Origin of the sequence: Streptomyces silaceus (assembly GCF_001419745.1) — a bacterium.
GTDB classification, from domain to species: Bacteria; Actinomycetota; Actinomycetes; order Streptomycetales; family Streptomycetaceae; genus Streptomyces; species Streptomyces silaceus.
Genome location: NZ_LIRJ01000092.1, coordinates 1 through 57,671, shown reverse-complemented (window position 1 = coordinate 57,671; position 57,671 = coordinate 1). Strand labels below are relative to the sequence as shown.

The following is a 57,671-nucleotide window of genomic DNA, read 5'->3' as shown; positions in this document are numbered from 1 at the left end:
TGTGCGGACCCGGCGCGAGACGGGCGCCGGGGCGCGTGGCGCGGGTGACGCCGACCGGCTCGCGGGCGGGCGCGTCGCCCTCCCCGGCCGGGCGCTGCTGGACCATCGCGGGGGCGCCGAGCGGAGCCGGGACCGCGACCGGCTCGGGCGCCGGGACGATGCCGGTGCGGCGGGCGCGCCAGGCCTCGCGGAGGCTGAAGATCGTGGCCTCGACGCGGGCGATCAGCGGCTCGAACCAGGGCAGCGCGAGCAGGATGAGCAGCCCCGCGGCCCAGCCGAGGAAGACGTCGCTCAGCCAGTGCGTGCCGAGGTAGACCGTGGTGAGGCCGACGCTGAGGGAGACCACCGCGGACAGCGCCGACAGATAGCGGCGGGTGCGCGGGGTCGAGGCGAGGTAGGCCAGGATTCCCCAGGTCACGACGGCGTTGGCAGTGTGGCCGGAGGGGAATATATCGCCGCCCAGCCACATCTCGTTCGAGCCGATCGTGGTGGCGTAGTGCGGGCCGAGGCGGCCCATGCCGAGCTTGGCGGCGCCGACGGTCACGTTGAGGAGCAGCAGCGCCGCGCCGAACATCAGGAGCGGGCGCAGCGTGTGCTGCCGCCAGGAGCGCCAGCCGAGCCAGGCCGCGACCATGACGGCCGTGGGGCCGCGCTGGCCGAGGACGACCCAGTAGTCGAGGAAGGCGTGGATCTCCGGCCACTGCTGATAGGGCCGGAAGAACATGACCTGCCAGTCGAACCGGACCAGCCACGACGTGACCAGCACGGCGACGACAATGGCCAGGTAGAAGGCCAGGGTCGCGCTGAAGAGCACGACTCTGTGCCGGCTCATCCTCGGCACATCGAGGTGGGCCGGTCGTTCCGGCTCACGGTCCAGCCGGGCGAAGACCCGGTCAAGACGGGTGAGGTTTCGTTCGGTACGCACCCAATCGACGTTACAGCGAGTGAGTGCGGCACTAGGCCGAATCAGTGGCTTTGTGATGACGATGTGATGTGGGATTGATCTCAACCCGGAGTTTATTCCCCGGGATTCCCTATTTCGCGGTCCGCTCCTTACTCAATTCGTTGATCATTTCCGATGGCGTTTTATGGCCCTTATCAATTCGTTCACCGGGGCCTGGTGCGGAATTTCCCGCCCGATCACCGGGGGCGCAGAAATGATCATGACGTGATCACGGTGGGCCCGAGCCGTGCAGCCAGAACGCCCCGTACACCGCGCTCACCACGGCCACACCCCCCAGGACCAGCGCCGACCTGGACGTACGCAGCCGGGCGAGCGCCACCGCGAGGGGCAGCAGGAGCGGGAAGGCGGGCAGCAGGAGCCGTGGCTTCGAGCCGAAGTAGCCGGCCGCGCAGAGCGCGAGCGCGACGACGATCCCGCAGTAGACGAGCAGTGACAGCGGCTGCTTCTGCCGTACGCCGAGCACGTACAGCCAGATGACCAGGGCGACGCCGACGATGAGCCCGAGGCCCGCCAGGGCACCGGGGAGGGAGGTGAACTTCTCCCCGATGAACCGCACGAAGGCATAGCCGAAGTCGAAGCCGTTGCCCCAGCCCGCCTGGACGTCGAGATAGCCGAACAGGCCGCCGCCGGTGCGGTGGCCCACCCAGAGCACATAGCCCGCGGCGCCGAGCGGGGCCAGCACCACCCCGAGGAGCATGCGCGGGTCGGCCCGCCGGTCGCGGTGCATCCGCACGGCCGCCGTCACCCAGATCGCGGCGACCACCGCGGCGCCGACCGGCCGCGTCAGCCCGGCGAAGGAGGCGAGCAGACCCGCCGTCACCCAGCGCTCCCGCAGCACCGCGTACAGCGACCAGGCCGCCAGCGCCGTGAACAGCGACTCGCTGTACGCCATCGACTGCACGATGCCGACCGGCAGCACCGCCCACAGCGCGACCGCGCAGACCCCGGCCCGGCGCCCGTACACGTGGTCGGCGACCGCGAAGATCCCCGCCGCCGCGCACAGCGACGCCAGCCAGCTCACCACCAGACCCGCGTCCGCGTACGACAGCGGACTGACGGCCGAGACGAGCCGCTCCAGCCAGGGCAGCAACGGGAAGAAGGCGAGGTTCGAGTGGACGCTGCCGTCCGGCAGCGTCACTTCCCAGCCGTAGCCGTGCTCGGCGACGCGGGTGTACCAGAGCGAGTCCCAGCGGGCGGACAGCAGCGTGTGCGGGCTCTTGCCCGCCACCGCGCCCCACACCGCGAGCACGGCGAGGCCCAGCGCGCGCACCCCGGCGTACACGAGGAGCGCGGGCGCCGCGCGGCGCAGCGCGTGAGCCGCCCGGCCCGGCGGGAGATGTTGATCAAGATCGGTCACGCACTCGATTATCGGGCGTCGGGGGAACCGGACGCCCGCCCGGGGCGTGGACGAAGGACGGGGGCGTGGCATACACCACACCGCATCCGCGCAACCATGAGAGGTCCGCCACGCGCCCCAGGCGTGAACTCGCGTACTCTGACGGCTCACTCGCCTTGTCTGCGCCGCCCGAGCAGGGAGTTCACATCCCGCAGGCCGCCGATGCGAGGGATCACTGGGAGGTACGCACATGTCCGGGACGACCACGGCCGCAGCATCGCAGGGCCGTCGGGGATCCGGGGCCGGTGCCGGGGCCAACCGCTGGGTCGTGCTCGTCGTCCTCTGCGTCAGCCTGCTGCTCGTCGCCGTCGACGCCACCGTGCTGCACGTCGCGGTGCCCGCGGTCACCGAGGACCTGAGGCCCGGCGCGATCGAACTGCTGTGGATCGTCGACATCTATCCACTGGTCTGCGCCTCGCTCCTCATCCTCTTCGGCACGCTCGGCGACCGCGTCGGCCGCCGCCGCGTCCTCCTCCTCGGCTACGCCCTCTTCGGCGTCGCCTCGGCCGTCGCGGCCCTCGCGGACAACGCGCAGGTCCTGATCGCGGCCCGCGCGCTGCTCGGCGTCGGCGGCGCGATGATCATGCCCGCGACGCTGTCGATCCTGCGCCAGGTCTTCCCCGACCGGCGCGAGCGGGCGCTGGCCATCGGCATCTGGAGCGCGGTGGCCGCCGTGGGCGCCGCGGTCGGGCCGCTGCTCGGCGGGTTCCTCCTGGAGCACTTCTGGTGGGGCTCGGTCTTCCTCATAAACATCCCGCTGATGCTGGTCAGCCTGCCCGTCGGGCGCTGGCTGCTGCCCGAGTCGACCGGCGAGCGCGACGGACCGTGGGACGTCGTCGGCGCGCTCATGGCGGCCGCCGGACTCTTCGGACTCGTGCTCGGCGTGAAGCGGCTCGGCGGCGGCGAGGCGCCGCTCGGCCCCACGACCCTGATCTCGCTGGCCGTGGGCGGCGCCCTGCTCGTCGGCTTCGTCCGCAGGCAGCGGCGGCGCGCGCACCCCCTGGTCGACCTGTCGATGTTCGCGCGGCCCGCGTTCAGCACGTCGGTCGGCTGCATCGTCCTCGCCATGCTCGCCCTGGTGGGCCTGGAGCTGATCGCCGCGCAGTACCTCCAGCTCGTCCTCGGCCTCTCCCCGCTGGAGACGGGCCTGCGCCTGCTGCCCCTCACCATCGCCGCGATGGCCGCCGGCCTCGCCGGGTCGAAGATGCTGAGCCGCTTCGGCCCGCGCGCGATGGTCTGCGCCGGCTTCTGCGTGACCGCCGCCGCCGTGGTGCTGCTCACCGGCATGGGCGGGCACGCCAACGACACGCTGCTCCTCGTCGGCTTCGTGCTGCTCGGCTTCGGCCTGGAGACCACGCTCTTCGGCGCGTACGAGTCGATGCTCAGCGAGGCGCCGCAGGCGCAGGCGGGCGGCGCCGCCGCGATCGGCGAGACCTCCTACCAGCTGGGCGCCGGCATCGGCATCGCGCTGCTCGGCAGCGTCATGAACGCGGCGTACGCGCCGGGGCTCTCCTCGGTGCGGGGTGTCCCCGCGGCGGACAGCGCCGCGGCGAGCCACTCGCTCGGCGAGGCGTACGGGGTCGCCTCGCGGCTCGGCGGGGAGGCGGGCGACGCCCTGCGGGCCGCGGCGCGGAACGCCTTCGTGCACGGGCTGCACGTGACCCTGCTGGTCAGCGCGGGGCTGCTGCTCATCGGGGCCCTCGCGGCGCTGCGGCTGCCGCGGGCCATGGAGTGCGGGGCGCCCGCGGCGCGGGCCGAGACGGGGGTGCCCGCCCCCAGGGACCCGGCCGGGGTCGGTGCCGCCTCGTCCGCCGACGTCTGAGCCTTCGGCGGCCGCGTCCTTCGGGGACGGGCGCTCGGTGGCCGGTCGCGCGATTCCCGCACCGCTGACGGGGCCCGAGCCGCTCTGGACGTGCGGGACACTGCGTCGTAACGTCAGCGCGAGCCGTAGCTAACTACCACTGCTAGTTTTGCGTCGCCGGAGGCCCCGCATGTCCGCAAGCGCCCGCACACCGCTCCCGCCCTTCGACCCCGCCGACCCCCTCGGCATCGACGACCTCCTCGACCCCGAGGACCTCGCGATCCGCGACACCGTCCGCACCTGGGCCACGGACCGGGTCCTGCCGCACATCGCCGACTGGTACGAGAAGGGCGAGCTGCCCGGCATCCGCGAGCTGGCCCGCGAGCTCGGCTCCCTCGGGGCGCTCGGCATGTCCCTGGAGGGCTACGGCTGCGCCGGCGCCAGCTCCGTGCAGTACGGCCTCGCCTGCCTGGAGCTGGAGGCCGCCGACTCCGGCATCCGCTCGCTCGTCTCCGTGCAGGGCTCCCTGGCCATGTACGCGATCTGGAGGTTCGGCTCCGAGGAGCAGAAGCAGCGGTGGCTGCCCGGCATGGCCGCCGGCGAGATCATCGGCTGCTTCGGCCTCACCGAGCCCGACCACGGCTCCGACCCCGCGTCCATGCGCACGCACGCCAAGAAGGACGGCACCGACTGGGTGCTCACCGGGCGCAAGATGTGGATCACCAACGGCTCGGTGGCCGGTGTCGCCGTCGTCTGGGCGCAGACCGACGAGGGGATCCGCGGCTTCGTCGTGCCGACGGACGGCCCCGGCTTCTCCGCGCCCGAGATCAGGCACAAGTGGTCGCTGCGCGCGAGCGTCACCAGCGAACTGGTGATGGACGAGGTGCGGCTGCCCGCGGACGCGGTGCTGCCCGGGGTCGTCGGCCTCAAGGGCCCGCTCAGCTGTCTCTCCCACGCCCGCTACGGCATCGTCTGGGGTGCCATGGGCGCGGCCCGGTCCTCCTTCGAGGCGGCCGTGGAGTACGCGAAGACCCGTGAGCAGTTCGGCCGGCCCATCGGCGGCTTCCAGCTCACCCAGGCCAAGCTCGCCGACATGGCGGTCGAGCTGCACAAGGGCATCCTGCTCGCCCACCACCTCGGGCGGCGCCTGGACGCGGGCAGGCTCCGTCCCGAGCAGGTCAGCTTCGGCAAGCTCAACAACGTACGAGAGGCGATCGAGATCTGCCGCACGTCCAGGACCATCCTGGGCGCCAACGGGATCTCGCTGGAGTACCCCGTCATGCGGCACGCGACGAACCTCGAGTCGGTGCTCACCTACGAGGGCACCGTCGAGATGCATCAGCTCGTACTGGGCAAGGCGCTCACCGGTCTCGACGCCTTCCGGTGACCGGTCCGGGGGCGACCCCGGAGCCGGCCGGCTCCGGTGAGCGGCCCTGCCCCTAGCTCTGGTTGAAGAAGCCGTCCGCCGGCCGGCTCGCGGCCTCGCCGTTGACGATCTGCGTGTCGGCGGGCGTGAGCAGGAAGACCCGCGTCGCCACGCGCTCGATCGAGCCGCGCAGGCCGAAGGTCAGGCCGGCCGCGAAGTCGACCACGCGCTTGGCGTCGGTGGGCTCCATGGACGTGAGGTTCATGATGACCGGGACACCGTCCCGGAAGAGCTCGCCGATGCCGCGCGCGTCCCGGAAGCTGTCCGGGGTCACGGTCCCGATCCGCTGGCCCTGCTCCTCGGCCGCCTCGGTCGCCACCCGCACACGCGGGTCGGTGACCCAGGCCTCCGGCTGGTCGGGCCCCTCGGTCCGGTCGTCGTCGTAGCCGTCGTCGTAGTAACGCTCGTCATTGTTGTCGTCGACGAGGCCAAGCCAGGCACTCGCCTTGCGCACCGATCCCATGGACGCCTCCTCTCACCGCGGTTTCCCTGAGTTCCGCATCCCTATCGTCGTCCATGATGCGGATGGTGCGCCAAGTGGATAGTCGCCGCGCGGGGTTTTCGTGACGGTACTGGTGCAGAGTCAACACGCCGACGCACGTTGCGCTTCAAGGGTCTTGCCGTGTACGGCTGCTGACGGAGAGTGAAATATGATTCTTCACGGCGTATGGGTGACGGTCGGTGCGTCCGGGTGAACGGGGCCCTCGCTACGATGCCCGGGTTGATCGCTTCGGGCTTCTCGGGGGAGTCGTCTTGTTCGGAATCGTCAGGCCCTGCAGCCATCGTCTCGGGGAGGGCCTCAAGACGCAGTGGATGGCCCATCTGTGCGGGCTCTGTCTCGCGCTGCGCGGTGACCACGGGCAGTTCGCCCGGGTCGTCACCAACTACGACGGGCTCATCATCTCGGTTCTGACGGAGGCTCAGGCCGAGCGCTCGACCGGCTGGCGGCGCACCGCGGGGCCCTGTCCGCTGCGCGGGATGCGGACGGCGTCCGTGGCGCGGGGCGAGGGCGCGCGGCTCGCCGCGGCCGTCTCGCTGGTCCTCGCCTCGGCGAAGGTCCGCGACCATGTCGTCGACGGGGACGGGCTCCTGGCGCGCAGGCCAGTGGCCGTCGCGGCCCGGCGGGTGGCCCGCAGCTGGGACAAGGCGGGCGCGCGGACCGGCGCCGATGTGGGCTTCGACACGGCGGTCCTGGTCGACGCCGTCGAACGGCAGGCCGGCATCGAGGCCTTGGCGGGCCCCGGCACCTCGCTGCTCGCGGTCACCGAGCCGACCGAGACCGCGACCGCCGCGGCCTTCGCGCACACCGCCGTGCTCGCCGGCCGCCCCGGCAACGCGCAGCCGCTCGCCGAGGCCGGCCGGCTCTTCGGCCGCCTCGCGCACCTGCTCGACGCCGTGGAGGACAAGGAGGCCGACGCCGCGTCGGGCGCGTGGAACCCGCTCACCGCGACCGGCACGTCCCTGACCGAGGCGCGGCGCCTCGCCGACGACGCGCTGCACGGCATCCGCCTCGCACTGCGGGACGCCGAGTTCACCGACGGCAAGCTGGCCCACATGCTGCTCGCGCACGAGCTGGGCCGGTCGGTCGACCGGGCCTTCGGGACCGACGGCTGCGGGCACACACATCAGGTGACGGCGCATCAGGACGGCTCCTTCGGACCGCCGCAGCAGGGCGGCGCGTACGGCGCCCCGCAGCAGGGCGGGCCGTACGGACACCCCTCCAGTGGTCCGTACGGCCCGCAGAATCCGTACGGAGGCGGCAATCCGTACGGAGGCGGTGTGCCCGGTGGTCCGGCCGGGCCCCAGGGGCCCGGCGGTCCGGGCGGCTCCGGTGGCTCCGGGGGGCCCGGCGGCTTCGGCGGCGGTCCCGACTTCGGGCCGCAGCCGCCGAAGCCCGGCAAGCGCGGCTTCTGGGCCGGGTGCGCCGTCGCCATCGGCCTGTGCTGCACCTGCAAGATGTGCTGCGCCGACCACTACGAGGGCCCCTGGTCCCGCAAGAAGCGCGAGGGCTGCTGCACGAACTGCGACTGCGACTGCGGCTGCTGCGGCATCTGCGAGTGCTGCTCCTGCTGCGACTGCGGCCTCTAGCGGTCCGGGGGCGCGCGGGGCGTCGGCCGGGGTGACGCGGGGTCAGTCCTTGATCTCCGGCGGGGAGATCTGCGACTTCTCGATCGCCGAACCCTGCGTCCCCCACTTCTTCAGGATGCGGTCGTACGTCCCGTCCTTGATCAGCTGGTCGACCGCGGCCCGGAAGGCGGGGGCCAGCTTCGTGCCCTTCTTGAAGGCGAAGCCGACGTCGAGCCGGTGGTACTCGCCGAGGAACTTCAGGCCCTCCTGCTGCTTCACGGCGTAGCGAAGGCCGTTGATCGTGGACATCACCGCGTCCGCGCGGCCCTGCTGCAGCGCGGCCCAGATCGCGCCCTGCTCGGCGTACGTCTTCACGCTGTAGGGCTTCTTGCCCGCCTCCTCGCAGACGTGCTTGTTGTCCTCCAGCGTGACCTCGAAGGTGGTGCCCGCGCCGGTCGCCACGTTCAGTCCGCACAGCTGCTCGAAGTCGGTGACCTTCTTCAGCTTGCTGTCCTTGCGGACGGCGAAGCCCTGGCCGTCGTTGATGTACGTCACGAAGTCGATGGTCCTGCGGCGCTCGTCGGTCACCCCGAAGTTGCCCGTGCCCAGGTCGTACTTGCCGCTGCCCAGGGCCGGCAGGATCGCCTCGAAGCTCGCGGCCTCCCGCTTCAGCTTCAGGCCGAGGACCTTGGCCACGGCGTCCGCGAAGTCGATGTCCTGGCCGACGATCGTCCTGCCGTCCTCCAGGTAGAGCGCGCCGGGCGGGGTGCCGCCGACGGAGGCGGCGACGTCGAGGGTGCCGCGCTCGCGCACGTCCGCGGGCAGCAGGCCGGCCGCGGCCGGGCTCTTCTTGACGGAGGACACCACGTCGGCGGTCGGGATCCTGGCGCTCTTGCCGGCGGGGGCCGCACCGCCCGCGGTGCCCGCGGCGCCACCGGAGCCGCACGCGGTCAGCGCGAGGGTGGCGGCGGTGATCAGGGCGAAGGCCGCCGGGATACGGCGGGACTGCGAGGGCGTGCTCATGGCGTGACGTTCTCCAGCTCGGCAGGGCAGGGCGAAGCGGACGTGCGAGGGGAGGGGTGTGCCACCGCTCGCGACGGGGGAGCGGTGGCGTACGCGTGTGAAGGCGGGGTCGCCGCCCGCGCGGGGGCGATGGCGGCGAGAACACAGGAAGGCGCGCAGAAGCCGAATCCCCCAGGGGGCCCGACGGGGCTCAGGGCACGGCGATCGCAGGGGGTCGGCTCAGGAGGACATCAACAAGACGCCGACCACACTCGACCGAAGTCGATGTGGGAGCGCGTGACCAGCCACTGCTGCGGATGCATGGGCCAAGTGGAGCAGGCATCCGTTTCCGCGTCAACTGCCGTGAGACGTAACGCTCATATCCTGGACACCCTTGACAGTTCAGGTGAAGCGCCCCGTAATCTCGGGGGCGGATCGTGCTGAGGGGCTCGGTCCATGTGAAGGCACCACCCGTGTTCGAGCTTCTGCATCCACGGAGCCTTCCGCATGTCCTCCGACACCCTCGCCAAAGTCGAGACCTCTCCGCCGTCCCCGGATCCCGCCGGCCCCGCCGCGCCCGACGACACCCCGCGCATTGTGCCCCGGCCGCGCCTGGGCCAGTGGACGGCGGCCGCCGTCGTCCTGGTGCTGCTCGCGCTGGCCGCCACGTCCGTCGTCCGCAACGGGGCGTTCCAGTGGGACGTCGTCGCCGACTACTTCACCACGGCGTCCGTCCTGCGCGGCCTGTGGCTCACGCTCTGGCTGACCGCCGTCGTCATGGCGCTCGGCTTCGCGCTCGGTGCGCTGCTCGCCATCGGCCGCCTGTCCGCCAACCCCGTTCTGAGAGCGGTCAGTTGGGGATACATCTGGTTCTTCAGGTCGATGCCGATCCTGGTGCAGCTGCTGTTCTGGTTCAACATCGGGGCGCTCTACCCGCAGCTGTTCGGCGTGAAGACGGTCGATCTGCTCGGACCCGTCACCATCGCCGTCATCGGCCTCACGCTGCACGAGGCCGCGTACGCCGCCGAGGTGGTGCGCGGCGGAATCCTCTCCGTCGACCGCGGGCAGATCGAGGCCGCGCAGTCGCTCGGCCTCGGACGGTGGCGCAGGTGGCGGCGGATCGTGCTGCCGCAGGCCATGCGGTCCATCGTGCCGCCGGCCGGGAACATGCTCATCGGCACGCTCAAGGGCACCTCGATCGTCTCCGTCATCGCCGTGCAGGACCTGCTCTACTCCGTGCAGCTCGTCTACCACCGCACCTACCAGGTCATCCCGCTGCTGATGGTCGCCACCATCTGGTACGTCGTGGTCACCTCGGTGCTCAGCGTCGGCCAGTACTACGTCGAGCGGCACTACGCCCGCGGTTCGGAGCGTGCCCGATGAGGCGCTCCCTGGTGTTCGTGGGAGCGGGCCCGCGCGGCACCGGCATCCTGGAACGCATCGCCGCCAACGCGCCCGAGCTGTACGAGGGTTCGGACGTCGACGGCCTCGACATCCACCTCGTCGACCCGCACCCGCCGGGCGGCGGGCGCGTCTGGCGGGCCGACCAGTCGCCGCTGCTCTGGATGAACTCGCAGGCCCAGGACGTCACCATGTTCACCGACGAGACGGTGGAGCTGACGGGCCCGGTCGTGCCGGGCCCCGCGCTGCACGAGTGGAGCGGACGCGACGGCCGGGACTTCCTCAGCCGCCACGAGCAGAGCGCCTACATGCGCTGGGTGTACGAACAGGCCGTGGCCGCCCTGCCCGAGGGCATCACCGTCCACCACCACCCGCGCAGGGCGCTGCGCGTCACCGGTGGGCACGACACCCGTCAGGACGTGTTCGTCGAAGGCCTCGACGAACCGATAGCCGCCGACCTCGTCCTCCTGCTCCAGGGGCACCTGGACGCCGAACTCGACGACGAGCAGACCGAGTTGGCCGCGTACGCCGAGCGCAACGGGCTGGTGCACCTGCCGCCGGACTTCACCGCCGACAGCGACCTCTCGCGCCTCGCGCCCGGCGAACCCGTCCTCGTGCGCGGCTTCGGCCTCGCCTTCGTCGACCTGATGGTGCTGCTCACCGAGGGCCGCGGCGGACGGTATGAGGGCGACACCTACCACCCCTCGGGGCGCGAGCCCGTCCTCCACGTCGGCTCGCGGCGCGGCGTCCCCTACCACTCGAAGATCGGCTACGACTGGACGGGCGAACGGCCGCCGCTGCCCCGCTACCTGGGCCCCGCCGAGGTCGACGCGCTCCTCGCCCGGCCCGGCGGACACGACTTCCGGCGCGACGTGTGGCCGCTCATCGAGAAGGAACTCGGCTTCGCCCACTACCACCGTCTCTTCACCGCCCACCCCGGGCGCACCCGCATCGCCTGGGCGGACTTCGACGAGAAGTACGAGGCCTGCGCGCCCGGCAGCCCCGAACTGGACGCCCTCGTCGCCTCCGCCGTGCCCGACCCCGCCGACCGGCTCGACCTCACCGCCCTCGACCACCCCCTCTCCGGGGTGGGCCACACCTCCTACGAGGCGCTGCAGGACGGGCTGCGCGGCTACATCACCGACGACCTCGCCCGCCGCCACGACCCCGGGCACAGCCCCGACCTCGCCGTGTTCCTCGGACTCCTCTCCGTCTACGGCCAGTTGGTGCGGCTCGGCGACCCGGGCGACTGGTGGCACGGCTTCTTCAGCTACCTCGCGTCCGGCCCGCCCGGCCCCCGGCTGCGGCAGCTCCTCGCCCTCTCGCGCGCCGGGATCGTGCGGTTCCTCGGCGCGGACGTCCGGGTGAGCGCCGAGGACGGGGTGTTCCGCGCCCAGAGCCCCACCCTGCCCGGCCACGTCACCGAGGCCCGCGCGCTCGTCGAGGCCCGGCTGCCGCAGCCCACCCTGGCCCGCGCCCGCGACCCGCTGCTGCGCGCCCTGCATGCCGAGGGCGTCGGCGAGACGCCGGCCGGACTCCTCGCCGTCGACCCCGCCGACGGACGGATCCTCGACCGGGCGGGCGTGCCGCATCCGCGCCGCTTCGCGCTCGGCCCGCACACCGACGCGCGCGGCGCCGGTGCGTTCACCCGGCCGCGGACCAACAGCCCCACCTTCCGGCAGAACGACGCCACCGCACGCGCCGTCCTCGACTTCCTGCGCACCTCCACGACCCGAGGAACCCATGTCCCTGACCAGTGATCCGCCCGTCAGCAAGGGCGACCGGGCCGCGCCGCCGGCGGCCGACGACCTCGACGGGTTCACGGTCGTACCCGTACGCCACCCCTGGCGGTGGGCCGCCGTCGCCGCGACCGCCGTCCTGATCGCGCAGTTCGCGCACGGACTCGTCACCAACCCCGCCTGGGAGTGGGAGGTGTTCGCGGAGTTCTTCACCGCCGACGTCATCCTCAAGGCGGTCTGGATCACCCTCCAGCTCACCTTCTACGGCACGGCGCTCGGCTTCGCGCTCGGTGTCGTCCTCGCCTTCATGCGGCTCTCGGCGAGCCCGTTCCTGAAGTCGGTGGCCTTCGCCTACATCTGGGCGTTCCGCTCGATCCCGCTCATCGTGCAGCTGCTGTTCTGGTTCAACCTCGCCTACCTCTACAAGGAGCTGCAGTTCGGCATCCCGTTCGGGCCCGGCTTCTTCTCCTTCGACACCATGGGGCTCGTCGGCGCGATGAGCGCGGCCGTCCTCGGTCTGGCACTGCACCAGGCCGCGTACGCCGCGGAGATCGTGCGCGCCGGTGTCGCGGCCGTCGACAGCGGGCAGCTGGAGGCCGCCGCCGCGCTCGGCATCCCCAAACTGCGGCAGGTGCGCAGGATCGTGCTCCCGCAGGCGATGCGGTCGATCCTGCCCAACGCGGCCAACGAGATCATCTCCCTCTTCAAGGGCACCTCGATCGTCTCCGTCATGGCGATCGGCGAACTCTTCTACCAAGTGCAGGTCATCTACGGCCGCAACGGCCGGGTCGTGCCGCTCCTGATGGTCGCCACCGTCTGGTACATCCTCCTGACCAGCGCGCTCTCCGTCCTCCAGCACTACGTCGAACGTCACTTCTCCAAGGGGGCCACGCGATGAGCGCCATGGTCGAACTCCGTTCCGTCCGCAAGTCCTTCGGCTCCCTGGAGGTGCTGAAGGGAGTCGACCTGGAGGTCGCCGCGGGCGAGGTCACCGTCGTCCTCGGCCCCTCCGGCTCCGGCAAGTCCACGCTGCTGCGCACCATCAACCACCTGGAGAAGGTCGACGGGGGCTGGGTCAGCGTCGACGGCGAGCTCGTCGGCTACCGGCGTGGAGACAAGGCGTCGGCCCGAAGGGCCCCCGGCAAGGGCGGTGGTGGGGGACGGGCGGGCAAGCTGTACGAGCTGCGCGAGCGGGACGTCCTCAAGCAGCGCACCCACATCGGCTTCGTCTTCCAGAACTTCAACCTCTTCCCGCATCTGACGGTCCTGGAGAACATCGTCGAGGCGCCGGTCTCCGCGCTGAAGCGGCCCCGCAGGCAGGCCGTGGCGAGCGCCGAGGCGCTGCTCGCGAGGGTCGGGCTCGCCGACAAGGCCGACGCCTACCCCAAGCAGCTCTCCGGCGGACAGCAGCAGCGCGTCGCCATCGCCCGCGCCCTCGCCCTGGAGCCGAAGCTGCTCCTCTTCGACGAGCCGACCTCCGCGCTCGACCCGGAGCTGGTCGGCGAGGTCCTCGACGTCATCAAGGACCTGGCGCGCCAGGGCACCACGATGATCGTCGTCACCCATGAGATCGGCTTCGCCCGCGAGGTGGCCGACACCGTCGTCTTCATGGACGACGGCCGCGTCGTCGAGCGGGGCGCCCCCGCCGACGTACTCGACGCCCCCCGGCACGAGCGCACCCGCGCCTTCCTCTCCAAGGTCCTCTAGGAGCCCCCGCATGCCATCCCGACGCACCGCCCTCACCTTCGCCGTCGCCGCCCTGGCCGCCGCGCCCCTGCTCAGCGCCTGCGGCGGCGACAGCGACGCCGCGACCGGCGGCGGCCGCCCCGGCGTCAAGAAGGTCGGCTCCATCAACATCGGACCCGACCAGAACCGCGTGCGCGGCAAGAAGGTCGACTCGATCGCCGCCCTCGTGCCCGAGGACGTGAGAAAGCGCGGCACGCTGCGGCTCGGCGGCGGCGCCGACTCGACCGCGCCGCTCGGCTTCTACGCCACCGACGACAAGACCCGCATCGGCTCCGAGGTCGACCTCGCGGTCCTCGTCGCCGACACCCTCGGCCTCAAGCCGGTGTTCGAGGAGGTCTCCTGGGAGAACCTCTTCGTCGGCCTGGACAGCGGGAAGTTCGACGGTGTCTTCGGCAACGTCACGGTGACCGAGGAGCGCAAGGAGAAGTACGACTTCGCGACCTACCGGCTCGACAACATCGCCTTCGAGGTGAAGAAGGGCGCCGGCTGGACGGTGAAGGGGCCGAAGGACGTGGCCGGCAAGGCCGTCGCGGTCTCCTCCGGCACCAACCAGGAGAAGATCCTCGTCGACTGGAGCAGGCGCAACGAGAAGGCCGGGCGCGAGCCGGTCGACATCAAGTACTTCCAGAAGGACTCCGACTACTACCTCGCCCTCCAGTCCGGGCGCATCGACGCCTACCTCGGGCCGAGCCCCGCGGTCTCGTACCACGTGGCCTCCGCGGGCCAGAGCGAGGTCGCGGGATCGCTCTCGGGCGGGGGCGACTCGCTCCAGGGGGAGATCGCCGCGACCACGAAGAAGGGGAGCGGGCTCGTCGACGCCTACGCCGCGGCGATCGACCACGCGATCAAGGACGGCAGTTACGCGAAGGTCCTCAAGCGGTGGGGGCTGTCCGGCGAGGCCGTGAAGAAGTCCGAGATCAATCCGCCGGGCCTGCCCAAGCCGTAGCCGTGCCCTCAGCAGAAAGGTTCAGCCGATGACCACCGCACCCACCGGGCGCGGCCCGCTCCACCTCGCCGCCGCCATCGACCTGCCCGAGACCTACGAAGCCGCTCCCTACGCCGAGCTCGCGCTCCTCGCCGAGCAGGGGGCCCTGGACTTCGTGACGCTGGGCGACTCCTTCGCGCGGGCCGGGCTCGACGCGCTCGGCGTGGCCGCGCGGATCGCGCCCCGCACCGGCCGCGTCGGCCTCGTGCCGACCGTCACGACCACGCACACCGAGCCGTTCCACGTGCAGGCCTCCCTGGCGACCCTCGACTGGGTCAGCCACGGCCGGGCCGGCTGGGGCGTCGACGTGTCCGCGACCGAGGCCGAGGCCCGGCTCTTCGGGCGGCGCCGCGCGGCGCCCCGCGAGGAGCTGTGGCGCGAGGCCGGCGAGGTCGCCGACGTGGCCCGGCGGCTGTGGGACAGCTGGGAGGACGACGCGGAGATACGGGACGTGGCGACCGGCCGCTTCATCGACCGGGACAAGCTGCACTACGTCGACTTCCAGGGGCGTGACTTCTCGGTGCGCGGGCCCTCCATCGTGCCCCGGCCGCCGCAGGGCCACCCCGTGGTCGTCGTCGACGCGACCGCCCCGCAGGCCCGCGAGACCGCCGCCCGGTACGCGGACGTCGCCCTGGTGCGCGTCGCCTCCGCCGACCGGGCCGACGCCGCGCGCGCCGAACTGCGGGGCCTCGCCGCGCGGTACGGGCGCGACCCGCGGACGCTGCGGGTGTTCGCCGCCCTCGTCGTCGACCTCGGCGGCGGCGAGTGCGCCGCCGAACCGGGGCACGGCGGGGGACCGCTGCCCACCGCCGAGGGGCCCTCCTACCGGGGCGGGCCCGTCGACCTGGCCGAACTGATCGCCGCCTGGCACGGCGCGGGAGCCGTCGACGGCTTCCACCTCACGCCCGTCGAACCGCGCCGCGACCTGGAGCGGCTCGTCAACGGCACCGTCGCGCTGCTCCAGCACCGCGGGCTGTTCCGCACCTTCTACCCGGGCAGCACGCTCAGGGAGCACCTGGGGCTCGCCCGGCCCGTCAACCGATACGCCGCGCTCGCGGGGGAGTCCTCATGACACAGCGACCCAAACAGGTGCACCTGGCCGCCCACTTCCCCGGCGTCAACAACACCACCGTCTGGTCCGACCCGGGGTCCGGCTCCCACATCGACTTCGCGTCCTTCACGCACCTCGCCCGCACCGCCGAACGCGGCCTGTTCGACTTCTTCTTCCTCGCCGAGGGGCTGCGGCTGCGCGAGCACAAGGGCCGCATCCACGACCTGGACGTCGTCGGGCGGCCCGAGTCGCTCACCGTCCTGACCGCGCTCGCCGCCGTGACCGAGCGGCTCGGCCTCGCGGGCACCGTCAACGCGACCTTCAACGAACCCTTCGAGCTGGCCCGCAGGTTCGCCTCGCTCGACCACCTCAGCGCGGGCCGCGCCGCCTGGAACGTCGTCACCACCTCCGACGCCTTCACCGGCGAGAACTTCCGGCGCGGCGGCTACCTCGACCGCGCCGACCGTTACACCCGCGCCGCCGAGTTCCTCGCCACCGCGCGCGAGCTGTGGGACTCCTGGACGCCCGACGGACGGCAGCGCGGCTTCACGCACCACGGCGAGCACTTCGCGATCGAGGGCGAGTTCCCCGTGCCGCGTTCCCCGCAGGGCCACCCCGTCGTGATCCAGGCGGGGGACTCCTCGGAGGGCCGGGAGTTCGCCGCGTCGGCCGCCGACGTCATCTTCACCCGGCACGGCACGCCCGAGGCGGGCCGCGCCTTCTACGCCGACGTCAAGGGCCGCCTCGCCGCGTACGGGCGGTCCGCCGACGACCTGAAGATCATGCCCGGGGTCACCTACGTCCTCGGCGACACCGCGGCCGAGGCCCAGGAGAAGGCCGCCGGGATCCGCCGCGCGCAGGTGTCCCCGCAGAACGCGCTCCTCGCCCTGGAGCAGGTGTGGGGCGTGGACCTGTCCGCGTACGACCCGGACGGGCCGCTGCCCGACATCGACCCGGTCCCGGACTCGGAGCTGGTCCAGGGCCGGGTCCGGATCGCCGACCCCTTCGCCGTCGCCGCCAAGTGGCGCGCGCTGTCCGAGGCCAAGGGGCTCTCCATCCGCCAGACCGTCGTCGAGACCACGGCCCGCCAGTCCTTCGTCGGCACCCCGGACGCGGTCGCCGCCGAACTCGCGGAGTCCGTGCGCACCGAGGCCGCCGACGGCTTCATCCTCGTGCCGCACCTGACCCCCGGCGGGCTCGACGAGTTCGTCGAGAAGGTGGTGCCGCTGCTCCAGGAGCGCGGCGTGTACCGCACGGAATACGAGGGCACGACGCTGCGCTCACATCTCGGGCTGCGTGAGCCCGCAGGGAAGGACTGATCACCATGAGCACCGAGAACGACGGCGCCGGCCCGGACACCGACGCCGCGCAGGACTGGAAGCAGTGGCACGAGGAGCGCACGGCGACGGAGTCGGCGCCCTACGGCTCACTCGCCCTCAAGGGCACCCACTGGCTCGCCGACCACCCGGACGGGCACCTTCCGGGGATTCCCGGGCGGTGGACGGCGACCCCCGACGCGGTCGTCCTCACCGCGGAGCCCGCCGACGGCCTGACCGTCGACGGCCTGCCCCTGACCGGAGAGGTCCGCCTCGGCCCGGACACCCTCCTCGTCGAGGAGGCCCGCGTCGTCCTCGGCGCGCGCCGGCTCGTCGTCATCCGGCGCGAAGGCCTGTGGGCGGTGCGCGACTTCGACCCGGACTCCGCCGCGCGTCGCGCCTTCAAGGGCATCGAGGCCACCGCGTACGACGAGCGCTGGGCGGTGCCCGGACGCTTCACCCCGTACGACGAGAAGCGCACCGTCACCGTCGGCAACGCGGACGGCAAGGAGCGCGGCCTCGGCCTCGGCGGTGAACTCTCCTTCCGGCTCGGGGGAGTCGAGCACACGCTCCAGGCGGCCGTCGAGGCGGACGGTTCGCTGTGGGCCGTCTTCGCCGACGGCACCAGTGGCGTCTCCAGTCACCGGTTCCGCTTCCTGCGGCCCGCCGCGCCCGACGCCGAGGGCCGCACCGCGGTCGACTTCAACCGCGCGCTGCTGCCGCCCTGCGCCTTCGCCGACCACTTCCTCTGCCCCTTCCCGCCGCCCGGCAACACGCTGGCGACGGAGATCGCGGCGGGAGAACGGAACCTTCTCGACCGCTGATTCGTCAGACGGTCGGACCTCGGCACCACAGCCGAAAACCCGAGCCCCGGTGGCGTACGACAGGTACGGAACCCACCGGGGCCGGTCGACGTGTATTCGGTCGACGGCCGAAAGGTGCTCTTGTGCGGCTCGTACTCGCCCCCTAATACTCCCGAGCAGCGCTTGTCAGGAGCACGGCGTATCCGGAATCCTGCCTGCTCTTTGGCTGCGCCTCACGGGCCCTCAACCCACAAGGGTCCACTGACTTCCCTCGGGAGGAACAAACGTGAGGATCAAGCGCACCATCCCCCACAGCGACACCGCGAGACGCACCCGACTGCTCGCCGTGGCCACTGGTCTCGTCGCCGCCGGAGCGCTCGTCGTGCCCGCGGCGAACGCGCAGGACAGCGTGGCGACGTTCAGCGCGGCCCAGCTGCGGCAGGCCGACGACGCCGTGCTCGGCGCCGATGTCGCGGGCACCGCCTGGGGCATCGACCCGAAGACCAAGCGACTCGTCGTCACCGCCGACAGCACGGTCTCCAAGGCCGAGATCGCCAAGCTCAAGAAGGCGGCGGGGGCCAACGCCGGCGCACTGAAGATCCAGCGCACGCCCGGGAAGTTCCAGAAGTACATCTCCGGCGGCGACGCCATCTACGCCGACAGCTGGCGCTGTTCCCTCGGCTTCAACGTCCGCAACAGCGCGGGCGCCTACTACTTCCTGACCGCGGGCCACTGCACCGACGGCGCGGGCACCTGGTGGTCCAACTCGGCGAAGACCACCGTGCTCGGCACCACGTCGGGCTCCAGCTTCCCGACCAACGACTACGGCATCGTGCGCTACACGAACAACTCCGTCACCAAGTCCGGCACCGTGGGCAGCCAGGACATCACGGGCGCCGCCGACCCCACCGTCGGGCAGAACGTGACCCGGCGCGGCTCGACGACCGGTACGCACAGCGGCCGGGTCACCGCGCTCAACCAGACCGTCAACTACGGCGGCGGCGACGTCGTCTACGGCATGATCAAGACCACGGTCTGCGCCGAGCCCGGCGACAGCGGCGGCCCGCTGTACTCCGGTTCCACGGCGCTCGGCCTGACCTCCGGCGGCAGCGGCAACTGCTCGTCGGGCGGCACGACGTTCTTCCAGCCGGTCACCGAGGCGCTGCGCGCGTACAACGTCAGCGTCTACTGAGACACCGCACGCCGGCCGGGTCCCGGCCGGCACAGCGGCATGAGCCCCCGCCCGGCTTCCGGGCGGGGGCTCGCGCTGTCCAGGGCGGGCGACTACCTTCGAAGTGGACGCCCAACACGCCCAATTCGGACCCTGGGGGGCCGGCATGGTCGAGGAGCTGGTGACGGCGGGACTGGTCGTCGGGTCCGTCGGAGCGGTCTATGTGATGGCGGCGGCGCGCGTCATCAAGCAGTACGAGCGGGGTGTGATCCTGCGCCTCGGGCGGCTGCAACGCGCGGTGCGCGGGCCGGGGTTCACGATGATCGTGCCCATGGTCGACCGGCTCCGCAAAGTGAACATGCAGATCGTGACGATGCCCGTGCCCGCACAGGACGGCATCACGCGCGACAACGTCACCGTGCGGGTGGACGCCGTCATCTACTTCAAGGTGATCGATCCGGCCGACGCGGTGATGCAGGTCGAGGACTACCGCTTCGCGGTCTCGCAGATGGCGCAGACGTCGCTGCGCTCGATCATCGGCAAGAGCGACCTGGACGATCTGCTGTCCAACCGGGAGAAGCTGAACCAGGGCCTGGAGCTGATGATCGACAGCCCGGCCATCGGCTGGGGCGTGCAGATCGACCGGGTCGAGATCAAGGACGTCTCGCTGCCGGAGACCATGAAGCGCTCGATGGCGCGGCAGGCCGAGGCCGACCGGGAGCGCCGGGCCCGGGTCATCAACGCCGACGCCGAACTCCAGGCCTCCAAGAAGCTCGCGGAGGCCGCCAAGGGCATGGCGGAGGAACCGGCGGCGCTCCAGCTCCGTCTTCTGCAGACGGTGGTGGCCGTCGCCGCCGAGAAGAACTCCACCCTCGTGCTGCCCTTCCCCGTGGAGCTGCTCCGCTTCCTGGAGCGGGCGCAGCAGGCCCTGCCGCAGCAGCCGGACGGGGCGGTTCCGGGGCCCGCGAAGCTGCCGGATTCCGGAGCGGCGAACGCGGAAGTCGGAGAGAACAACGCCCACGGAGGGTCGAGAACCGGACAGGACTAGTCCTCACCCGCCGGCGACCGTCCCCTTGCACGCGGTGTTTGCACCGGGAACCGACGTGGCCAGATCCTGCTCGCCCAACGCGCCGGGGGCGTACGGCCGTTGCCGTGCGCACGTCCTGAAGTAGACCTTGTGTGCGACCGGAAGGCATCGGGATAGTGGGCGAGGCCAATTGGCATGGACGCGGCTTTTTCAGCGTGGCAACTCCGTGCCGCGCAAGCCCTGCGGCCCGTCGGGACCCCACACCGGACGGGTCGATCCCCCCACAGGAGGTCGTGAGTTTTGAAGCACCGACGCATACCCAAGCGGCGTGCCGCCGTGGCAGGCGCGGGCATCGCCGCGCTGGTCGCCGCGGGAATCACCTTCCAGACTGCGAACGCGAGCGAGAACTCCCCCGAGCCCACGCCGGACACCCTCTCGGTGGCCAAGGCCGGAAAGCTCGCCTCGTCCCTGGGCAAGGAGCTGGGCGCGGACGCCGCGGGCACGTACTACGACGCCAAGGCGAAGAGCCTCGTCGTGAACGTGCTGAACCAGAGTGCCGCGGAAGCCGTCGAGTCGGCGGGCGGCAAGGCCAGAATCGTCGAGAACTCCCTGGCGGAGCTGAAGACCGCCCGCGCGACGCTGGACGACAAGGCGGCCGTCCCCGGCACCTCGTGGGCCATGGACCCCGCCTCCAACAAGGTCGTCGTGACGGCCGACCGCACGGTCAAGGGCGCGAAGCTCGACAAGGTCGCCTCGATCGTGAAGAGCCTCGGCGGCAAGGCCGAGCTCAAGCGGAGCAAGGGCGAGTACAAGGCCTTCATCGCCGGCGGCGACGCGATCTGGGGGAGCGGCTCGCGCTGCTCGCTCGGCTTCAACGTCGTCAAGGGCGGCGAGCCGTACTTCCTGACGGCGGGCCACTGCGGCAACGCGGTCAAGAGCTGGTCCGACGCGCAGGGCGGCCAGGAGATCGGCGCCACGGAGGAGTCGAGCTTCCCGGGCAACGACTACGCCATCGTGAAGTACACGGCCGACACCCCGCACCCCAGCGAGGTCAACCTCTACGGCGGCACCCAGGCGATCAGCAAGGCCGGGGACGCCACGGTCGGCCAGAAGGTCACGCGCAGCGGCAGCACCACGCAGGTCCACGACGGTGAGGTCACCGCGCTCGACGCCACGGTGAACTACCAGGAGGGCCAGGTCGACGGTCTGATCCAGACCACGGTCTGCGCGGAGCCCGGCGACAGCGGCGGCGCGCTCTTCGCCGACGACACGGCGCTGGGTCTCACCTCGGGCGGCAGCGGCGACTGCTCGTCCGGCGGCGAGACGTTCTTCCAGCCGGTGCCGGAGGCCCTGTCGGCCTACGGCGCGGAAATCGGCTGACCTCGTCCTGAGGGTTTGGGCCCCGCCCCCTGAAATGGGGGCGGGGCTTTTTCCGGATTCCTTGTGAAAACTTTCACAAGCGCGCAAGGGTCCAAAGTCCCTTCAGGTTTGCGCAGGTCGGAATGGGTTTCCCTGAGGGGGGAGATGCTTCGGCGGGACCTTTTACCCGGAGGTTGGGGTCCTTTTCGGCCGGGCGGGAGCGGCGTAAAGGTGTGGAATCGGAGGTGTAGAGAAAAGGTCTCGGAGAAGGAGTACCTGCCATGCAGGCCAAGGAGATGGTGGACGGACTCGTGCGGGGGGCCCTCGCGGCGCTCGAGCGGTTCCAGTCGTACGACCAGGAGCAGGTCGACCACATCGTCAAGAAGGCCTCCCTCGCCGCGCTGAGCCACCACGGTGAGCTCGCGCGGCAGGCGGTCGAGGAGACCGGGCGCGGCCTCTTCGAGGACAAGGCCGTCAAGAACCTCTTCGCGTGCGAGCACGTCGTCAACTCGATGCGCGGCCTGAAGACCGCGGGCGTCATCTCCCGCGACGAGCTGAACGGCATCACCGAGATCGCCGAACCGGTCGGCGTCGTCTGCGCGATGACCCCGGTGACCAACCCGACCTCGACCACGATCTTCAAGGCGCTCATCGCCCTGAAGACCCGCAACCCGATCGTCTTCGCCTTCCACCCGAGCGCCCAGAAGTGCTCGGCCGAGGCCGCCCGGATCGTCCGGGACGCCGCGATCGAGGCCGGCGCACCCGAGAACTGCGTGCAGTGGGTCGAGGAGCCCTCGATGGAGGCGACCGGCCTCCTCATGAACCACGAGGGCGTCTCCACGATCCTCGCCACCGGCGGCAACGCGATGGTGAAGGCCGCCTACTCCTGCGGCAAGCCCGCGCTCGGCGTCGGCGCGGGCAACGTGCCCGCCTACGTCACCCGCAGCGGCAAGCTGAAGCGGGCCGTGCACGACATCGTGCTCTCCAAGGCCTTCGACAACGGCATGATCTGCGCCTCCGAGCAGGCCGTCATCCTCGACGAGGAGATCTACGAGGAGGCGCTCGAGGAGTTCCAGCGGCTCGGCGCGTACGTCGTCACGGCGGCCGAGAAGACCAAGCTGGAGGAGTTCGTCTTCGGCACGACCGCCTTCGCCAACAACTGCGCGGGCGCCAAGCTGAACGCCGCCGTCGTCGGCAAGTCGCCCCGGTGGATCGCCGAGGAGGCCGGCTTCGAGGTCCCCGAGGGCACCTCGGTCATCGTCGCCGAGTGCGCGGAGGTCGGCGTGGGCGAGCCGCTCACCGGCGAGAAGCTCTCCCCGATCCTGGCCGCCCTGAAGGCCGACAGCACCGAGCGGGGCCTCGAACTGGCCGCGCAGATGGTCGAGTTCCACGGACTCGGGCACAGTGCCGCCATCCACACCGAGGACGAGGAGCTCGCCGAGGAGTTCGGCAGGCGCGTCAAGGCGGTCCGGGTCATCGTCAACGCCCCGTCCACCTTCGGCGGCATCGGCGACGTCTACAACTCCTTCCTCCCCTCGCTCACCCTCGGCTGCGGCTCGTACGGACACAACTCGGTGTCGAACAACGTCTCCGCGGTCAACCTGGTCAACATCAAGCGGATCGGACGGCGCAACAACAACATGCAGTGGTTCAAGGTCCCGCCGAAGATCTACTTCGAGCGCAACTCGCTGCGCTACCTCGGCGAGATGGACGGCATCAAGCGGGTCTCGATCGTGACGGACAAGACGATGTCGGAGCTCGGGTTCGTCGCCCGCGTCACCGACATCCTCGCGGCCCGCCCCGAGGCCGTCACCGTCCAGGTCATCGACGACGTCGAGCCCAACCCGGAGCTCGCCACCGTCCGTGCCGGCGCGGCGCGGATGCGGGACTTCCGGCCGGACACGATCATCGGCCTCGGCGGCGGCTCGCCGATGGACGCGGCCAAGATCATGTGGCTGATGTACGAGCACCCGGAGGTCGAGTTCGCCGACACCAAGGAGAAGTTCTTCGACATCCGCAAGCGGGCCTTCACGTTCCCCGGGCTCGGCAAGAAGGCGCAGATGGTGGCCGTCCCGACCACCTCGGGCACCGGCTCGGAGGTCACCCCCTTCGCCGTCATCTCCGACCCGGAGGCCGCGCAGAAGTACCCCCTCGCCGACTACGCGCTCACCCCGAACGTCGCGATCGTCGACCCGGTCCTGCCGATGGGGCTGCCGGCGACCGTCACCGCCGACTCCGGCTTCGACGCGCTGACCCACGCCACCGAGGCGTATGTCTCCGCCTACGCGAACGACTACACCGACGGGCTCTGCCTCCAGGCCATCAAGCTCATCTTCGAGAACCTGGAGCGGTGCGTCGTGAACGGCGCGAAGGACCCCGAGGCGCGCGAGAAGATGCACAACGCCTCGACGGTCGCGGGCATGGCCTTCGCCAACGCCTTCCTCGGCCTGGTGCACGCCATGGCGCACACCCTCGGCAACACGTTCCACGTCGCCCACGGCCGCACCAACGCGCTGCTCCTGCCGCACGTCATCCGGCACAACGGCACGGTCTCCGGCAAGGCGACGCCGTGGCCGAAGGCCGAGGTCTACCGGGCGCCGGAGCGGTTCCAGGAGATCGCCCGCATGCTGGGCCTGCCGGCCGCGACGCCCGAGGAGGGAGTGGAGTCCTATGCCCGTGCGGTGGAGGAGCTGCGCGCCAAGTGCGGGATTCCCGCGTCCTTCCAGGAGGAGGGCGTCGACGAGGCGGCCTTCCTGGAGGCTCTGCCGCAGCAGGCGATGAACGCGTACGCCGACCAGTGCGCGCCGGCCAACCCCCGTATGCCGATGATCGACGAGATGCAGCAGCTCATGCGGCAGGCGTACTACGGCGAGCCCCGGAAGGACGCGGGGCAGTGACCTGAGCGGCTCCGCCGCGTGAGCGCGACCGGCCACTGACGAGCCGCGGGTCCGGACTCACCGCTTGGGCCAGTACCAGAGCGGTTCGTCCAGGAGGCTCTCCCGGCCCGCCACCGTCGTCCGACCCGACTCCTTGAGCAGTTCTATGGAGTTGACGTCGACACGGTGGCGGGCCGCTCCCTTGGCCACGGCCTCGGCGAGCGGGTGGGCGTGGGTCACCAGGACGACCTGCGTGTCCTTCGTCGCCGTGACGATCAGGTCCGCCAGCGGGCGCAGGAGGTCGGGGTGCAGGCTCGTCTCCGGCTCGTTCAGGACCAGGAGGGACGGCGGGCGCGGGGTGAGCAGCGCGGCCGTCCACAGCAGATAGCGCAGCGTCCCGTCGGACAGCTCGGCCGGGCCGAGGGGGCGCAGCAGACCGCGCTGGTGCAGCTGGAGCTCGAACCGCCCGCCGTTGTCGACGACGCGGACGCGGCTGCCCGGGAAGGCGTCCGCCACGGCCTCGTCGAGCGCCTGGTCGTCACCGATCTCGCGGATGGTCTGCAGGGCCGCCGCCAGGTCGGCGCCGTCGTGGGCGAGGACCGGGGTGCGGGTGCCGATGCGGGCGGCGCGGGCGGGCGCGTCGGCGTCGGTGCGCACGTGGTCGTAGAACCGCCAGGAGCGGATCAGCTCGCGCAGCCGCAGCAGGTCGGGGGCGAGCTGGGGGTCGGCGAACTCGCTGAGCATGCTGTCGTACGGACGGATGCCCTGGGAGCGGTGCCAGCCGCCGTCGGCCGTGCGGGTGCGCACGGCGGGGCCCGCGCGGTCGCAGAGCAGCGCGGCGGTCCGCAGCACGGGCCCGGCCCAGGTGGACTCGCGCTTGATCTCGGGGTCGAGGGCGAACATGGAGCGGGCGCCGCCGGGGCCCGCGCCGCTGCTCTGGGGGACGCCGAAGTCCACCGCGTACCCGAACTCGTCCCCGGCGAAGCCCAGCTTGAGGCCGGCCGGCTCCGCCGTGCGCTCGCCCGCCCACATCGCGGACGGCAGGCCGCCCTCGCGGGCCAGTGCCGCGACCGCGCCGCCCGTGGCGGAGTCGGCGAGCAGGCGCAGGGCGCGGTACAGGCTGGACTTGCCCGTGCCGTTCGCGCCCGTGACCACGTTCAGCCGGTCCAGGGGGACGATCAGTTTGCGCAGGGAGCGGTAGTTCTCGACGGCGAGTGTGCGGATCATGCGTTTCAGCCTCGCACCCGGGTCTGACAATCGACCGCGTACCGTCCGGCGCCGATGTCCTCGGCGCTCACGTCTCCGGCTGGACGTCCGGCGCGTCCGGCGCGAGGAAGCGGCCCATCGGCAGGACCGGGCGGCCCCACGTGGACGCCATCACCTGGCCGGCGAGCAGGTAGAGCGCCCCGGCGGTCGCGCCGAGCCCGAACCAGCCGGCGACGCGGTTCCAGCCGACCGCGCCCGTGAAGCCGTTGCAGGTCATCGCCACGAACACGACGAGTACGCAGGTGAAGGTCAGCAGCAGCGCCAGATGGATGCGGAAGCTCGCCAGCCACAGCACGAAGACCACGAACACCCAGGGCAGGGTGAACAGGCCCATCGTGTCGCCGCGCAGCGACGGATCGAGGCCGGGCAGCACCCACAGCAGCATCAGCGCCTTCGCCATCCAGAAGAGCCCGAAGCCGCCGAAGACCGTCGCGTGCCAGGTGTCGCCGCGCTGCGCCTGGAAGAGCCCGGCGAGCAGTTGCGCGAGCCCGCCGATGAAGAAGCCGACCAGGGGCACGACCGAGTGCAGGAGCTTCTCGGGGAAGACGCCCGCGTCGATGCCGGTGGCGATCATCGTGACGACGATGAAGCCGGTGAGTCCGAGCGGACCCAGCTGGGCCTGCGCCGTGGGCTCCATCCGTTTGACGGAGACCGCCTGGGCCGCCGGCCCGGAGCGGTGCGGGAAGTTCACGCGATGCCCTTGCCGAAGCCGCCGGCGGTCAGGTCGATCGAGCCGCTGTTGTTCTTGTTCCTGTGCCGGGCCGACAGGGCGATGGTGACGGCGACGCCGAGGACCGCCCAGCCGGCCAGGACCAGCAGCGGCCCGGTGACCGCGTTCCCCTCGAAGTACGCGATGGAGCGGGCGACCCAGGTGCCCGCGCCCGGCGGCAGCCAGGGCCCGATGGCCTCCCAGAAGGGCGGCAGCATCGGCAGCGGGAAGGCGCCGCCCGCGCTCGGGTTGCCGCCGATGACGATGAGGAGGACGGCCAGGCCGATGCCCACGATGCCGGTGAGGGCCTGCAGGGCGAGCGTGATCGCGCCGACCCCGAAGATCACCAGGGCGCCGAGCCCCCACAGGCCCATGATGCTGCCGGGCAGGGCGCCGAGGATCGGCCCGATGATGACCGCGCCGCCGAGTCCGCCGACGATCGAGTAGAGCGCCATGGTGCCGAGCCTGATCACCGCGCGCGGCACGTTGGCGGCCCGGGAGCCCGCGCTGATCGCGAGGATCGATGCGCACAGGTAGCCGCCGACGCACCAGCCGACGACCAGGTAGAACGACGAGAGGCCGTTGAAGTCCTGCTTCGAGGCCGGGGCCACGTCGACGGTCTTCACCGCGCGCTTCTCGGCCCCCTCGACCTTGGCGGTGAGCTCCACCAGGGTCCGGGAGAGGGCGGTGCCGCCGCCGGAGGCGACCAGGAGGGTGTCGGTCGTGCCCTGCGGGTCGACGACCAGGGCGCCGTCGATGTCCCTGGTCATGATCTTGTGGCGGGCGACGCCCTCGTTCTCGATCACCCGGGGGTCGAGCGGTTCGCCGGGGAGCTTCTTGAGCCGGTCGGCGGTCTGCTCGGCCGCGGGTCCGGGGGCGACCACTCCGAAGGCCACGTCCCTCGGCTTCGGGTTGTGCAGGGCCCCTACGTAGGAGGCGATGAACAACAGCTGCAGGGCGAGTACGCCGATGACGAGCAGGGCTGCTCGCGGGGTGACGGCGCTCTTCAATTCGTCGGCGAACCTCATGCCCCCCACGCTCCGGGGCCCGGGGCGTTTCCGCAGGTGGGATGGGCCGAACGGACGACAGGGGAGGGGTGAGGGCGCCCCCGGCCAGTTAATCGAACATTCGTGTCGTACGTAAGTTCGAAACTGGTCTATGGTGGAGGGCAGGGGGATACGAGGTCGGATCGGTTCAGGGTTACAGGAGGTGCGTGTGCCCGGGTTCACGCATCTGCACACCGTCTCCGGGTTCTCCCTGCGGTACGGCGCCTCGCACCCGGAGCGGCTCGCCGAGCGCGCCGCCGAACGGGGCATGGACGCCCTCGCGCTCACCGACCGGGACACCCTCGCGGGCGCCGTCCGCTTCGCCAAGGCCTGCGCGAAGGCGGGGGTGCGGCCGCTGTTCGGGGCCGAGCTCGCGGTGGGGGAGCCCGCCCCGGCCCCGGGCGAGCGGCGCCGCGCCCCCGTGCGCGGCGGTGCCTTCATCGACGAGTCGACCCCGCGCGTGACCTTCCTCGCCCGGGACGGCGCCACCGGCTGGGCCACGCTCTGCCGCCTGGTCACCGCCGCCCACCGCACCGGCGAGGGGCAGCCCGTCCTGCCGTGGGAGGAGAGCCACGGCGAGGGTCTGACCGTGCTGCTCGGCCCCGCCTCCGACGTGGGCCGCGCGCTCGCCGCGGGCCGCCCCGACCGGGCCGCCCGCCTCCTCGCCCCCTGGCGCGAACGCTACGGTGACGCGCTGCGCCTGGAGTCCGTCTGGCACGGCCGCGCGGGCACCGGCCCCGGCTCGCTGCGCCTGGCCGCGCGCACCGTCGGCTTCGCCGCCGAGCAGGGCGTACGTCCCGTCCTGAGCAACGCCGTGCGCTACGCCGACCCCGGCCAGGGGCCCGTCGCCGACGTCCTGGACGCCGCCCGCCGCCTCGTCCCCGTCGACCCGACCAAGGAACTCGACGGCGGCGAACGGTGGTTGAAGGGCGCGGACGACATGCTCCGCGTCGCCGAGCGCGTCGTGGAGTCCGCGGGCTTCCGCCGCGACACCGCCCACCGGCTGCTCGAACAGACCCGGACGGCCGCCGAGGAGTGCCTCGTCGACGCCGAGGACGACATCGGCATCGGGACCGTGCACTTCCCCGAGCCGCGCCTGGTCGGCGCCGGGCGCCGCACCGCGCAGCGCGTGCTCGCCTCGCGGGCGGCGGCGGGCATGGTGCTGCGCGGCTACGACCGCGCGCCCGGGGCCCGCGCGTACTGGGAGCGCATGCACCGCGAGCTGGACATCATCGCGCACCACGGATTCGCCTCCTACTTCCTCACCGTGGCCCAAGTGGTCGACGACGTACGCGACCTGGGCATCCGGGTCGCGGCGCGCGGCTCCGGCGCGGGGTCGCTCGTCAACCACCTCATCGGCATCGCGCACGCCGACCCCGTCGAGCACGGGCTGCTCATGGAGCGGTTCCTGTCCAAGCGGCGGTCCGTGCTCCCCGACATCGACGTCGACGTCGAGTCGGCCCGCCGTCTCGAGGTCTACCGCGCGATCATCGGCCGCTTCGGCACCGAGCGGGTCGCCACGGTCGCCATGCCCGAGACCTACCGGGTCCGCCACGCCGTGCGCGACGTCGGCGCCGCCCTGTCCATGGACCCGGCCGACATCGACCGGATCGCCAAGGCCTTCCCGCACATCCGCGCGCGCGACGCCCGCGCGGCGATGGAGGAGCTGCCCGAACTGCGTTCCATCGCCGAGGAGCTGGGGGACCGCGACCGGCTGTGGGAGCTGGTCGAGGCGCTCGACGCGCTGCCGCGCGGCGTCGCCATGCACCCGTGCGGGGTGCTGCTCTCCGACGCCTCGCTGCTCGCCCGTACGCCCGTGATGCCGACCAGCGGCGAGGGCTTCCCCATGTCGCAGTTCGACAAGGAGGACGTCGAGGACCTCGGTCTGCTCAAGCTGGACGTGCTCGGCGTGCGGATGCAGTCGGCGATGGCGCACGCGGTGGCGGAGGTCGAGCGGGCCACGGGCACCGCCGTGGACCTCGACGACCCGCGCCAGGTGCCGCCGGGCGATCCGGCGACGTACCGGCTGATCAAGTCCGCCGAGACGCTGGGCTGTTTCCAGATCGAGTCGCCCGGGCAGCGGGACCTGGTCGGGCGGCTCCAGCCGGCGACCTTCCACGACCTGGTGGTCGACATCTCGCTGTTCCGCCCCGGGCCCGTGGCCGCCGACATGGTGCGCCCCTTCATCGAGGCCCGGCACGGCCGCGCGCCCGTCCGCTACCCGCACCCCGACCTCGCGGAGCCGCTGAAGGACACCTACGGAGTCGTCGTCTTCCACGAGCAGATCATCGAGATCGTGGACATCATGACCGGCTGCGGACGCGACGAGGCCGACCGGGTGCGGCGCGGGCTCTCCGACCCCGAGTCGCAGGGGCGGATCCGCTTCTGGTTCGCGCAGCACGCGGCGGCCCGCGGGTACGACGCGGAGACGATCGCCCGCACCTGGGAGATCGTCGAGGCCTTCGGCTCGTACGGCTTCTGCAAGGCGCACGCGGTGGCCTTCGCCGTCCCGACGTACCAGTCGGCGTGGCTGAAGGCCCATCACCCGGCCGCCTTCTACGCCGGGTTGCTCACGCACGACCCCGGGATGTACCCGAAGCGGCTGCTGCTCGCGGACGCGCGGCGGCGCGGGGTGCCGATCCTGCCGCTGGACGTGAACCGGTCGGCGGTCGCTCACCGTATCGAACTGGTGTCTGGTTCTGGGGGTGCTCCGGACCGGTGGGGGCTGCGGCTCGCGCTCTGCGACGTGCACGGCGTCAGCGAGGCCGAGTCCGCGCGGATCGCCGACGGGCAGCCCTACGCCTCGCTCGTCGACTTCTGGGAGCGGGCCAGGCCCTCGAAGCCGGTCGCGCAGCGGCTCGCGCAGGTCGGCGCGCTCGACGCGTTCGGCGCCAACCGCCGCGACCTCCAGCTGCACCTGGCCGAGCTGCGGCGCGGGGCGCGCGGCGCGGCCGGCGGACAGCTGCCGCTGGCGGGCGGGCGGCGGACGGCGCCCGCCGGGCTGCCCGACCTCGACGACGCGGAGCGGCTCAGCGCCGAACTCGGCGTCCTCGGCATGGACTCCTCCCGCCATCTCATGGGCGACCACGAGGAGTTCCTCGCGGAGCTCGGCGTGCTCGGCGCGCGGCGCCTGCGCGAGGCCGAGCACGGCGCGACCGTCCTGGTGGCGGGCGCCAAGGCCGCCACGCAGACCCCGCCGATCCGCTCCGGCAAGCGCGTCATCTTCACCACCCTGGACGACGGCACCGGCCTGGTCGACCTGGCCTTCTTCGACGACGCCCACGAGCGGTGCGCGCACACCGTCTTCCACTCCTGGCTGCTGCTCGTACGCGGCGTGGTGCAGCGCCGCGGGCCGCGCAGCCTCAGCGTGGTCGGCGCGGCGGCGTGGAACCTCGCGGAGCTGGTGGAGCTGCGCAAGGAGGGCGGCCTCGACGCGGTGGCGCGGCGCCTGGCCGAACCGGAGCCGGGTCCCGCCCCCGAGGCGGAGCGGGACCCGGCGGGCGGGCGGCGCATCCGCATGTCCACGGGGTACGAGATGCACCCCTGGGCGGATCTGCGTCCGGCGGGCGAAGGCGCGTCGGCGACACGGAAGTTGTGGCATCAGAGCCCGGGGAGTGCGGGATGAGCGAGGCGACCGAGGGCAGCGGGGCGGCCGACGCCCGTGGGGCGGACACGCTCTACGTACGGTTCCTGCTGCCCCCCATGTACGAGGCGCTCCTGCCCCGGCTGATCGGGCTGCTCCAGGAGTTCAGCCCGACGGTCGAGGCGCTGCCGCCCGACGCGGCGCTCGTCGACGTGCGCGGCGCGCGGCGGTACTTCGGGCGCGGCGCCGTCGAGCTGGCCGCGCTGATCCGGGTGCGGGCGCTCGCCCGGTACGGCGTGGACTGCGCGATCGGCGCGGGACCCGGACCGATGCTCGCCCGGATGGCCGCGCGCGGCGCCGCCCCGGGCGTGACCCGCGCGGTGCCCGAAGGCCCGGACGGCGCACGGGAGTTCCTCGCCGGGCGGCCCGTCGGCGAGCTGCCCGGCATCGGCCGCGCCACCGCCCGCACCCTGTGCGCGTACGGCCTCGACTCCCTGGACAAGGTCGCCGCCGCCCCGCTGTCCACCCTCCAGCGGCTCGTCGGCGCCCGCGCGGGCCGCGAGCTGAGCGAGAAGGCGCGGGGCGTCGACCGCGCCCGGGTCGCACCGAACGCCGCCGCGCGCTCCCTCTCCGCCGAACAGTCCTTCCCCCGCGACGAACTGGACCCCTTCCGGCACCGCCGCGCCCTGCTCTCCTGCGCCGAGGAACTGGGTGCCGGGATGCGCGGCCAGGGCCAGGTGTGCCGCTCGCTGACCCTGACCGTGCGCTACGCGGACCGCAGCACGACCACCCGGACCCGGGCGCTGCCCGAGCCGACCGCGCACTCCACCGCCCTGACCGCGGCCGCGTACCGCATGTACGAGGCGCTCGGGCTGCAGCGGGCCCGGGTGCGCGCTCTCGCCCTGCGCGCCGAGGGGCTCGGCCCCGCCGGACGCGCCGCCCACCAGCTGACGTTCGATCCGGCGGACGACAAGGCCCGCCGGATCGAGGAGGTCGCCGACCGGGCGCGGGCGAAGTTCGGGCCCGGCGCGATCGTGCCGGGGACGCTGGCGGCGTGACGCGCTGGCGACGGGCCGGGAGCGCCGGCTACGACCGTGCCAGTGATCGCTGGAAGTTTTTCCTGACGCGCAACTTCACTCCTCTACTACTGGCGCGTAATTTGGCGTGAGCGCAACATCCTGGTGATCCGGATCACGGGCTGTCGTCATCGCAACTCCCTTGAGCCGCAAGGAGATCACACGATGCTGCCCTGGAGACGAGCGCTGCACGCGCTCGCCGCCGCCCTGCTCGTCACGGGCGCGCTCACCCTCACCCCCACGGCCACGGCCGCGACACCGGCCTCGACGTCGAGGGGCTGGAACGACTACGACTGCAAGCCGTCCGCCGCCCACCCCCGCCCGGTCGTCCTCGTGCACGGCACGTTCGGGAACTCCGTCGACAACTGGCTGGTCCTCGCGCCCTATCTGGTCGCGCGCGGCTACTGCGTCTACTCCCTGGACTACGGGCAGCTGGACGGCGTGCCGTTCTTCCACGGGCTCGGCCCCATCGACAAGTCGGCCGAGCAGCTCGACGGCTTCGTCGACAAGGTGCTCGCCGCGTCGGGCGCCAAGGAGGTCGACCTCGTCGGCCACTCCCAGGGCGGCATGATGCCCCGCCACTACCTCAAGTTCCTCGGCGGCGCCGCCAAGGTGAACGCCCTCGTCGGCCTCGCGCCCGACAACCACGGCACCACGCTGCTCGGCCTGACCAAGCTGCTGCCGTACTTCCCCGGCGTCGAGGACCTGCTGACCACGAAGACGCCGGGCCTGGCCGACCAGGTGGCCGGGTCGACGTTCCTGACCCGGCTCAACGAAGGCGGGGACACGGTGCCGGGCGTGCGCTACACCGTCATCGCCACCAAGTACGACGAGGTGGTCACCCCGTACCGCTCCCAGTTCCTCCAGGGCCCCGGCGTACGCAACGTGACCCTCCAGGACCTGTGCCCGGTCGACCTCTCGGAGCACGTGGCGATCGGGATCCTGGACCGCGTCGCCCACCACGAGGTGGCCAACGCGCTCGACCCGGAACACGCGACGCCGAGCACCTGCCTGTCCTAGCGGACGACGCCCGAGGGCCGCACTCCCCGGCCAGGGGGAGTGCGGCCCTCGGAGTCCGCCGGTGTCAGCGGCCGTGACGGCCGGCCGCGCGGCGGCGGGTCGTGGCGAACATCGCCGCGGCGCCCACGGCGAGCGCGGCGGCACCGCCGATCGCGATGTACGGGGTGGTGCTGTCGCCACCGGTCTCGGCGAGGTTCTCGTTCGCGTCGCCGCCCGCGGCGGTGACCGGCTTCTCGGCGCCGCCGTTCACCTCGGGCCGGTTGCCGGCCGGCTCCTCGGCGGGCGCGGCCTCGGTGACGTCGGCGCCCGTCCCGGCGTCGGAGTCGCCGTGTCCGTGGTGCTCGACGGAGGACTTGTCGGCGCCCGCCGCGATCTCCTCGTCGGAGGGGGCGGAGGCCGTCGGGGCGGGCGCGGCGCCGGAGCCGCCGGTGTCCTTGCCGAAGACCACGTCGGAGCAGGTGTAGAAGGCCTCGGGGGAGTCCGAGCGCTGCCAGATCGAGTAGACGAGGTGGCGGCCCGACTTGGCGGGCAGCGTGCCGTCGAAGACGTAGTCGCCGTTCTCCATCTTCGGGTCGGTGACCTTGACGAAGGGCTTCTCCTCCAGGTCCGACCACTTCAGCGGCTTCGTCGGGTCGTACGAGTCCTTCGTGATGAACAGCTCGAAGGAGCCCTTGTGCGGGGCGGTGCCCTTATAGCGGAACGTGTGCTTGCCCGCGGCGAGCTTCGTGGACGGCCAGTCGGCGCGCGGCAGGTCGAGCCCCTTGTACTTGTCGTTGCCCGCGCTGCACAGCTTGCCGTCGGGGATGATCTCCTTCGACTTGCCGGCGGCGTTGGCGATGTTCACGCCGTTCCAGTCGTAGAAGGCCTGCGTGCCGCTCGCGGCGACGGCGGCCTTGCAGGCGGCCGACGTCGGGGACTCCGGGCCCTCCTGGAAGCAGGCCGAGACCCGGCTGACCGGGTCCGTCATCGAGCCGTGCGCGGCGGCGGGCGCGACCGACAGGGCGGTCAGGGCGAGCGGGGCCACGCCGACGGCGGCGATCGCGGCGACCTTGCGGCGGCGAACGGTCATGGGGGTTCTCCTCAAGCTGCGGTTCAGGGGGACACGGGGTGATGGCGAACGGGCGGTGCGGCCCCCCGGTCAGCAGCGGCACCGACGGTTCGTCATCGCCCCGGCGACCAGAAAGCTAGCCCCTGAAATCCGCGAAATCCCCTGCTGAGGGCGGCAGATGGCGATCCTTATGGTGCGGTTAAGGAAGCCTTCGGACTGCGCTCAGGTCGTGCCCGAAATGCCCTCACCCCACCCAGCGGTACCGCCGCTCGGGACGCCCCGTCCCGCCGTACCGCAGCGACACCTCGGCGCGCCTGGTCTCCACGAAGAACTCCAGATAGCGGCGGGCGCTCACGCGGGAGAGGGAGCCCGCCCGCGCGCACTCCGAGGCCGACAGGCCGCCCGGATGGTCGCGCAGGGTCTGCTCGACCAGCTCCGCCGTGTGCGCCGCGAGGCCCTTCGGGAGCCCGCGGGAGCCCGGCGGGCGGGTGCCGAAGATCTGGTCGACGTCCTCCTGGCGCGCCTCGTCGAGGCCGTCGAGCCGGGCCCGCAGCGCCGCCACATGCCTCAACTGCTCCCGCAGGGCAGCCTGGTTGAAGGGTTTGATCAGATAGTGCAGGGCGCCCGCCCGCAGCGCCGCCCGGACGATCTCCGCGTCCCGCGCCGCCGTGATGAACAGGGCGTCCACCGGCTGCCGCGCCGGATCCCGCTCCTCCGCCGCCCGCAGCTCCCGCAGCACCGCGATGCCGTCCATGTCGGGCAGATACACGTCCAGGAGGAGCAGATCGGGGCGCAGGCGCTCCGCCGCGGCGACCGCGTCGGCGCCGCTGTGCGCGACGCCCACCACGGTGAATCCGTCCACCGAGGCGACGTACCGACTGTGCAGCTTGGCGACCATGAAGTCGTCGTCCACGACCAGCACCCTTGTCATCGCCGCAGGCTATGGGCGCGACCACAACGACCACAACGTCCGTTGATTCCGGAAGAGAGACAGCTCGTCAACGCGCGGGCAACATGTGGGCCACTTCACACCCGACTACGTACCGACAGGTGGTGGCACACGTGCGCCTGCGCACACCCCTCGCCCTGCTCGGGGCCGCCCTGCTCGTGCTCGTGGCGCCGCCGCTGCTCACCACGGGCAGCGGCGCCGAGACCGGCACCCAGATCCCCGGCCTGCGCCTCATGGTCCCCAACACGCCCGGCGGCGGCTACGACATCACCGCCCGCACCGCCGCCAAGAACGCCGAGGACGCCGGACTCACCCACAACATCGAGGTGTTCAACCTGCCCGGCGCGGGCGGCACCGTCGGCCTCACCCGCCTCGTCGGCGAGCACGGCAACGGCAAGCTCGCCATGTCCATGGGCCTCGGCGTCGTCGGCGCCGCCCGCTCCAACCACTCCCCGAAGACCCTCGCGGACACGACGCCCATCGCCCGGCTCACCGAGGAGCAGGACGTCGTCGTGGTCGCCAAGAACTCCCCGTACAAGACCATCGGCCAGCTCGTCGACGCCTGGAAGAAGAACCCGGGCAAGCTGCCGGTCGGCGGCGGCTCCTCGCCCGGCGGGCCCGACCACCTCGCGCCGATGCTGATGGCGCGCGCCGCGGGCATCGCCCCGAAGGAGGTGAACTACGTGCCCTTCGACGGCGGCGGCGAACTCCTCGCCTCGATCCTCGGCAGCAAGGTCGCCTTCGGCGTCTCCGGGGTCGGCGAGTACCTCGACCAGATCAAGTCGGGCGAACTCAGGCTGCTCGCCGTCACCGGACCGAAGCGGGTGCCCGGCCTGGACGGCCCCACCCTCAAGGAGTCCGGCTACGACGTGGACTTCACCAACTGGCGCGGCATCGTCGCCCCGCCCGGACTCAGCGACGCCGAACGCGACAAGCTCACCGGCCTCGTCAAGAAGCTGCACGCCTCGCCCCAGTGGCGGAAGTCCCTCAGGACCAACGGCTGGGACGACGCCTTCCTCACCGGCGACGAGTTCGGCGACTTCCTGGCCGCCCAGGACCGGCGCGTCGTGTCCGTACTGAAGGAGCTCGGGCTGTGACCACCACCGACCTGCCCGACCAGGAGGCCCCCGAGCGCCGCTCCTGGCTGCGCGAGCACTCCGAACTCGGCGTCTGCGCGCTGCTGCTGGCCCTCGGCGTCCTCGTCCTCACCGACGCCCTCACCATGGACGTGGAGATCGCCCAGCGCGGCCCCATCGGCCCCAGGACCGTCCCCGTCGTCGTGGGCGCCGGACTGCTCGTCGTCGCCCTCCTGCTCGCCGTCGACGTGCTGCGCGGCGGCCGGGGCGAGGCCGAGGGCGGCGAGGACGTCGACCTGTCCGAACCGGCCGACTGGCGCACGGTCCTGCTCCTCGCCGGCGTCTTCCTCGCCACCGCCGTCCTCATCGAACCGGCCGGCTTCCCCGCCGCCGGAGCCCTGCTCTTCTGGGGCTCGGCCTTCGCGCTCGGCAGCCGCCGCCTCGACCGCGACCCGCTCATCGCCGCCGTGCTCTCCGTCGTCACGTACGAAGTCTTCAACAACCTGCTCGGCGTGCCCCTGCCGGGCGGCCCCCTGATGGGAGTGCTGTGACATGGACGCCTTCAACTCCCTGATGGACGGCTTCGGCACGGCCCTCACCCCGGTCAACCTCCTGTGGGCCGCGGTCGGCGTGCTGCTCGGCACCGCGATCGGCGTCCTGCCCGGCATCGGCCCCGCGATGGCGGTCGCCCTGCTGCTCCCGGTGACCTACGGACTCGAACCGACCGGCGCCTTCATCATGTTCGCGGGCATCTACTACGGCGCGATGTTCGGCGGCTCGACCACCTCGATCCTGCTCAACACCCCCGGCGAGAGCGCCGCCGTCGTCGCCGCCATGGAGGGCCACCCGATGGCCAGGGCGGGCCGCGGCGCACAGGCCCTCGCGGCCGCCGCCATCGGCCACTTCGCGGGCGGCATGATCGGCACGCTCCTCCTGGTCGCGCTCGCGCCGACCGTCGCCGACCTCGCCGTCGACATCGGCGCGCCCGACTACTTCGCCATCATGGTCCTCGCGTTCATCGCGGTCACCTCGGTGCTCGGCTCCTCCCGCGTCCGCGGCCTCGCCTCGCTCCTGATCGGCCTCACCCTCGGCCTCGTCGGCCTGGACCAGATGACCGGCCAGCAGCGCCTCACCTTCGGCTCGCTCCAACTCGCCGACGGCATCGACGTGGTGATCGTCGCCGTGGGCCTCTTCGCGATCGGCGAGGCCCTGTGGGTCGCCGCGCACCTGCGCCGCACCAGCGGCCGGGCGATCCCCGTCGGCCGCCCCTGGCTCGGCCGGCAGGACGTGCGGCGCACCTGGAAGTCCTGGCTGCGCGGCCCCTTCATCGGCTTCCCGTTCGGCGCGATCCCGGCCGGCGGCGCGGAGATCCCGACCTTCCTCTCGTACGTCACCGAGAAGCGGCTGTCCCGGCACAAGGACGAGTGGGGCAAGGGCGCCATCGAGGGCGTCGCGGGCCCCGAGTCGGCCGCCTCCGCGTCGGCCGCGGGCACCCTCGTCTCCATGCTCACCCTCGGCCTGCCCACGACCGCCGTCGCCGCCGTGATGCTCGCCGCCTTCCAGCAGTACGGCATCCAGCCGGGACCGCTGCTCTTCGAACGCGAACCGGACCTCGTCTGGGGCCTGATCGCGTCCCTGTTCGTCGGCATGTTCCTGCTGCTCGCCCTGAACCTCCCCCTGGCCCCGGTGTGGGCGAAGCTCCTGCGCATCCCGCGGCCCTACCTCTACGCGGGCATCCTCTTCTTCGCCGCGGTCGGCGCGTACGCGGTCGGCGGCGAGCCGCTCGACCTCGTCATCCTGCTCGTCATCGGCCTGATCGGCTTCGGCATGCGGCGCTACGGACTGCCGATCCTGCCCGCCGTCATCGGCGTCATCCTCGGCCCCAACGCCGAGCAACAGCTGCGCCGCGCCCTGCAGATCAGCGACGGCAGCGTCGGCGGGCTCGTCGACACGCCGTTCTCCGTGACGGTCTATGGCCTCATCGTCCTGATCGTGGCGTGGCCGTTGGTGAAGAAGGCGGTGGTGCGGAGCCGCCGGCGTGACGTAGACGTGGAGGCATGAGCGCATCTGCCGAACTCCCCGCGGACATCCGCCTCGCCACCGCCGCCGACGTCCCCGCCGTCAAGGCGGTGACCGACGCGGCCTACCACCACTACATCGAACGCATCGGCGTGGTGCCCGCCCCCATGGAGGCCGACCACGCGGCGGACGTGGCGGCGGGGCGGGTGTACGTCACCGGCGACCCGGTGGCGGGCCTCCTGGTGCTCGTCCCGCGTCCGTACGAGGGACGGCTCCTCCTGGAGTCGATCGCCGTCCACCCCGACGCCGCGGGGCAGGGGGTGGGCCGGCGGCTGCTCGCCTTCGTGGAGGCACACGCGCGTGCGCTCGGCTTCATCGAAGTCACGCTCTACACCAACGCGTTGATGTGGGAGAACCAGAAGATCTATCCCCGCTACGGATACGAACCGGTCGAGCGCCGGGTGGACGGGCCCTACGACCGTCTGCACTACCGCAAGCGGCTCCTGGACCACTGACGGAACGCCCGGCCGCCGGGTCGGGCCCCGGCCGCGGGCGTCCGGTCCGCTCGCACGGCGCTCAGTCGTCGGGCCACCAGGTCCGCCGGATGTCCCTGCGGACCTCGGTCCTTTCGCGGGGCGCGGCCTCGGCCTCCTGGCGCTCCCGCGCCCGGCGGCGGACGGGCTTGTGCGTGGTCACTCGGCGCATGTCAGCCTCCCTGTCCTACCGATGTCCACTGGAGCGAGGGTGTAGACCTCTTCGGGCCGTCTTTCTGCCGAAGGCCGAATTGTCAGTGCCGGATGCCACGATCGGGCCATGACGATCGACAAGGAGACCGGGCGGGCCGGCCGGGGCAGCGGACCGGTCGACTGGGACGCCGCGGCGGCCACGTTCGACGACGAGCCGGACCACGGCCTGCGCGACGCGGAGGTCCGCGAGGCCTGGGCCGACCGCCTGCGGGACTGGCTGCCGGACACCCCCGCCGACGTGCTCGACCTGGGGTGCGGCACCGGCAGCCTCGCCCTGCTCGCCGCCGGTCGGGGCCACCGCGTCACCGGGGTCGACCTCTCGCCGCGCATGGCGGAGCGGGCCCGCGCGAAGCTCGCGGGCCGGGACGCCGAGATCCTGGTCGGCGACGCGGGCCGGCCCCCGGTCCAGGGACGGCTGTTCGACGTCGTCCTGGCCCGGCACGTGCTGTGGACCCTGCCCGACCCCGAGGCCGCGCTGCGGCACTGGCGCGGGCTGCTGCGCCCCGGCGGCCGGCTCGTCCTCGTCGAGGGCGTCTGGGGCACGGTCACGCCGGTCGGCCTGCCCCGGTCCCGCCTCGTCGCCGCCCTGACCCCGCACGTCGCCCGCCTCCACACCGAGAGGCTCTCGGGGGACGCTCGGCTGTGGGGCGCACCGGTCGACGACGAGCGGTACGCCGTCGTGGGCGTCCTGCCCGAGACCCCAGCACGGCACAGCGAGATCGTCGACGTCCATCTGATCCTGCGCAGGGGAGAGGACGTGCTGCTGGCCCGCCGCGCCGACACCGGCTACGGCGACGGCCTGTTGAACCTCCCCTCCGGCCATGTGGAGGACGGCGAGGACGTCCGCGCCGCGATGATCCGCGAGGCCCGCGAGGAGATCGGCATCGACCTCGCCCCGGACGACCTGCGCGCCGAGGCGGTCGTCCAGCACCGCGGCCCCGGCGAGGCGCCGCGCACGGGCTGGTTCTTCTCGGCGGAGCACGGCGCGGGCGGCGAGCCGGTCAACGCCGAGCCGCACAAGTGCGCCGAGCTGGTCTGGCACCCGCTGTCCGCGCTGCCGCACGACATGGTGGCCTATGCCCGCGCGGCCCTGACCGCCTGGCACGCGGGGGAGCGGTTCACCGTCCACTGGCAGCCGGACGGCGACTCCGTCGGGTACGACGCCGCTCGCACCGCAGCGCCGGTCCCGCTGGCGCCCGCCCGGACGGGCGAGGTCCACCACGTGGAGCTGTGGGTGCCCGACCTCGCGGCGGCCGAGGGCGCGTGGGGGTGGCTGCTCGGCGAGCTGGGCCACGCCCCGTACCAGCGCTGGGAGCACGGCCGCAGCTGGCGGCGCGACAGCGCGTACGTCGTGCTCGAACACTCCCCGGACCAGCGGCCCGGCGGCCACGACCGGCGGCGCCCCGGCCTGAACCACCTGGCGTTCCACGTCGCCGGACGGGCCGCCCTGGACCGGATCGTCGAGGCCGCGCCCGGCCACGGCTGGACGCTCCTCTTCCCGGACCGCCACCCCCACGCGGGCGGCGCGGGGCAGTACGCGGCCTATCTGGAGGACGGACAGGGGTACGAGGTCGAGCTGGTCGCCCGCTAGCCCCGCCCGTCCCCGTCCGGGCCGGGCGTCAGAGCGTGCCGAGGCCCTCGCCCCGGGCCAGGGCCTCCAGCTCGTCCAGGGCCCGTCCCGCCCGGACCGCCGCCTCCGGATCCGTCGCCGAAAGGCCGCTGTCCGCGAACTCGTCCTCGTCCAGGCGCAGTACGGTTTCGCCGTCCGCCGAGCACCACAGGTCGAGGTCCAGGTCCACCACCGTCAGGACCGCGCCGTCGCGCACCGCGGGGCGGGTCACGTCGCAGTACCAGCCCTTGAGCGTGCCGTCGGCGGCGTACACCTCCTTGATCGCGTACCAGCGGTCGCGCCAGTAGTGCTCGGTGAAGACGTCGCCCGGCTCGAAGCGCACGAAGCCGAAGTCGCGGACGCCGGGGGCCGCCCAGGGGGCGCGGACGGTGACCTTCGTGCCGTCGTCGGCCACCAGCTCCGCCGGGTAGCGGATCTTCGTGCGGCCCGCCTTGGTGAGGTGGATCTCCAGGGTCGGGGCCGTGACGTCAGCCGAGTTCGCGGACATGGCGCACCTCCGTCGCGCAGATCTCGTAGCCGAACCACTCGTTGATCGCCAGCATCGGCGCGTTGCCCGTGTCGTTGCCGGTGAACGCCTCCGTGCAGCCGGCCGCGCGGGCCCGGTGCAGGGAGTCGTTCTTGGCGCGCTTGGCCAGACCCCGGCCGCGGAACGCCCGGCCGGTGCCGGTCATGCCCGAGGCGTAGCGGCCCTCGCCGTCCGTGCGGGCGAGGCTGAACGCCGCGGGGCGGCCGTCCACCAGGGCCACGGTGGTGAGCTCCTGGTTCACCAGCGGGTGGTGCCAGGTCTCGGCGAGCCAGTGCTCGTAGTCCGTCAGCTCGGCGCCCACGTCGCTCGGTTCGTCCGCGACCGTCTCCGCGTCCAGGGCGAAGAGCGGGCGCGCGTCCCGCGCGTACACCGACCCGCTCACCAGCTCCACACCGGCCGGCGGCTCCTGGAGCGGGGGCAGCGTGCCCCCGGCGAGGTCGAGGCGCAGGAAGTGCGCGGAGCGGCTCGCGCGGTAGCCGCGCGCCGCGGCGAAGGCGCGGTTCGCGGGCTCGTCGAGCACCCACGAGTAGACGGTGTCGGCGCCCTCGCCCGCGAGGTACTCCTCGGCCGTGCGCAGGATCAGCGAACCGGCGCCGATGCCGCGCCGCTCCGGGTGCACGTACACGTTGGCGAAGCCCTGCCCCGGCTGGGGGCTCTCGTGGGCGATGCCGACCTGGGCGGTGCCGATGATCTCGCCGTCCGTCTCGGCGATCAACTGCACGTACCGCGCGTCCGGATGGGCGTGCGCCCGGTCGAAGGCGACCGAGGCCGCGGTGGCGAGCATGGCGGGTACGCAGACGCGGCGGACGGCGGCGAAGCCCTCGGCGTCCGCCGGGGTGGCGGGGTCCAGGGCGCGGACGATCAATGTCATGGGGCCGCACGGTACGCGCGGGGCGAGCGGGGGCGCCTCCCATTTTCCCGTGGTGCACGGCCCCTCGGCGGGGTGCGTGCGGGAGAATCGGCTCGTGACTTTGAAGATCGACATCGATGGGGGCGCGGGCGACGCGCCGTACGAGCAGGTGCGGGCCCAGATCGCCGGGCAGGCGCGGTCGGGTGCGCTGCCGGTCGGCTACAAGCTGCCGACGGTGCGGGGGCTCGCGGAGTCGCTGGGGCTCGCGGCGAACACGGTGGCGAAGGCGTACCGGGCGCTGGAGGCCGACGGGGTCGTCGAGACGCGGGGGCGCAACGGCACGTTCGTCGCCGCCGCGGGGGAGGGGGCGGCTCGGGAGGCCGCCGCCGCGGCGCAGGTCTTCGCCGAGCGGGCGCGGCGGCTCGGGCTCTCCGAGGAGGACGCGGCCGCGGTGGTGCGGGACGCCCTGCGGGCGGTCTACGGGACCTCCGGCTAGGCCTCCCGCACCGTGGGCGCGGCACGGACGGCGGCTGCTACAGGTACAGGCCCGCGTCCGCGCCCTCCCTCTGGTCCGGGAGGGACGTCGGGGTCGTGCCCCGGCGGAGAGCGAAGAGTTCCGCGAGGGTCGCGCCCTCGCGGCCCACCCCCTCGTCCGTGCCGAGCCACTCCACCGCCTCGGGGCGGGTCAGCGCGCCGACCTCGATGCGGGCCAGGCAGCGGCCGGGGCGGACGACCGCGGGGTGCAGGCGCTCCAGGTCCTCGTTCGTCGTGACGCCGACCAGGACGTTGCGCCCCTGGCCGAGCAGGCCGTCCGTGAGGTTGAGCAGGCGCGAGAGCGCCTGGCCCGCCGTGTGCTTCGCCTCGCCGCGGATCAGCTCGTCGCAGTCCTCCAGGAGCAGCAGCCGCCAGCGGCCCTTCGCCGTGCCGTCGTCCTCGCCGATCGCGATGTCCATCAGATAGCCGACGTCGCTGAACAGCCGCTCCGGGTCCAGGACGCAGTCCACCTGGCACCAGTCCCGCCAGGAGCGCGCGAGGGTGCGCAGCGCCGACGTCTTGCCCGTGCCCGGCGGGCCGTGCAGCAGGAGCAGCCGGCCCGAGATGTCCTCCGGCGTCGTCTTCATCAGCTTGTCCATGGCGTCGGCCACCGGCGCCGTGTAGTTGGGCCGGACCTCGTCCCACGTGCCGGCCGAGATCTGCCGGGTGGTGCGGTGCGGGCCGCGGCGCGGGGAGACGTACCAGAACCCCATCGTCACGTTCTCCGGCTGGGGCTCGGGCTCGTCCTGGGCGCCGTCCGTGGCCTGCTTCAGGATCTTCTCGGCGAGCTCGGCGGTGGTCGCCGTCACCGTGACGTCCGCGCCGCGGTTCCAGCGGGAGATCAGCAGCGTCCAGCCGTCGCCCTCGGCGAGCGTCGCGCTGCGGTCGTCGTCGCGCGCCCCGCGCAGGACCGTCGCGCCGGGCGGCAGCAGGGTGGAACCGGACTTGACCCGGTCGATGTTCGCGCTGTGCGAGAAGGGCTGCTCGCCCGTCGCGAAGCGGCCGAGGAACAGCGCGTCCACGACGTCCGACGGGGAGTCGCTGTCGTCGACGTTGAGCCGGATCGGCAGGGCGTCGTGAGGGTTCGCAGACATGCCGACATGATCCGGCACGCACGCGCCCTCGTGCATCCGGTTTCCGCGGTGCGTCCCTTGTGTCCGCACCCGGCCCGTTACAGACCTGTCGTACGGAACCTGTCCTACCGCCAACCGCCGCCGATACTCTTGCCCCTGATGGGACGTCATGGGTGGAATTCGCAGGCACGGCGGTGGCGTCTCACCGCCCTGCTCGGCGTCGGCGCGGCCGCGGTGGCCCTGGTGATCACTCTGCTGAACGCGCTGCCCGACAGCGGCGGAAGCACCGCGGGCACCACCCCCGACGGCGACAAGGTCCACGGCACGCCCGCCGTCCCTCCCGGTGACGCCAGGCCCCAGGTGGGCTGGGGCTTCACCCACACCCAGTACAGCGCGGACGAGGGCGAGGACAGCGCCACGGACCGCGTCAAGGCCGAGCTCGCCGACCAGGGGCGGCCCGTCCCGCAGATCCAGCACATCATGGGCTGGGGCGCCGGCAACCCCGAACCGGTCCCGGGGCGCTACGACTTCTCCAACATGGACCGGCGCATGGACTTCATCCGGGCGAGCGACGGCACCCCGGTCGTCACGCTGTGCTGCGCCCCGGACTGGATGAAGGGCGGCGAGCCCGGCACGGACAACACCGACTGGAGCCAGCAGTCCCTGGAGACCGCGCCCGACCGCGCGCACTACAAGGACTACGCGAAGCTCGCCGCGACGGTGGCCAGGCGCTATCCCGACGTACGCCACTTCATCGTGTGGAACGAGTTCAAGGGCTTCTGGAACACCGGCAAGGGCCGCTGGGACTACGAGGGGTATACGGAGCTCTACAACCTCGTCTACAAGGAGCTCAAGAAGGTCAACAAGGACATCATGGTCGGCGGTCCCTACCTCGTCATGGACAGCGTCGACCCGCGCCAGACCGACGGCGTGTCCAAGGAGGTGAAGGGGCCGTGGGGCCGCATGGACCAGCGGGTCCTCGACGCCTTCGACTACTGGAACGAGCACAAGGCGGGTGCGGACTTCGTCGTCGTCGACGGCTCCAGCTACACCGTCGACGACGAGATGCTCCCCGACGAGTTCAAGGCCACCGACAAGTTCACGGCCGTCGGCAAGTGGCTGCGCGAGCGGACCGGTGACCTGCCGCTGTGGTGGGCCGAGTACTACGTGGAGCCGGGCGACAGCCAGGACAACCGCGACGACTGGTCCGAGGCGCACCGCGTGGCCGTCCAGGCCTCCGGCCTGATGGCGATGGTCCGCGGCGGCGCCACCAGCGGTTTCTACTGGAACCCGCAGAAGAAGAAGGGCGCCGGGTGCGCGGGCTGTCTGTGGACCTCCACGCGGCAGGGCGACGGCGGTGCCGCGCTGCCGATGCTGGACCTCATCGAGCGGTTCGGCAACGAGTTCGGGCCCGGCACGACGTACGAGAAGGTCCAGGTGGCCGCCGACGACCGGCCCAACGTCCGCGTCCTCGCCGACGACCGCGCGGTCCTCGTGGTGAACACCCTCGACCGGCCGATCAGCGCGAAGGTCGACGGGCAGCGGTTCGACATGAAGGGCTATGAGGTGAAGTGGCTCAAGCGGTAGCCCACTTCACCTCCGCACGCCCCGCGTCACCCGCGCGCCCGCCGGGCACCCCGGTCCCCGGCCCTCACGCCATCGTCGCGAACCGCTGGATCAGTGCCGCGACCAGCACCGCGAGCAGCGGCAGCGAGAACCAGAAGCTGCTCTGCAGCCACCGCTGCTGCCGTACGCTCGGCGCCGCCGCCACCCGCACCACCTCGCGCGTGGCGAGCAGCAGGACGACCGCGATCGCGGCGAGCCCGCCCACCACCGACCACGGCGTCCACGTCACCTGCGGTCCCGCGGGGCCGGGATCGGCCGCCGGGGCCGTGCCGTCGGGCTTCTCGCGCAGGCTGTAGAGGGTCGCGTCGTCGTTCGTGAAGACCTTCTTGAGGTCCTGGCGGTTGTCGAGGTTGTGGATGAGCCGCGGCTCCCACGTCCTCGAATAGCCCGCGTCCAGCTGGAGATACGTCGTCTGGCTGCGGTTGATCATCAGATACGAGTTGGGGCCCGCGTCCTTGAGTGCCTTCACCAGGCCCGACACCAGGACCGGGTCGGCGGGCGCGAGGGTGGGGACGTACTCCACCTTCTCCATGTCGCGGGTGCCCCACGGCATCGCGGGCGTCACGTTGTTCACCGTGTCATTGCTCATCCACAGCAGCCGTACGGTCGGGTCGTCGTGCGCGTACACGTACTCCATGGCGGTGACCTCGCCCGGACGGATCTGCTCGAAGGACTCGTTGCCCCAGCGGGCCACCAGGAAGCCGCCCACCAGGACGAGCCCGGCCATCATCGCGGCCAGCGGCGCCAGGCTCACCCGGTCGCGGTCCCGCTCCTCCACGGTGATGCCCGCCCGCGGGAACAGCGCGAGCCCGGCGAGCAGTGCCGCGCCCGGCAGCGCGAACATGAAGACGCGCAGGGCCATCTCGCCGCCGTACGACTGCATGGCGAAGCCCATGAACGGGATGAAGGCCAGCACCAGCAGCGAGCGTTCGCTGTACTTGTAGAAGCGGCGCCGCCACCAGCCCCAGCACGCGAACGCCAGGACGCCCCCGGCCATCGCCACCCGCACGTACAGCACCAGCTTGTGCGTCGAACTGCCGCCCTCGATGCGCCCGGAGACCGACGAGGACACATTGCCGCCGACCCCGCCGACCCCGCCGAACAGCTCGTCGAAGTGGCCCGACCAGTACGGCTCGGCGAGGAAGCCCAGCCACACGACGACGAGCACCCCGAAGAGGATCGGCAGGCCGCGCAGCTCACAGCGGCCGACCAGGACGAGCACCGTGAGCACGCCGAGCATCACGAACGGCGTCAGCTGGTGGGCGGGGACCGTCGCCGCGAAGAGACCGACCAGGACCAGGAGCAGCACCGCGCGCTCGCGGCGCCCGGCCGGCTCGACCTCGGTCTCGCCGGGCCGCCGCTTGGCCCACAGCATGCGCGGGGCCCGGAACCACACCATCAGGATCGCCACGAAGGCGATGTAGAGCAGGAACGTGAAGCCCTGCGGGGAGAAGTAGTCCTGGCCGACCCAGCCGCTGAGCACGAAGATCCACAGGCCCGCCCACTTGGCGCGCCAGGACGCCCGCACCGCGCGCACGAGCAGCAGCATCGGCGCCAGATAGAGCACCTGCATGAGCGTGGGCCACCAGCGGATCACCTCGGTCATGTCCGAGACGCCGCAGGCCTTGGCGACGAAGGTGGCCGCGGCGAAGAAGCCGGGCCAGCTCCAGCGCGCGTCCAGATCGGGCACCGCGGTGCCCGTCCGGTCGATGTACTCCATGAAGCCCAGGTGCTGCCAGGCCGTGGCGAACCGCGGTTCGGCCTCGATGACGGCGGGCAGCGCGTGCAGCGAGACCACGGTGGCGAGCAGCGTCACCAGGAGCAGGCCCTTGAGCGGCCGGTCCATCCAGAGCAGCGCGCCGAACACGACGACCAGCAGGGCGGCACCGAGCAGCGTCGGCAGCGGCAGGACGGAGATCAGCCCGAGGCCGCCCATGTCGTCCAGGTCCGTCTCGCCGAGACCGAGGGCGGGCAGCCAGTACAGACCGAGCGCGGCGGCGAGCAGCAGCGCCATGACGAGGACGCGGCGCCACGGCCCGCGCGGGGCGGCGACGGGCTCCTCGTCCAGCGAGCCCTCCGGCAGGTCGTCGCCCGTGTCCGGGTCCTTCTCCGGCAGGTCCTTCTCCGGCAGGTCCGTGCCGGACAGGTCCGGTTCGGGGAGGGGGAGGTCCACTCCGGAAAGGTCCACCCCCGACAGGTCCACCCCGGGCAGGTCCCTCCCGGGCAGGCACGTCCCGGCCGCGGACGGCTCCTGCGCGCGGGGCGGCTCCTCGGGCATCGGGGGAGCGTCCGGGACCGCGGGCGGGGCCACGGGAGGGGCGGCGGCCGCCGGAGCGGGCTCGGAGGCGTCCCGCCCCGGCTCGGCCACCGGAGCGGCGGACACGGACGAAGAGGGTCCGGGGGCCGGGGATCTCAGTGCCCAGGTCGGCCGGTGGTCCATGTCGTCCCCCTCGCTCTGCGCCGCGGGTGTCCCGGCGGCGGGCGTGCCAGGACCCGGCCGCACGTCCGGCCTGCGCTCCTGGTGGTCGAAGTCGAGCTGCACCGCGAGGTGGAGGGTGTCCGAGTCGAGCGACTCCCGCAGTGCCCACGCGGGCCCGTGATGCTCCTTGCGGCCCTTGCCGGGGGCGCCGTCCTCCGCGCCGCCCCCGGCCGCCGCGGCGGAGTTCCGCGCCCGCACCTGCTCCGCGGGCGCGTCCGGCGTCCCCAGGTCGGCCAGGTCCCCGTCCGGCGCGGCCCCCTCGGCCGGCCGGGCCGGGGCCGCCGTCCGCGTCACCCGGTACAGCTTCGGTGCGGCGATGGCCACGATCACCGCCAGGCTGGAGATCTCCGCGATGCCCGCGCCCGTCAGCCCCATGCGCGGCAGCAGGATCAGCGTCAGCCCGAGGACCAGGACGCACAACAGGCCCTGGAGCCAGGCGATCCCGGAGGTCTTGCTCTGCGCGCGCTGCACCGCGAAGTACGTCTCCATGACGACCCGCAGCAGCGCCCCCACCGCGAACCAGCGCAGCAGGGGAGTGGCCGCGTCCGCGTACCCCTGCCCGAACAGGCGCAGGACGAAGGGCGCGGTCACGAAGAGGATCCCGCACACCGGCAGCATGATCAGCGCCATCCGGCGCAGCGCCGAGCGGGTGTTGGCGGCCAGCAGCGCCGGGTCGTGCGCCCCCTCGACGGTCAGGGAGGCGCCCATGTTGATGGCGAGGAGGTTGATCGTGCCGCCGATGGTGGTCGTGATGTAGAAGTACGCGTTGTCGACCGAGCTGACCTGCGAGGCGACGATCACCGGGACGAGATAGACCACGGCGAGGGAGAAGAGCGAGCCGGTGTAGTCGCCCGCCAGGAAGCGGCCGATCTCGCGGAGCGTCGGCGGATGCGCCTTGCCGTCGGTGGCCCGCACGTGGCGCGGCACGAGCCGCCGGAAGACCAGCCAGCCGAGCGGGATCACCGACACCAGGATCGAGGCGACCCAGGAGACGAAGACGCCGGCGGTGGGGATCGCCGCGGCCATCGCGATGAGCAGCCCGAGCTTGGCCACCGAGAAGACGGTGTTGCCGACGGGCACCCACAGCGCGTTGCGCAGCCCGGTCAGGACGCCGTCCTGGAGGGTCAGCACCGACCAGGCGACGACGGCCAGGATGAACCCGATCCCGTGCACGGGGCCGTGCAGGAAGCGGTACGAGGGCCCCCACAGGTCGAGCGTGAGCAGGAAGACCACCGCGGCGAGCGCCACGGCCACCGAACTTCCCGCGTACGTGCGGAAGATGAGCTTTCCGGTGGCGCGTCCCGCGATCGGTATGAACCGCGCGAGGGCGCCCGTCAGCGTCACCGCGGTGAGCCCCGCGAGGAGCTTCATCGCCGCGATCGCCGCCGAGCCCTGGCCGACCGCCGACTCCGAGTAGTACCGGGCTGCGGCCAGCCAGAAGCCGACGCCGAGCACGCCGGAGATGCCCGTGTTGAGCATCAGGGCATAGGCGTTGCGGAACAGCGGGCTGCCGCCGCCCCCACCCGGCAGGCGCATTCTGCGGGGCCTGCCGGACTTGCCGGACGTCGCTGACCGTCCGGTGCTCGCGGACCCAGGGGCATCGGCCTGGGCCGTGGTCGTGTCAGACACGGGAACGAATGGCCTTCCGGCGGACCTGTCGTGCTCTGCGGACCATCGCGTACCCCTTGGTGAGGGCGCGGTCCCTGGCGAAGTTGCGGCCGATCGAGCGGCCCGTCACGAGCCGCTCGAACTCCTCGGGCTCGGTGGCGCGGCGCACGGTGACCCGCCGCAGCGCGTACGGGCCCTGGGCGCGGCGGGCCAGGCCGTTGCCGACGGCGAGGGCCTGGGTGAAGCCGGTCTCGCGCACCCGCTCGCGCACCCGGCGGCTGGAGTAGCCGTACGGATAGGCGAAGGACGCGGGCCGGGTGCCCAGCTCGTCGGCGACGATGTCGCGGCAGCGCCGCAGCTCGAACCGGAGCCCGTCGTCGGTGAGCTGGTCGAGCTCGGGGTGGGTGTGGCTGTGCCCGCCGATCTCCGTGCCCGCGGCGGCGAGTTCGCGCACCTGGTCCCAGTCGAGCATGCGGTCGAGGCCGCCCCCGGTGTCGTACTCCCCGCGCAGCCAGCCGGTGGAGACGAACAGGGTCGACACGAAACCGTGCCGGGCGAGGGCGGGCAGGGCGTATCGGTGCACGCCTTCGTAACCGTCGTCGAAGGTGATGAGTACCGGCCGTTCGGGCAGCGATTTCCCCGACTCACGCCAGAGCGCGGCCAGTTGGGCGGTCGTGAGCGGGGTGAAGCCCCGCTCGCCGAGCACCTCCATCTGCTGCTCGAAGGCCTCGGGCGACACCGAGAGCTCGTGCGTCGCCTCGTTCGGCACGTGCGCGATCGCGTGGTACATGAGTATCGGCACGGGATCCGTTCTCATGCGGCAGCCCCCTCGCCCCCCGTGCCCTCGCCGTCGTCGGCAGGGGCCGGACCGGCGATCTCCACGACGGAGAACGTGGCGCCTCCCCTGCGCGCACGGATGCTGCCGAGCACATACCCCCCGGCCGCGGCGGCCACTCCCGCCACGATGGCGCCGGCCCGGCCCGCGCCGCCCGGCCGCCCGAGCGCGGCGTCCCGCAGGCCGCGGACGATCCCGGCGGGCAGCACGCGCGTGGTGTAGCGGCGCTCGGACTCGAGTCCCTTGTCCGCGCCGACACTTCGGGCCACGAGCGCCTTCGAGAGGCCTTCCGCGTACGTCCGCGTACGGAAGTAGGGGAAGCGCTCCCGCGCCGCCGGCACCCGGTGGTGGATCACCGAGCGGTCGTCGATGAGCAGGACCGCGTCCGGCAGGGCGCGGGTGAGGCGGATGCAGAACTCCGTCTCCTCGCAGCCCAGCGGACGCTTGTCGCCGTCCCGCCCGATGCCCGTGGCGAAGCCGCCCGCCACGTCGAAGGCGGACCGCCGGAAGGAGGCGTTGCCGCCGAGGACGTTGCGGACGCGGACCCGGCCCGGGGGGAGCCCCCGGTAGGTGCAGCCCACCACCCAGTCGAACTCCTCGGGGAACCAGCCGGGCCGGCGGCCCGACTCCCAGGCGGGCATGGTGCGGCCGCCGACGGCGAGCACCCGCGGGTCCTCGAACCCCTCGGCGAAGTGGCGCAGCCAGTCCCGCTCGGCGACGGCGTCGTCGTCGAGGAAGGCGATGATCTCGCCGCGGGACGCGGCGATCCCGGTGTTGCGGCCCGCCGACAGGCCGCGGGGGCCCGCGTTGGCGAGCACCCGCACGTCCTCGGTCTCCTTGTACTCCCTGGCCAGGCGGTCCAGGAGCGTGGCGTTGTGGTCCACCACGAGCAGGGTCTCCACGGCCGCCAGCGACTGCGCCCGCACCGAGGAGACCGCCGCGAGGATGTCCTCCCAGCGGTCCTCGGTGTACACGCAGATGACGACGGATATCTCCGCGCTCAAGACACCTCTCCCTGGCCGGTGCGGAAGGGGAGGTCCCGCGCGCCCTTGCGCCGTGCGGCGCGCCTGACGCGGTTCGAGCGCTCGGTGAGGATCACCTTCAGGACGCGGATGCCGTCGCGGACGGCGCTGAGGTTGCTGGTGCCGTGGATCCGCAGGTACTCGTGGCTGGGGATCTCCTGCACCTTGAGCCCGGCCTTGACGACCCGGATGTTCATCAGGGTCTCGACCTCGAAGCCGGTGCAGTCGAGCTCGATCTTGTCGAGGCAGTGCCGCCAGAACGCGTTGTAGCCGTAGCAGAGGTCGGTGTAGCGGGCGCCGAACTTGGCGTTGACCACGGAGCACAGGACGTGGTTGCCGAGCTTGCGGATCGGCGTCATGTCGTCCGTGCCGCCGCCGTTGGCGAAGCGGGAGCCCTTGGCGAAGTCGGCGCCCGAGACGAGGGCGGAGACGTAGGAGACGATCTCGCTGCCGTCGGCCGAGCCGTCCGCGTCGACCATCACGATGATGTCGCCCGTGCACGCGGCGAAGCCGGTGATCAGGGCGTCGCCCTTGCCCTTGCCGAGCTGGCGGACGACCTTCACGTCCGGCCACAGCTCGCGGGCCACGGCCACCGTGTCGTCGGTGGAGTTGCCGTCCACGAGGACGACCTCATGGATCCAGTCGGGCAGTGTCTTGAAGACGTACGGAAGATTCTCCGCCTCGTTCATGGCCGGGATCACGACGCTCACGGGTGGAGCGATGGCCAAGTGCGTGGAGATCGGACGGTAGTTCTTGGAGATGTTGTCTAACGGGTCCTGTCCGGCATCTGCCGGGCGCACAAAAGAACTCATGAGTCCGTTGGTCCCTCTCGTCCGGTGGACCGCCCGCCCCCGGGCGGTCCGGTAATTGATCCGGTTCGAAAGGGGGGTTCTCACGCGAGCATGACGAAATAGATCTCCGTGCATGCCGGGTGAGCTGGCATTGCGCGGGACGTGACTCGGTCAAAGAGCGATCACCGAGCACGGCACCCCCCTACCGCGCCCCGCAACTGCACCATCGCGATCTTGAGCCCTCCCCTAGATCGCATTGCGTGATGGACCGTTGCGGGTGGATGTACGACGGTATTGATGATTGAGACTGTATGGCAAGACCTGGAAGGTGGCCTCACTTTTTTCATGATTTGGGCCATCTATGAGGTCACATTCGGACTGCCTTATTCCCGGCCGTGTGATCGAAATTGGCCCACCCTTTTGAGCAGCCTGTCCGCGGGCTCGAACAATTCCGGCCGTGACTGCACGGTGTTCCGCAGCGCCCTGACCGGGGCGCGCCGCGCCCGGTGTCCGAACGCGACCGGGTGGCGGAGCGCCACCCACCCCTCGGACACGCTCAGTTCGCGTGTCTTGAGGGAGTCCTTGTACGCCTTCTGGCCCCGGCCGAGGTCGAGATACGCGATCCCCTCGGCGGCGGCGGCCTCGGCCATGCGCAGGTGCAGGACCAGACCGGGCGAGTACCTCGAGAACGCCGGGTCGTACGCCGGGAACCAGCAGGCGAGGACCCGCTCGGACCGCAGTCCGAAGTGCGCGGCGACCGGCACGTCGGCGACGTAGAGGACCGAGAGGATCCCGGCGAACGAGTCGGAGCGGGTGTGGAAGAGCCGGCGCACCAGCTGGGATATCCAGGGGTGCGCGAAGCGGTCGCTGCGCCCCGTCCTGCGGTACTGCGCGGACTTCCAGCCCATCAGGATGGCCAGGACCTCGGGGTCGCGCTCGTCGTGGACGTAGCGCACCGCGCCGTGGTCGCGGGCCAGTCTGCGGTCCTTGGCGAGCGTCGTCCGGGTGAACTTCGGTGAACGCTCGCGCAGGTGGCCGAGATAGGCGTCGTATCCCTGGTCGATGTCCATCACGGGCGAAGGGAACGAGCCGGACGCGCCGGTCTCGAAAGGCCCCTGGCCGCCGACCAGGTGGTCGAACTCCCACACCACGAGCCCGCAGGCCCGCAGCAGCTGCCGGGCGTCCCACGCGAAGCCGGGTCCGTGCACCAGACCCTGGCAGTCGGAGACGCCGAGACCGATGGCCCGGCCGACGCCGGTGGCGGATCTCTGGAACGGGAAGAACGCGGCCGGCTCGCCGCCCTCGTACGCGACGGCTATCCGCACCCCGCGCCGCCACTGCCCCGTCGCGAGCGCGAACTCCGGTGACAGGAAGGGGTTGGCGAGGTCGGGCGAGCCGTTCAGATGCGCCTTGGACTGGAGCGCGGTCCAGGCCGCCCGGTCGGCGGAGGTGAGGTCGCCGGGGCGGTGCACGGTGATGTTCACGTCAGGAAGTCCACCTTCTCGCCGTACGGCGGCGTGGGCGTCGGGCCACGGTCAGCAGGAGGAACAGCGCGCTGAGCACGGTGACGGCGACGACTCCGCCTCGTATCGACCACACGTGCAGGGCGAGCATGCCCTGGGCCACGAGGATGTCGACCGCGACGGCGCCCGAGACGGCGGCCACGGCGCGCCCCCAGGGGTCCAGTGCCCCCAGCGCGGCGCCGATCGCCGCCGCGGGCGCGGCGAGGAGGAAGAAGAGAGTGAAGGGCCCGCGCAGCGGCGAGTCCAGATCGACGAGCGCGAGCATCGCGCCCACGCCGCCCACGGCGACGGCCACCCCGGCCAGCAGCGGTGAGAACTCTCTGCCGCGGTGCTGTCCGGTCTGCTGCCCTGTGTCTCCTGGCAGCACCTTGCTCCTGATGGTCTGCATTGGCGACTTTGCCCCCCAGCGCGCCGGATGCCGGGCTTCAATGTCGCGCAGTCGCGGGCGGCGCGTCAAGATGCGCAGGAAGCGTGCAGATGTTCCCTGTCGACCCCCTCCGTGTTGGGTGAACTCCCTGTGCGGGCAAGGGAATTGTTGACGAATTCATTGACATGGACACTATCGGTGGCCAGTGGTGCGTGCTACCACAGTCGAGGCAGAAATCCTGCTAAGGGAGGTTGCATGAGATTGTCCCGAATCACGGCATACATGTTCTCGCTCCTGCTTGCCGTCGCCTTCGCCCTGACCGGGGCGGGAGTGGCGCAGGCCGACCAGTCGTCCGACCAGCGGGCCGCCGCCACGGGCTATGTGGCCCTCGGCGACTCCTACTCGTCGGGTGTCGGCGCGGGCAACTACGACAGCGGCAGCGGCGACTGCAAGCGCAGCACCCGCGCCTACCCGGCCCTGTGGGCGGCCGCCCATTCACCCTCGAGCTTCAATTTCGTGGCGTGCTCGGGTGCTCGTACGGGTGATGTCCTGTCGAAGCAGCTGGGCCCGCTCAACTCCGGCACCGGCCTCGTCTCGCTCTCCATCGGAGGCAACGACGCCGGCTTCTCCGACGTCATGACGACCTGCGTCCTGCAGTCCGAGAGCAACTGCCTCGCGCGGGTCGACGAGGCGCGCAAGTACGTCGACTCGACACTCCCCGGCAACCTCGACAAGGTGTACGACGCGATCCGCGCGAAGGCTCCCTCCGCCCGCGTCGTGGTGCTCGGCTACCCCCGCTTCTACAAGCTCAACGGCAGCTGCACGACCGGGCTGTCCGAGCGTGAGCGGTCCGCCATCAACTCCGCGGCCGACCACCTCAACTCCGCCACCGCCAAGCGCGCCGCCGACCACGGCTTCACGTTCGGCGATGTCACGGGGGCCTTCACCGGGCACGAGATCTGCTCGGGCAGCGCCTGGCTGCACAGCGTCAACTGGCTGAACATCGGAGAGTCCTACCACCCCACCGCTGCCGGACAGTCCGGCGGCTACCTCCCGGTGTTCACCTCGGCGGCCTGAGCCCGCCTATTGGTACGGCGTGTAGGAGCCCCCGCCCGTCGGGGTCTCCTGCTCGCACGTCACCGAGTACGCGACCGAGTTCGAGGTGGCGGCCACCGGCTTGCGCACCTCCACGCTGATCGAGTTCTCGTACGTCCCGCCCCCTTGGTCGTACGCCGTCTCCACGTGGTTCACCTGACGCGTCCTGCTCCCGCCCGACGGGAACGACAGCGTCTTCCACCCGGGTTCGCTCGGCTCGCCGGACGCCGTCACCCAGCGGTACTCCACGGTGGTGGGGACGCGCCCCACCGTGAACGTCGCGGTGAACGACGGCGCCAGACCGGCCGTCGGCGGACAGACGCCCGCGTACTGCGTATGCGTACCGGACACGTGCACCTTCACGGTCTGGGCGGGCGGAGTGGTCTTCCCGCCGCCGCCGTTCCCGCCGCCTCCATTGCCGTCGGTGCTGCCGTCCGTGGAGCCGCCCGTGGAGCCGCCGCCGTCGCTGCCCCCGCTCGACGAGCCGCCCCCGTTGCTCCCGCCGCCGTCGGACCCGCCGCCCGAGCCGCCGTTCGACCCGCTGCTTCCGCCCGTGCCGCCGCCCGTGGAACCGCCGCCGCTGTCCCCGGAGCCGCCGCTGCCGCTGCCGCCTCCGCCGTCGTCGCGGTTGACCAGGGCGTACGTGACGCCGCCGATGGCCAGCGCCAGGGCGACGAGCCCCGCCACCAGGACGGCCACCGCGCGGCGCGGGCGCTCCGGCCGGGTCACGGCCGTGTCGGCGGTGCCCGCCGCGGGAACCGGCGGCGCGACGGGCAGCGGCGCGGGCGGCGTCGGCCGCTCGGCGGTGACCGTCGGCGTGTAGGGCAGGGCGGTCTCCACGCGCGGGGTGCCGCCCGAGGCCACGGTCCGCAGATCGCGCTCGGCGTCGGCGGCCGACATCCGCGCGTCCGGGTCCTTGCGCAGCAGCCCCTCGATGACGGGGGTCAGCGGCCCGGCGTTGCGGGCGGGCGGCAACTCCTCGTCCACGACCGCGCGCAGGGTGCTCAACGGGGTGTCCTGGCGGAACGGCGAACTGCCCTCCACCGCCGCGTACAGCAGTACGCCGAGGGACCACAGGTCGGAGGCGGGGCCGGGGCGCTGCCCCAACGCCCGCTCCGGCGCCAGGAATTCGGGCGAGCCGACGACCTCGCCGGTCATCGTCAGCGCGGAGCTGCCCTCGACCATGGCGATCCCGAAGTCCGTGAGGACGACCCGGCCGTCGTTGGCGATGAGGACGTTGCCGGGCTTGACGTCGCGGTGCAGGACACCGGCGTCGTGGGCGGCGCGCAGGGCGGCCAGCACCTCGGCGCCGATGTGGGCGGCGCGCTGCGGCGGCATCGCGCCCTCGCCCTCCAGCACGTCGGACAGGGACAGCCCCCGCACGATCTCCATCACGATCCAGGGCCGCCCGCCTTCGATCGCGACGTCGTAGACCGTGACCACGTTCCGGTGGGGGATGCGGGCGGCGGCCCAGGCCTCGCGCTCCAGGCGGGCGTAGAGCCGGTCGACCTCGCCCGCGGGGAGCCCGGCGGGCGCGCGCACCTCCTTGACGGCCACCTCGCGCCCGAGCACGTCGTCACGGGCCCGCCAGACGGTGCCCATGCCGCCCTCGCCCAGGGGGTCGAGGAGGCGGTACCGCCCGGCGATCACGCGCTCTGGCTGACTCACGGGCGCCCCCATCCGCAGCGGTGCGATTCTCCACAAAACTAGCTCAACCGAGCGCCGTTGCGGCCCCCTTGAACACCAATCCGCACCCGAGGGCGAGCACCACGCAGGCCGATCCGAGCGGCAGGAACCGCCCGGTGCGGTGCCGCAGCCACCGCGGCCCGAGCCTGCGCCCCGCGATGTCGCCCAGGCGGACGACGAGGAACCCGGCGGCCGTCAGCGTCAGCGCGAGCCCCGCGCCGTACGCCACCACGAGCAGCAGCCCGAACCAGGCCTCGCCGAGGGCGGCGGCGCCGACGAGGACGACGACGGCGGAGGGGCTGGGCACGAGCCCGCCGGCGAAGCCGAGGAAGAGGGTGCCGCGGAGGCTGGTCGGGGGGTGGTGGTGATGAGTGTGGCCGTGGTGGTGCCGATGCCGCCTTCGCGCCCACGCCCGCCGTACGAGAAGCACCCCCGCTCCGGTGACGAGCAGCCCGCTGACCACGCCGAGCCAGGCGACCACCGAGGGGGCCGCGGCGGAACCACCGCTGACGAGGAGTCCGAGGACGAGGACGCCCAGGGTGTGGGTGACCGTCACCGACCCCGCGAGCGGCAGCACGTCGCGCGCGGTGGCCCGGCCGCGGGCGGCGGCGGTGGCGGCCATCAGCGTCTTGCCGTGGCCGGGGGCGAGGGCGTGCAGGGCGCCGAGGAGCAGGGCGGTGCCCAGGGCGAGGGCGGCGAAGGCCGGGGTCAGCGGGTGCCGGCCGACGAGCCCCGTCAGGGCCTCGGCCCAGCGGTCGGCGCCGCGCGGCAGCACCGAGGCGGCGCCTTCTGGGGTCCGCCCGTCGTCGGCGAGTGCCGGGCCGCCGGGCCGGATCCGCACGGCGGCGGACGTGGTGCCCGGGGACTGCGATCCCTTCGGGTAGCGGGTGAGCCGTGCCGACGCGGAGGTCTCCGGTACGTCGGAGCGGGTCAGGGTCATGCGGTCGCCGCGGGCGGTGGTCTCGCGCCAGCCGGGGCGGTCGGGGGAGCCGGCGTCGAAGGTGACCGTGGCGGTGCGGTCGCGGGGCAGGGGGGTGGTGTACGCGCACTCCACGCGGAGCGTGTCGAGTCCCGCCTGGCCGGGCCTCCGTTCGGCCCGCGCGGTCCTCGCGGTGAGCTTCGCGGGGCGGCCGTCCACGGTGACGCGGGTGTCCTCGGCGGCGGCGCGGCAGCGGGCGCGGGCCCAGGGGGTGAGGCCCGCTTCGCGGATGCGGGGGGCCGCTTGGGCGGCCGGGATCTCGGCGAGGTCCTCGACGTGGTCGAGCGTCAGCCGTCCCGGGGTGGCGACGAGGCCGTCGTACTGGTTGACGGTGAAGTTGCCCAGGGGGTGGGCGGAGGCGGTGGCGGCGGGCCCGCCG

47 protein-coding genes (1 of these 47 running past the window's edge) are annotated in these 57,671 nt (G+C 72.4%); 26 read left to right on the top strand and 21 right to left on the bottom strand.

What is annotated here, in order from left to right; translation table 11 throughout:
* On the bottom strand, window positions 1-925 hold the 5' portion of the coding sequence (locus AOK22_RS10995; RefSeq protein WP_055698409.1) for a phosphatase PAP2 family protein. It extends 110 nt beyond the left edge of the window; 925 of the gene's 1,035 nt are visible here — the first part of the coding sequence; its start codon is at window positions 923-925; the stop codon falls past the left edge of the window.
* Between the two features lie 247 nt (window positions 926-1,172).
* The gene (locus tag AOK22_RS10990; RefSeq protein ID WP_055698408.1) at window positions 1,173-2,321 is read right to left on the bottom strand and encodes a glycosyltransferase family 39 protein; all 1,149 of its coding nucleotides are present in this window, start codon (window positions 2,319-2,321) and stop codon (window positions 1,173-1,175) included.
* A 229-nt stretch (window positions 2,322-2,550) separates the two neighbouring features.
* On the opposite strand from AOK22_RS10990, the gene AOK22_RS10985 reads away from it, so the two are divergent.
* Together AOK22_RS10985 and AOK22_RS10980 are read left to right on the top strand one after the other, a co-directional pair.
* Window positions 2,551-4,182, top strand: coding sequence for an MFS transporter (locus AOK22_RS10985; RefSeq protein ID WP_055698407.1), 1,632 nt, complete (start codon window positions 2,551-2,553; stop codon window positions 4,180-4,182).
* A 169-nt stretch (window positions 4,183-4,351) separates the two neighbouring features.
* Entirely contained in the window at window positions 4,352-5,548 is a 1,197-nt protein-coding gene (locus AOK22_RS10980) for an acyl-CoA dehydrogenase family protein (protein WP_055698406.1), read from the top strand.
* 52 nt (window positions 5,549-5,600) lie between these two features.
* On the opposite strand, the gene AOK22_RS10975 is transcribed toward AOK22_RS10980, so the two are convergent.
* A complete protein-coding gene (locus AOK22_RS10975) occupies window positions 5,601-6,050 on the bottom strand; it encodes a cell division protein SepF (RefSeq protein ID WP_055698405.1) in 450 nt (149 codons plus the stop codon).
* A gap of 290 nt (window positions 6,051-6,340) precedes the next feature.
* Between AOK22_RS10975 and AOK22_RS10970 the strand changes: the two genes are divergently transcribed.
* A complete protein-coding gene (locus tag AOK22_RS10970; RefSeq protein ID WP_055698404.1) occupies window positions 6,341-7,675 on the top strand; it encodes a DUF5685 family protein in 1,335 nt (444 codons plus the stop codon).
* A 42-nt stretch (window positions 7,676-7,717) separates the two neighbouring features.
* Here AOK22_RS10970 and AOK22_RS10965 read toward each other — a convergent pair whose 3' ends face one another.
* Window positions 7,718-8,677 carry an ABC transporter substrate-binding protein gene (locus AOK22_RS10965; RefSeq protein WP_055698403.1) on the bottom strand — a complete coding sequence of 320 codons (960 nt, stop codon included), beginning with the start codon at window positions 8,675-8,677 and terminating at the stop codon, window positions 7,718-7,720.
* A gap of 486 nt (window positions 8,678-9,163) precedes the next feature.
* Here AOK22_RS10965 and AOK22_RS10960 point away from each other — a divergent pair, with 486 nt between their 5' ends.
* The 12 genes from AOK22_RS10960 (at window position 9,164) to adhE (ending at window position 24,151) form a co-directional block, all read left to right on the top strand.
* Entirely contained in the window at window positions 9,164-10,039 is an 876-nt protein-coding gene (locus AOK22_RS10960) for an amino acid ABC transporter permease (RefSeq protein WP_055698402.1), read from the top strand.
* Complete coding sequence (locus AOK22_RS10955) at window positions 10,036-11,817, top strand: FAD/NAD(P)-binding protein (RefSeq protein WP_055698401.1); 1,782 nt, start codon at window positions 10,036-10,038, stop codon at window positions 11,815-11,817. The genes AOK22_RS10960 and AOK22_RS10955 overlap by 4 nt, the downstream gene beginning before the upstream one ends.
* Window positions 11,801-12,694: an amino acid ABC transporter permease gene (locus AOK22_RS10950; RefSeq protein WP_055698400.1), complete on the top strand. Its 894-nt coding sequence runs from the start codon at window positions 11,801-11,803 to the stop codon at window positions 12,692-12,694. The genes AOK22_RS10955 and AOK22_RS10950 overlap by 17 nt, the downstream gene beginning before the upstream one ends.
* Entirely contained in the window at window positions 12,691-13,503 is an 813-nt protein-coding gene (locus tag AOK22_RS10945; RefSeq protein ID WP_055698399.1) for an amino acid ABC transporter ATP-binding protein, read from the top strand. Before AOK22_RS10950 ends, AOK22_RS10945 begins: the two co-directional genes overlap by 4 nt.
* Window positions 13,504-13,513: 10 nt before the next feature.
* The gene (locus tag AOK22_RS10940) at window positions 13,514-14,488 is read left to right on the top strand and encodes an ABC transporter substrate-binding protein (protein ID WP_055698398.1); all 975 of its coding nucleotides are present in this window, start codon (window positions 13,514-13,516) and stop codon (window positions 14,486-14,488) included.
* Window positions 14,489-14,516: 28 nt separating this feature from the next.
* Entirely contained in the window at window positions 14,517-15,599 is a 1,083-nt protein-coding gene (locus tag AOK22_RS10935; protein WP_055698397.1) for an LLM class flavin-dependent oxidoreductase, read from the top strand.
* Window positions 15,596-16,897 carry an NtaA/DmoA family FMN-dependent monooxygenase gene (locus tag AOK22_RS10930; protein WP_055698396.1) on the top strand — a complete coding sequence of 434 codons (1,302 nt, stop codon included), beginning with the start codon at window positions 15,596-15,598 and terminating at the stop codon, window positions 16,895-16,897. The genes AOK22_RS10935 and AOK22_RS10930 overlap by 4 nt, the downstream gene beginning before the upstream one ends.
* A 5-nt stretch (window positions 16,898-16,902) precedes the next feature.
* On the top strand, window positions 16,903-17,718 hold the full coding sequence (locus AOK22_RS10925; protein WP_055698395.1) for a DUF1684 domain-containing protein: 816 nt from the start codon (window positions 16,903-16,905) through the stop codon (window positions 17,716-17,718).
* 265 nt (window positions 17,719-17,983) lie between these two features.
* A complete protein-coding gene (locus AOK22_RS10920) occupies window positions 17,984-18,889 on the top strand; it encodes a S1 family peptidase (protein ID WP_055698394.1) in 906 nt (301 codons plus the stop codon).
* Between the two features lie 145 nt (window positions 18,890-19,034).
* A complete protein-coding gene (locus tag AOK22_RS10915; RefSeq protein WP_079036483.1) occupies window positions 19,035-19,916 on the top strand; it encodes a slipin family protein in 882 nt (293 codons plus the stop codon).
* 279 nt (window positions 19,917-20,195) lie between these two features.
* Window positions 20,196-21,275, top strand: a complete 1,080-nt coding sequence (locus AOK22_RS10910; RefSeq protein WP_055698393.1) for a S1 family peptidase — start codon at window positions 20,196-20,198, stop codon at window positions 21,273-21,275.
* 260 nt (window positions 21,276-21,535) lie between these two features.
* Window positions 21,536-24,151 carry a bifunctional acetaldehyde-CoA/alcohol dehydrogenase gene (adhE, locus tag AOK22_RS10905; protein ID WP_055698392.1) on the top strand — a complete coding sequence of 872 codons (2,616 nt, stop codon included), beginning with the start codon at window positions 21,536-21,538 and terminating at the stop codon, window positions 24,149-24,151.
* 57 nt (window positions 24,152-24,208) lie between these two features.
* On the opposite strand, the gene AOK22_RS10900 is transcribed toward adhE, so the two are convergent.
* From AOK22_RS10900 to AOK22_RS10890, 3 genes are all read right to left on the bottom strand, one after another.
* Entirely contained in the window at window positions 24,209-25,357 is a 1,149-nt protein-coding gene (locus tag AOK22_RS10900) for an AAA family ATPase (protein WP_055698391.1), read from the bottom strand.
* Window positions 25,358-25,424: 67 nt separating this feature from the next.
* Window positions 25,425-26,087: an acetate uptake transporter gene (locus tag AOK22_RS10895; protein ID WP_055698390.1), complete on the bottom strand. Its 663-nt coding sequence runs from the start codon at window positions 26,085-26,087 to the stop codon at window positions 25,425-25,427.
* Entirely contained in the window at window positions 26,084-27,133 is a 1,050-nt protein-coding gene (locus AOK22_RS10890; RefSeq protein ID WP_055698389.1) for an ABC-2 transporter permease, read from the bottom strand. The genes AOK22_RS10895 and AOK22_RS10890 overlap by 4 nt, the downstream gene beginning before the upstream one ends.
* A 187-nt stretch (window positions 27,134-27,320) precedes the next feature.
* Between AOK22_RS10890 and AOK22_RS10885 the strand changes: the two genes are divergently transcribed.
* From AOK22_RS10885 to AOK22_RS10875, 3 genes are all read left to right on the top strand, one after another.
* Window positions 27,321-30,776: a DNA polymerase III subunit alpha gene (locus AOK22_RS10885; RefSeq protein WP_055698388.1), complete on the top strand. Its 3,456-nt coding sequence runs from the start codon at window positions 27,321-27,323 to the stop codon at window positions 30,774-30,776.
* Entirely contained in the window at window positions 30,773-31,792 is a 1,020-nt protein-coding gene (locus tag AOK22_RS10880; protein WP_055698387.1) for a DNA polymerase Y family protein, read from the top strand. The genes AOK22_RS10885 and AOK22_RS10880 overlap by 4 nt, the downstream gene beginning before the upstream one ends.
* A gap of 183 nt (window positions 31,793-31,975) precedes the next feature.
* Window positions 31,976-32,830 (top strand): esterase/lipase family protein, encoded by an 855-nt coding sequence (locus tag AOK22_RS10875; RefSeq protein WP_055698386.1) that lies wholly within the window; start codon window positions 31,976-31,978, stop codon window positions 32,828-32,830.
* A gap of 64 nt (window positions 32,831-32,894) precedes the next feature.
* On the opposite strand, the gene AOK22_RS10870 is transcribed toward AOK22_RS10875, so the two are convergent.
* Window positions 32,895-33,899, bottom strand: coding sequence for a lytic polysaccharide monooxygenase auxiliary activity family 9 protein (locus AOK22_RS10870; protein WP_055698385.1), 1,005 nt, complete (start codon window positions 33,897-33,899; stop codon window positions 32,895-32,897).
* Between the two features lie 223 nt (window positions 33,900-34,122).
* Entirely contained in the window at window positions 34,123-34,809 is a 687-nt protein-coding gene (locus tag AOK22_RS10865) for a response regulator (protein WP_055698384.1), read from the bottom strand.
* Window positions 34,810-34,940: 131 nt separating this feature from the next.
* On the opposite strand from AOK22_RS10865, the gene AOK22_RS10860 reads away from it, so the two are divergent.
* The 4 genes from AOK22_RS10860 to AOK22_RS10845 are packed head-to-tail and all read left to right on the top strand — an operon-like array spanning window position 34,941 to window position 38,437.
* The gene (locus AOK22_RS10860; RefSeq protein WP_055698383.1) at window positions 34,941-35,924 is read left to right on the top strand and encodes a Bug family tripartite tricarboxylate transporter substrate binding protein; all 984 of its coding nucleotides are present in this window, start codon (window positions 34,941-34,943) and stop codon (window positions 35,922-35,924) included.
* The gene (locus AOK22_RS10855) at window positions 35,921-36,454 is read left to right on the top strand and encodes a tripartite tricarboxylate transporter TctB family protein (RefSeq protein WP_055698382.1); all 534 of its coding nucleotides are present in this window, start codon (window positions 35,921-35,923) and stop codon (window positions 36,452-36,454) included. Before AOK22_RS10860 ends, AOK22_RS10855 begins: the two co-directional genes overlap by 4 nt.
* A gap of 1 nt (window position 36,455) precedes the next feature.
* Complete coding sequence (locus AOK22_RS10850) at window positions 36,456-37,964, top strand: tripartite tricarboxylate transporter permease (RefSeq protein ID WP_055698381.1); 1,509 nt, start codon at window positions 36,456-36,458, stop codon at window positions 37,962-37,964.
* Complete coding sequence (locus tag AOK22_RS10845; RefSeq protein WP_055698380.1) at window positions 37,961-38,437, top strand: GNAT family N-acetyltransferase; 477 nt, start codon at window positions 37,961-37,963, stop codon at window positions 38,435-38,437. Before AOK22_RS10850 ends, AOK22_RS10845 begins: the two co-directional genes overlap by 4 nt.
* Before the next feature lie 61 nt (window positions 38,438-38,498).
* Here AOK22_RS10845 and AOK22_RS43695 read toward each other — a convergent pair whose 3' ends face one another.
* Window positions 38,499-38,627, bottom strand: a complete 129-nt coding sequence (locus AOK22_RS43695; protein ID WP_269086366.1) for a hypothetical protein — start codon at window positions 38,625-38,627, stop codon at window positions 38,499-38,501.
* A 108-nt stretch (window positions 38,628-38,735) separates the two neighbouring features.
* Between AOK22_RS43695 and AOK22_RS10840 the strand changes: the two genes are divergently transcribed.
* Window positions 38,736-40,259, top strand: coding sequence for a trifunctional class I SAM-dependent methyltransferase/NUDIX hydrolase/VOC family protein (locus AOK22_RS10840; RefSeq protein ID WP_063795230.1), 1,524 nt, complete (start codon window positions 38,736-38,738; stop codon window positions 40,257-40,259).
* Between the two features lie 28 nt (window positions 40,260-40,287).
* Here the strand turns inward: AOK22_RS10840 and AOK22_RS10835 are convergent, their stop codons facing one another.
* On the bottom strand, window positions 40,288-40,785 hold the full coding sequence (locus tag AOK22_RS10835; protein ID WP_055698379.1) for a ribonuclease FAU-1 family protein: 498 nt from the start codon (window positions 40,783-40,785) through the stop codon (window positions 40,288-40,290).
* Complete coding sequence (locus tag AOK22_RS10830) at window positions 40,766-41,695, bottom strand: GNAT family N-acetyltransferase (protein WP_055698378.1); 930 nt, start codon at window positions 41,693-41,695, stop codon at window positions 40,766-40,768. The genes AOK22_RS10835 and AOK22_RS10830 overlap by 20 nt, the downstream gene beginning before the upstream one ends.
* A 94-nt stretch (window positions 41,696-41,789) precedes the next feature.
* Between AOK22_RS10830 and AOK22_RS10825 the strand changes: the two genes are divergently transcribed.
* Window positions 41,790-42,170 (top strand): GntR family transcriptional regulator, encoded by a 381-nt coding sequence (locus tag AOK22_RS10825; RefSeq protein ID WP_055698377.1) that lies wholly within the window; start codon window positions 41,790-41,792, stop codon window positions 42,168-42,170.
* Window positions 42,171-42,207: 37 nt separating this feature from the next.
* On the opposite strand, the gene AOK22_RS10820 is transcribed toward AOK22_RS10825, so the two are convergent.
* Window positions 42,208-43,302 carry a DUF5925 domain-containing protein gene (locus AOK22_RS10820; protein WP_055698416.1) on the bottom strand — a complete coding sequence of 365 codons (1,095 nt, stop codon included), beginning with the start codon at window positions 43,300-43,302 and terminating at the stop codon, window positions 42,208-42,210.
* Between the two features lie 138 nt (window positions 43,303-43,440).
* On the opposite strand from AOK22_RS10820, the gene AOK22_RS10815 reads away from it, so the two are divergent.
* A complete protein-coding gene (locus tag AOK22_RS10815; RefSeq protein ID WP_055698415.1) occupies window positions 43,441-44,868 on the top strand; it encodes a GH39 family glycosyl hydrolase in 1,428 nt (475 codons plus the stop codon).
* 64 nt (window positions 44,869-44,932) lie between these two features.
* On the opposite strand, the gene AOK22_RS10810 is transcribed toward AOK22_RS10815, so the two are convergent.
* From AOK22_RS10810 to AOK22_RS10785, 6 genes are all read right to left on the bottom strand, one after another.
* Window positions 44,933-49,015: a lipopolysaccharide biosynthesis protein gene (locus AOK22_RS10810; RefSeq protein WP_055698376.1), complete on the bottom strand. Its 4,083-nt coding sequence runs from the start codon at window positions 49,013-49,015 to the stop codon at window positions 44,933-44,935.
* Window positions 49,008-49,811, bottom strand: coding sequence for a polysaccharide deacetylase family protein (locus AOK22_RS10805; protein WP_193433259.1), 804 nt, complete (start codon window positions 49,809-49,811; stop codon window positions 49,008-49,010). The genes AOK22_RS10810 and AOK22_RS10805 overlap by 8 nt, the downstream gene beginning before the upstream one ends.
* On the bottom strand, window positions 49,808-50,833 hold the full coding sequence (locus tag AOK22_RS10800; RefSeq protein WP_055698374.1) for a glycosyltransferase family 2 protein: 1,026 nt from the start codon (window positions 50,831-50,833) through the stop codon (window positions 49,808-49,810). Before AOK22_RS10800 ends, AOK22_RS10805 begins: the two co-directional genes overlap by 4 nt.
* A complete protein-coding gene (locus AOK22_RS10795; RefSeq protein WP_055698373.1) occupies window positions 50,830-51,663 on the bottom strand; it encodes a glycosyltransferase family 2 protein in 834 nt (277 codons plus the stop codon). The genes AOK22_RS10800 and AOK22_RS10795 overlap by 4 nt, the downstream gene beginning before the upstream one ends.
* Window positions 51,664-52,025: 362 nt before the next feature.
* Window positions 52,026-53,126, bottom strand: a complete 1,101-nt coding sequence (locus AOK22_RS10790; RefSeq protein ID WP_055698372.1) for a GNAT family N-acetyltransferase — start codon at window positions 53,124-53,126, stop codon at window positions 52,026-52,028.
* Window position 53,127: 1 nt separating this feature from the next.
* Window positions 53,128-53,532, bottom strand: a complete 405-nt coding sequence (locus AOK22_RS10785; protein ID WP_237773451.1) for a hypothetical protein — start codon at window positions 53,530-53,532, stop codon at window positions 53,128-53,130.
* A gap of 255 nt (window positions 53,533-53,787) precedes the next feature.
* On the opposite strand from AOK22_RS10785, the gene AOK22_RS10780 reads away from it, so the two are divergent.
* Window positions 53,788-54,609, top strand: coding sequence for an SGNH/GDSL hydrolase family protein (locus AOK22_RS10780; RefSeq protein ID WP_055698371.1), 822 nt, complete (start codon window positions 53,788-53,790; stop codon window positions 54,607-54,609).
* Between the two features lie 6 nt (window positions 54,610-54,615).
* On the opposite strand, the gene AOK22_RS10775 is transcribed toward AOK22_RS10780, so the two are convergent.
* The gene (locus AOK22_RS10775; protein WP_055698370.1) at window positions 54,616-56,307 is read right to left on the bottom strand and encodes a serine/threonine-protein kinase; all 1,692 of its coding nucleotides are present in this window, start codon (window positions 56,305-56,307) and stop codon (window positions 54,616-54,618) included.
* A 31-nt stretch (window positions 56,308-56,338) separates the two neighbouring features.
* Window positions 56,339-57,671 (bottom strand): nickel transporter (locus tag AOK22_RS10770; protein ID WP_055698369.1); only part of this gene is annotated, 1,333 nt, incomplete at its 5' end.

What these genes read in the sequence shown, in the direction of transcription:
- AOK22_RS10890 (WP_055698389.1), bottom strand. Translation starts at nt 27,133, where the DNA reads ATGAGGTTCGCCGACGAATTGAAGAGCGCCGTCACCCCGCGAGCAGCC.
- adhE (WP_055698392.1), top strand. Translation starts at nt 21,536, where the DNA reads ATGCAGGCCAAGGAGATGGTGGACGGACTCGTGCGGGGGGCCCTCGCG.
- AOK22_RS10820 (WP_055698416.1), bottom strand. Translation starts at nt 43,302, where the DNA reads ATGTCTGCGAACCCTCACGACGCCCTGCCGATCCGGCTCAACGTCGAC.
- AOK22_RS10850 (WP_055698381.1), top strand. Translation starts at nt 36,456, where the DNA reads ATGGACGCCTTCAACTCCCTGATGGACGGCTTCGGCACGGCCCTCACC.
- AOK22_RS43695 (WP_269086366.1), bottom strand. Translation starts at nt 38,627, where the DNA reads ATGCGCCGAGTGACCACGCACAAGCCCGTCCGCCGCCGGGCGCGGGAG.
- AOK22_RS10965 (WP_055698403.1), bottom strand. Translation starts at nt 8,677, where the DNA reads ATGAGCACGCCCTCGCAGTCCCGCCGTATCCCGGCGGCCTTCGCCCTG.
- AOK22_RS10805 (WP_193433259.1), bottom strand. Translation starts at nt 49,811, where the DNA reads ATGAGAACGGATCCCGTGCCGATACTCATGTACCACGCGATCGCGCAC.
- AOK22_RS10845 (WP_055698380.1), top strand. Translation starts at nt 37,961, where the DNA reads ATGAGCGCATCTGCCGAACTCCCCGCGGACATCCGCCTCGCCACCGCC.
- AOK22_RS10950 (WP_055698400.1), top strand. Translation starts at nt 11,801, where the DNA reads ATGTCCCTGACCAGTGATCCGCCCGTCAGCAAGGGCGACCGGGCCGCG.
- AOK22_RS10985 (WP_055698407.1), top strand. Translation starts at nt 2,551, where the DNA reads ATGTCCGGGACGACCACGGCCGCAGCATCGCAGGGCCGTCGGGGATCC.
- AOK22_RS10925 (WP_055698395.1), top strand. Translation starts at nt 16,903, where the DNA reads ATGAGCACCGAGAACGACGGCGCCGGCCCGGACACCGACGCCGCGCAG.
- AOK22_RS10875 (WP_055698386.1), top strand. Translation starts at nt 31,976, where the DNA reads ATGCTGCCCTGGAGACGAGCGCTGCACGCGCTCGCCGCCGCCCTGCTC.
- AOK22_RS10960 (WP_055698402.1), top strand. Translation starts at nt 9,164, where the DNA reads ATGTCCTCCGACACCCTCGCCAAAGTCGAGACCTCTCCGCCGTCCCCG.
- AOK22_RS10915 (WP_079036483.1), top strand. Translation starts at nt 19,035, where the DNA reads ATGGTCGAGGAGCTGGTGACGGCGGGACTGGTCGTCGGGTCCGTCGGA.
- AOK22_RS10830 (WP_055698378.1), bottom strand. Translation starts at nt 41,695, where the DNA reads ATGACATTGATCGTCCGCGCCCTGGACCCCGCCACCCCGGCGGACGCC.
- AOK22_RS10980 (WP_055698406.1), top strand. Translation starts at nt 4,352, where the DNA reads ATGTCCGCAAGCGCCCGCACACCGCTCCCGCCCTTCGACCCCGCCGAC.
- AOK22_RS10955 (WP_055698401.1), top strand. Translation starts at nt 10,036, where the DNA reads ATGAGGCGCTCCCTGGTGTTCGTGGGAGCGGGCCCGCGCGGCACCGGC.
- AOK22_RS10880 (WP_055698387.1), top strand. Translation starts at nt 30,773, where the DNA reads ATGAGCGAGGCGACCGAGGGCAGCGGGGCGGCCGACGCCCGTGGGGCG.
- AOK22_RS10945 (WP_055698399.1), top strand. Translation starts at nt 12,691, where the DNA reads ATGAGCGCCATGGTCGAACTCCGTTCCGTCCGCAAGTCCTTCGGCTCC.
- AOK22_RS10840 (WP_063795230.1), top strand. Translation starts at nt 38,736, where the DNA reads ATGACGATCGACAAGGAGACCGGGCGGGCCGGCCGGGGCAGCGGACCG.
- AOK22_RS10930 (WP_055698396.1), top strand. Translation starts at nt 15,596, where the DNA reads ATGACACAGCGACCCAAACAGGTGCACCTGGCCGCCCACTTCCCCGGC.
- AOK22_RS10935 (WP_055698397.1), top strand. Translation starts at nt 14,517, where the DNA reads ATGACCACCGCACCCACCGGGCGCGGCCCGCTCCACCTCGCCGCCGCC.
- AOK22_RS10795 (WP_055698373.1), bottom strand. Translation starts at nt 51,663, where the DNA reads ATGAGTTCTTTTGTGCGCCCGGCAGATGCCGGACAGGACCCGTTAGAC.
- AOK22_RS10870 (WP_055698385.1), bottom strand. Translation starts at nt 33,899, where the DNA reads ATGACCGTTCGCCGCCGCAAGGTCGCCGCGATCGCCGCCGTCGGCGTG.
- AOK22_RS10835 (WP_055698379.1), bottom strand. Translation starts at nt 40,785, where the DNA reads ATGTCCGCGAACTCGGCTGACGTCACGGCCCCGACCCTGGAGATCCAC.
- AOK22_RS10775 (WP_055698370.1), bottom strand. Translation starts at nt 56,307, where the DNA reads ATGGGGGCGCCCGTGAGTCAGCCAGAGCGCGTGATCGCCGGGCGGTAC.
- AOK22_RS10815 (WP_055698415.1), top strand. Translation starts at nt 43,441, where the DNA reads ATGGGACGTCATGGGTGGAATTCGCAGGCACGGCGGTGGCGTCTCACC.
- AOK22_RS10975 (WP_055698405.1), bottom strand. Translation starts at nt 6,050, where the DNA reads ATGGGATCGGTGCGCAAGGCGAGTGCCTGGCTTGGCCTCGTCGACGAC.
- AOK22_RS10940 (WP_055698398.1), top strand. Translation starts at nt 13,514, where the DNA reads ATGCCATCCCGACGCACCGCCCTCACCTTCGCCGTCGCCGCCCTGGCC.
- AOK22_RS10865 (WP_055698384.1), bottom strand. Translation starts at nt 34,809, where the DNA reads ATGACAAGGGTGCTGGTCGTGGACGACGACTTCATGGTCGCCAAGCTG.
- AOK22_RS10780 (WP_055698371.1), top strand. Translation starts at nt 53,788, where the DNA reads ATGAGATTGTCCCGAATCACGGCATACATGTTCTCGCTCCTGCTTGCC.
- AOK22_RS10900 (WP_055698391.1), bottom strand. Translation starts at nt 25,357, where the DNA reads ATGATCCGCACACTCGCCGTCGAGAACTACCGCTCCCTGCGCAAACTG.